Consider the following 57,671-nt stretch of genomic DNA (forward strand, 5'->3'; position numbering starts at 1 on the left):
TTCGAGCAACTCGAAAAAGTGCCGCTCCCTACTAGCAACAATGCAATAGAAACGGCCGTCCAGTTTAATTGGTTTTTATATAATACTTTCATAAGAAATCTTGATTTTTAGTTCTTTAATAGCCTATTTTACAAATCTCCATTACCACTACCATCCGAACCATCGCCCCAGTCACCCACCCCTGGGTTGGGCGTTCCTGTTCCTCCCGAACCTGCAGCAATCCCTTGCTCTAGTTCAATAGTAAGCACGTTAATAGCTGGTGCTTCATAATTTTTCTTTTCTGTTTTCATTTTTAATTTTATTTAAGTTTAAATCACTATTAAATGATTAGTGTTCGGACTACCTGACATTGACCCCAAGCTTTTCAGAGAGCGAGGAAAGTCATAATAGAATCCGATACAAACTTGAATATTTTGTGAAATAGAAAAGAAAATTCATCCCCCCCCAAGAACTACTCTTGTGTTTTTAAGGTGTTGATTTTAAGTGTTTTAATTTTATTTTGAATATTCTAGGTAAGCTTTAAATTACAGTGTTTTTTATAGATTTCATGAAAATAGCATTATCTGTTATGACAATAAATGTTATAGAAAAAAAAGATAAATTGATTTTTAAGAGGTGCTTCTTAACTTGTGGTTGGTTGGCTGTCGTCCACATGGTTTCTCAGCCAGAGGATGAAATCCTCTTCCGGAGCGAGTCCTAGCTTTTTTCTCAGGTTATAACGATTGTTTTCAATTGTTTTTGTTGCTTTGAACGTATAGTCAGCAATCTCTTTTGTTGAGAAGCCTAGATAGATATAAGCACATAGGATTAACTCAGATGATTTGAAATTTGCGTCAATGCATAGCATCCTTTTTAAAAATTTAGGGTGAACCTCTTGGAAACGAGCCCAAAATGTTGGTGAATTTTTTTTCGCTAACGCTATAAGGTCTGAAAATGATTCATTTACTTTCAATTCCAGTGTCTCGATGAGCTGTTTGTTTTGCGCTATTTCAATTTCCTTTGCAGAGAGTAGTTTCTTCTTCTTTAATTTGTATTTCCTGTATTTCCATAACAATAGTAGTAGTGTGACCAAAAAAGCTATGGCGAGCAACATGTTTAATAGCTCGTCTCTATTTTTTATTATTAATTCTTGTTTTTCAATATTGTCTAATACTGCTTGTACCCGTTTTCTATTCTTGTTTTCGTCAATTAATCGTTCAGAAGCAGATAGCTTTAGGTACTTTTCCTCGTTATCGTACTGTTGCAATTTGCCATAGCTTTTCGATATTTTTAAATACAAGTCCGCTGATGTAGATCGGTTGCAAGTTCTTTTTTGTTTGTCAGCTAGGGCAAGTAAATAATTCTCGATGGCTTTTTCCGTGTCTCCGGTCTGCATATAATAATCGGCATACAATTCCAGAAAAAGGGTACGTTGCTTATTATCTATTAGAGCCTGTTTGTAAGCAAGCTGGATAAAAGGAAAAGCTTCATTAGGCTTAAACTGTTCTATGTAGATCATCGCCCTATAATAAAATAGATTTGCTTTTACTTTATAGATTTTTTTTAAGCGATTATAAATAGAGTCGGGGACTGTTTCTACATGTTCTAGAGCTAATTCACTATAATGTTGGGCGGGTGGATAATCGTTGATTATGGTGTAAGAAATTCCGAGGGCAGCGAGACTCAGTGCTGCAGTCATCGCAGATTCAGGATCTTTTCTTGATAATGTCAGATCAATTACTTCCTGGTGCTGTTTAGCTTGCTGTTTATAGAGATGAAGTCGAGAATAATGAAATCCTTTCAAGGCCAGCAGACGCGCTTTTAGCGGCTTGTACGTCTTTGATGCATTTTCGTTGAGCCCCTTTTCGATATATGGATATGATTTTTCATATTCTTCCAGCATGTTGAGGCAATAAGCTATATAATAATAAGTTTCTGCTTTACGTCTAGAATCTGTTGTTTTATCGGCGATGATACTGGCCTTTTTTGCATATTCTAAAGATATGAGGTAATTATTTTCGAGTGACTGATCTGCTTGCCGCAAGAGAGAGTCAATTGTTGATTTGTTGGCCTTATCTCGATCACAGGAATGTAAATTGACGATACAGAAAAATAATGATAGAAATTTCAAAAGGGTCCCTAAAATACTGTTTAACATAATTAGTAGATTAATATTCTCAATATTATATAATACTTAAGAAGAGAAATTAATAATTTTTATTCCTAAGACGTGTCAAGTGTAAGAAGCTAGGTTTCGTTCGGAAAGTAATTATTCAAACGTCGGTCAATTATATAAAGATATAAAAAAGACCGTTATAGAAATCTTTCATTTTACAGCTTGCTAACAAGACCTTGGCCACTATGTTGTATTAAAATTTCAATAATGGATTACATTTTTTTGTAAATTGTTGTCATTATGGGTGGCGTAGGTTTTAATTTTTTAATATTATTTAGTACATCTTAGAAAATCAGATGCAAGAAAACAAAAATGAAATCCTCAAACGAGGTACAGAAATTACCCAAAGATATTTTGAGTTTTTGAACCAACATATTGATGACGTTGTGTCGGGTAGAGTCATAGAATTTATGGAAATTAACGAGATCGCGAGCGCATTGTTTCTTTCGCATACCCATTTAACCGATACAATACAAAAAGAAACAGGAAATCATCCTTGTTATTATTATGATTTAAAAATTATAGATAGGGCAAAGGAGTTACTTTCATCATCCGCTACCCCTATAGCGGAGATTGCACGTGTACTGACTTACGATCCTTCTAATTTTTCCAAGTTCTTTAAAAAGTTTGTAGGGAAAACCCCTGGACAATACCGCAAGAATCTAAAAAACAAAGAGGCATAAAGACTAAGCATAAAATTTAATAACTCGTTGCTATTAAAGTACCCTGTCCTATCGTTGAACTAAATATTGCTAGTTCAAGTCATTTGCACTATTTCTTACATGCTCTCTTAACCACGTTATAATTGTTCGCCTATCGAGAATATTATATTTTTCCATTGCTTCTTCGAGGAATAGTTCCCCTTTTACGATAGAAAGAACAATAAGTTCTTTATACTCTTTGGAATAGCGGTTAGCAGAATTCTTTTTCATAATTTTTAGTTATAGTGTTAAATAATCAGTTAAGCTTTCATATCAAATTGTAAGAAGACGGAAGTTTGAAAAATTCCGGGAAGTATCACATACCTACTACAAACTTGAAAAGTATTTTTTAAGAATTGAAAAAACTTACCCCCCAAGAACTACCCTCTAAGCTAATTAATCATTTAATATTTGGTTATTTAAGACTATATATTAAAAAAATGTAGTGTACTAATGATCGTAAAGAGTGAAGGATGATTCACAAGGAATAACGGAGGGAGCAAAAGTTAAAATCAGCGACAATTGAAATTCCGAAAAGCTCACCATAAAATCTACAAATGGGATGAACATCTTTGTACTAACAATTTTAAAACATTAAATAACGAGAAAAATGGCAAGAAACGATTTAAATGGAAAAGTAGTTTTAATTGCGGGTGGCGCAAAAAACTTAGGGGGCTTATTAAGCCGGGATTTTGCTTCAAAAGGAGCAAAAATTGTTGTTCATTACAATAGTGAAAGCACAAAAGCGGACGCCGAAAAGACTTTGGCAGATATCAATAACGCAGGCGGTGAAGCATTTTTATTCCAGGCCGATCTGACTGATGTCAAGAATATCGTAAAGCTATTTGATGCCGCAATCGAGCGGTTTGGAGGAGTTGATATCGCCATTAATACAGTTGGAAAGGTTTTGAAAAAACCATTTGCCGAAACGACAGAGGAGGAATACGATAGTATGAGTAACATTAATTCCAAAGTGGCCTACTTTTTCATACAGGAGGCGGGCAAGAGATTAAATGATAATGGAAAGATCAACACAATCGTAACCTCATTGCTTGCGGCATATACTGGATATTATTCAACCTATGCTGGGGCCAAAGCACCAGTAGAGCACTTTACACGAGCAGCATCCAAAGAGTTTGGCGCCAGAGGTATTTCGGTTACAGCAGTTGCGCCGGGACCAATGGACACCCCATTTTTCTATGGTCAAGAAACAGATGATGCGGTAGCTTATCACAAATCAGCTTCAGCATTGGGTGGACTAACAGATATTAAAGATATCGCGCCACTTGTGGAGTTTTTGGTAACAGATGGTTGGTGGGTGACAGGGCAGACTATTTTCGCAAATGGAGGTTACACCACACGATAATAGAAGATATAGCGGCAAGTAATTTAGTTATTTGCCGCTATTGTTAATAGAAAGATAAAATTGTTTTTGCTTTAATACTAAATAGTGGGATATATGATTCTGAAAATTATCAATTCAATTTTAATCCTTGTTGCCGTATTTATGGGATTGAAACAAGGGTATGCCATGTTTTCAGGCAAAGCTGAAATGATGGAAATGTTTGGTAAATGGGGCTTTACCAGAACAGGGCTAACAGTCAATGGCATAATCACCATACTTGGATCCGTACTGATTTTATTTCCCAAAACATTTATGTGGGGCAATTTTATCATGGCTGCTGGGATTTTGTTGATTATTTGTTTCCATCTGTTAGATAAAGATATAAAAGGAGTAATGATAGAAGTCCCATTTCTATTGTTAAATCTGATTATAATCTATTTGCAGCATCCTTTAAAATCCGTGCCATTATGAAATTAAAACATTTTATGACCATTGGAGCTGTAATATCAACGTTATCTGCATGTGGACAAAAACGGGATAGCACAACCCCATCATTATTAATTCATAAAAACGAACAGAAAATGGATTTATCAAAACTAACAAATACACAGGTGAAGCAAGCTATTGAATCCTGGCAACAGGGTGATAGGGAGTTTTTTATTTCTTTCTTTACCGCCGATCCGACATTGACGGACGACGGCAACCCGCGTGATTTTTCAAATTTTGTAAAAATTGCCTGTGGTCATGAGCGGTTTACAAGCATAGACAAAGTTGAGAACAATGGGCTGGATATCTATGGAAAGTTTCATACTGAAAGCTGGGGGGATTTTAAGACATATTTTAAGTTCCATTTATCTAAAGAAGGTAAATTTGATGGCTTGGACATTGGACAGGCGAAGTATTAATAAATGTAGAATTAGTGCCGGGGAAACTTCTTTTTATAAAAGTTTTTACCTTATTGAAATGAAAAAAATAAACTGATTATGCACCACAGTTTGCTTCTTATCCTCGGCTTATTGTTTGCCGTATTTTTACTGGTGATGGCCATCAATATGGAAAAGATAGCTTTTACAGTGGATATGGATCTCAATGCCGGACAACCATTGCAACGACTAATAAATTATATTGATACAACATTGGACGTAGGCAATTATGGAGATCCGATTGCGTATAAGGCCACTTATTTAAAGAATCATCAAATTTTTATAATTCATATTAACCATTTCTTTGTTTCTTATTTAACCTATTTTTTAATTCGTCGACAAACGGAACGTGCCCAGACAGAATTTTTATTGTAATAAAAATATATAAATGTTGTAAGGCTGCGTAGTGAGATGTGGCTTCTTTACGTCAAAAGGGCCTGATTCTCATCAGACCCTTTCTTTTAGCGTTTTATTGTACAGTAATTTTTATGTTTCTTATCGTTTCCTCTTTTTTGTTTCGTCATCCAACGTACTTTGAATACTATTGGATTTTCACTGTACGACGCCAATTTTTATGTTGGTCCTTTCTTTCGAAAGGTAGCTTGTAGCCGTTTTGTATAATAAGAACAACAGCCGATTTGAAATAGTTTTATAAAAAATATCTTTTTTCAAATCAATTGTTGAACGGATTTTTCTCGTTTATATATTCCTTATTATACAACAAGTAGTTCTGATTCCAAGTGGATCACCTAATATCTCAGACATAGACCATCATTTTAAATTTTCCACGACAAATCCAACCCAATCTTTTTGGGATATTGAAGGGTCGAGGTAGTGATCTGGCTGTAGGCCCACATTGTCAATTGCCATTTCTGGGATCCGGTAGCTTTTCGACCTGCAGTACCACAGCTGAAATTCACCACTTGGCGAATTTAGGTGCTTTTCCCATAAAGTTTGACCTTGGCGCTCTGTTTTGCCTCCAGCAGAAACTGTTCGGTAGTACTACCACAATATTCGTTTATCAATATGGCTACCTTTTGCGGAAACGGAAGAATTCGATCCATGCTATCAATAGAGATAATATTTTCTTTAACCCGAACGTATTTGCCAAGGTTTAAGTTCAGGTTGTCATAGATATCTTTAAATTCTTTCCTTGACTTTTCATCATATAAGGTATCCCTAGAGAGCGCCAACAATGCAGCGTTGTTCAACTCTGTGGAAAGCAATTCCAAACCTACCGTTCTAATGGGATTAGTATATAGGTAGGGAATCAATGAAGAATATGCATCATCAGATCCCCCTCCGTTGTTCCTTAGGTCAATGATCAGATTTGGCGTGCGAATAATTTTTTCATGGTTTACACGCAGAACGCTGTCGATGGACCTTTTATTAGACATATCGAAACTTGGTATACGGACATATACTGTCTTGTCTGAAATTTGTTCAAAGTAAGGACCACGGGAATATAAATAGTTTATATAACTTTTGACTAGAGGTGTATCTTTAAATGATTTGGACTTACGTACAAAAAAAGCCATACCATTGATATGGATCATATTGTTTCCGATAAATTCCACGGATACATTCTCTCTCGCGTTAAAATTTCTCATCCAGATTGTAGCTCGATAGTTTTCTCCATTCTTATATAGCTTGAATTTTACCTGACCCTTATTCCAAGGGGTCTCTGGAGCATCCAGCACAATACCTGTATAGCCACTATCGGTAGGAACTATACCAACTTTGTAAGGGGCGCTTTCCCATATGCCAATGGGTGAGGGCTCGCTTTCCTTATCAATCAGACGATTGAGCTCTTTTTCCTTTAAGGTTAATCTTTCATGCTTTCTGATTTTATTTTCATCCGGTTCAACGACTTGTACGGGTTCAGTTTCCTTTTTTAGATCAACAATTCCAAGATGCCCCTTCCTAAAGAATTTAAACCATTTATAAATCAAATTTATACAGTCAGCTTTGTTCTTGGCTGCTTTAGCCATTTTCATTATTTCATCTGTGTGAAGGTCGTAGGCTTGTTGTCCTTTTTCCTTCAATATGTACTCAAATCCAGCGTCGTTTTTTTCGAAAGTGTTCTTGATCCATGTAAATTCAGCATGGCAATCGCATTGAGATCCGCCTCGTACCTTATTAATAGAGAGCAAAAAGGAATTGCACAGAATAAACCAAAATAAGAAGTTTTTAATGACTTTCATAATGACTATAAATATTAGGTTATTGGATGTAAATTTTTATTTCGTTTCAATAATACACGATGTCCAATAGTCGATCCATTTTGGTAACATGTTGATTTTAAGTAGTGAAATACAATGGATTGATACGGGAACTGTTCGGAAGCGGACATAATTGTTCGATAATGATCAGTAATAAAGGGATTCCACTCTTTGGATCGTTTGATCAGATGTGAGAAACTAGTTGATCGCGAGCGTAGAGCACCGACATCCTTGAGGAGTCAACAGATTATAGGTTTGCTAAAGTAACTTTGAAATTTGAGAATTTTACCAAGGCTACCTGGTTAACTTGCGGCGTTTGGGCAATGAATGGAAGGTATCCAAATCGATCAATTCGTTTAAAAAATCTTAATAACTAGTGGTCTGCCAAACTAAGTTATAGGCAGACCACCAGTGAATCAAATGTTATTAAGGTCAGGTAATGAGATGTGGCTTTTTAAAGTCAACGGGCCTGAAGATGATCACTTACTTTCTCTTCGCATTTTCTTGTACAGCAATTGTTGGACAGCCCTAGGGTTTTCAAAAGCCAATGTTGTTATCTTGGAGGGTATACCTTATTCACCTAATGCCTTTACGATGGCCATGCCTACAGCCTTGGCTGATTGCGGATTTTGGCCAGTGACCAATCTGCCGTCAATGGTAACATGCGACTGCCAAGGTTCGGATTTTTCATAAATCCCACCCATTGCCTTTAGCCTATCTTCTAATAAAAAGGGGACTACATTGCTGAGCTTTACAAGCTCCTCCTCTTCATTACTAAAGCCATTGACTTTTTTTCCTTTTATCAGATATTCACCGGTGCTCAGTTTGATGTTGGTTAAGCCAGCAGGTCCATGACATACAGCTGCAACAACGCCATTTGCCTCGTATATCTTGCTGGCAATCTTTGCGATTGCCGAGTCGAAAGGCAGATCCCACATCGCACCATGTCCTCCGGCGTAGAAGATGGCTTTATATTCTTCAGGTTTTACCTGAGAAGGTTTGAGTGAATGAGTGATTTTATTGTGGTAGTATTTATCCTCCCAGAATTTTTTGTTAACTGGATCATTCAGGTCAAATCCATCCACAGGCGGATTCCCGCCCTGTGGGCTAAGGAAATCAATCTCATATCCAGCCGCTGTTAAGACCTCCCAGGGATGTGAGACTTCACCCAGATAATAACCTGTTTTTTCGCCTATATTGCCTTTTGTATCGTGGCTAGTAACTACAAATAAAACTTTTGGTTTTCTATTTGTTGCATAGGAATGCATCACCACTAGGGTTAATAAAGCTGAAAATATTCCTATTTGTCTAAAGAGTTGTTTAGCTTTCATATCGTTTTGATTTTCTTTTTGTTGGAACAAATTTCCTGATTTCGTATGGTAATTTGCTGTGACCTACATCACAAAATTAAAATTCGCCTCCCCATTCCTGCTATCCGCCGAGTTTTCCTGTCCGTTGGTCTAAAGCCCATAGGCTAGGGGCGTATTGTGTCGTAGTTTTGAGTCAACAAATAAGAACAGATAAAAAAACTAACACAATAAAATAAAGACATTATGAACCATCATGAGTGTATTCAAAAGACACTCATGATAGCTTTATCATCAAATAAAAAACAAATAATTTCGATAAAAAACTCTAGTAAAAACATTCGCAGCAGCAGCTTTAATCGCAGTATCCACTTTTGCTATGGCCGCTGAAGGACCGGGTTCAAAATCAGCAAAAGCAAACGTTAACCTTTCCACAGCAGACTTTGCCCTTGGGCATTATGTTGCGGTCACTACCGAAGGTGAATCGGCAGGGGTGGAGCAGTTATTTGCCGAAGATTTCAACCGAAAGATCCAAGCTTCCAATAGGTAAAATCACAGCCGTAGCGCCGTAGTTAAACTATTGAAAAAGCAAAAAGGAGAGAAACTGAACTATGAGGTAAGCACAGACATCTTAGAAGAATCAGCTGCCTATATGGTAGCGAAAGTGACAATGAAATTTGAGAACTTCACCAAGACTGACCTGGTTACTTTGGAGCGTGTGGGAAGTGACTGGAAAATATCTAAATCAATCAATTCGTATAAATAGGAGCCATCTTAAATAAATATATGTTATGACACCACATCGATTGATGTGGTGTTTTTTCTGATAATAAGATTTTCTTTTGATTGCTAATTTTTTTAGATTTTCATATATTTGAGAAATAAACCTTTATACATGGAGCAGCGTTTTGTAGAAATTATTCAGCTTATTAAAGAATCTCAATCTAAAGCTATTAAGGCGGTAAATACCGAGTTAATGAATTTATATTGGCGTATTGGAAAGTATATTAGCGCGAGGATTGAAACTTCCGAATGGGGACAGTCGGTCGTCAAAGAATTGGCTTTTTTCATTAAGCAGCACGAACCTGAATTGAAAGGTTTTTCAGATAAGAATCTTTGGCGAATGAAACAGTTTTACGAAACTTATCGCAGCAGTGAAAGACTCTCGGCATTGACGAGAGAGTTGAGTTGGACAAATAATGTTTTAATTTTTAGTCGTACCAAGACAGTTGAAGAAAAGGAATTTTATTTGAAGCTAACTATCGAGGAAAAATATAGTTCCAGGGAGTTGGAGCGACAGATTAATAGCTCCGTCTTTGAACGCACAATGATTGGAAATGTAAAACTCTCGTCACTGCCGAGAGAATTTGAAGTCGACATTAATAAAGCGTTTAAAGATAGCTACGTTTTTGACTTTTTAAATTTACCAGAATCCTATAATGAAGGAGATCTTCAAAAAGGGCTGCTTCGTCAGATGAAAGATTTTATTCTTGAGCTAGGGCGAGACTTCCTATTTATTGACCAAGAATATAAAGTACAAGTGGGAAACTCTGACTTTTATATTGATCTGCTTTTTTTTCATAGAGGATTACAGTGCTTAGTGGCATTTGAATTAAAAGTAGATAAATTTAAGCCCGAGCATCTTGGTCAATTGAATTTTTATCTAGAGGCTCTTGATCGAGATGTTAAGCGATCCAATGAGAACGCGAGTATTGGTGTTCTATTATGTAAAGATAAAGATAGTGAGGTGGTTGAGTATGCTTTGAGCCGTAGTCTTTCACCAACGGTGGTAGCGGAATATAAAACACAATTACCGGATAAAAAGCTACTTCAACAAAAGTTACACGAATTATTTGAACAGGCTGATAATAGTGATATTTAGATTGTTATTTGCATACTAAATATCTTCGGTGCAATCACCTCCCCATTCCCACCATTCGCCGAGTTTTCCTGTCCGTTAGTCTAAAGCCCATAGGCCAGGGGCATATTGTGTCGTAGTTTTGAGTCAACAAATAAAAACAGATAAAAAAATACTAACACAATAAAGTAAAGACATTATGAAAGCATTAGTAAAAACATTCGCAGCAGCAGCCCTAATCGCAGTATCAACATTTGCAATGGCAACTGAAGGCCCTGGTTCAAAATCAGCAAAAGCAACCGTTAACCTTTCCACAGCAGACTTTGCTCTTGAACATTATGTTGCGGTCACTACCGAAGGAGAGTCGGCAGGGATCGAGCAGCTATTTGCAGCTGATTTTAGCCAGAAGATCCAAGCTTCCAACGCACAAACCCATAGTCGTAGCGCGTTGATCAAATCTTTGAAAAAACAAAAAGGCGAAAGCTTGAATTGTACAGTAACTACCGATATCATCGAAGAGTCTGCAGACTATATGGTGGCCAAGGTGACGATGAAATTTGAAGACTTTACCAAAACTGATCTAGTGACTTTTGTTCGTGAAGGCAATGTGTGGAAAGTATCCAAATCGATCAATTCGTATAAATAGTATTCTATAGCTAGTGGTGAGTCCAGTCAACCCAAGGCTGACAACTAGTGAATCATATGTTTATTTAAGGCCATGTCGTGAGATGTGGCTTTTTTATTTTTTTGGGACAATTACGTTTCACTCCCGTTTACCATTATACAAAGCAATTATAGTGATTAACAATTATCATTCAATAAACCACATTTTTTAAAGTATGACCTCTATACATCTGTTGTTATTAAACATGTCTCTATTTGAGATTATCACCTGCATGGTGTTTGTTTTAATTATCTTTTTACTTATCAGGAGATTTTTAAAAGACTAATGGAGATTTGTAATCCATGGATCCATGTGAAGATTTAATGTTTTTTTATTTTTCTTTATAAGTTAAAGAAAAATTATTGTCAAAATTACGAAACTTATTGTACATGCCTTAGTTATTTTATCGCTAACAGCAATTGTTATGGCTTCTTGTCAGAAAGAAAACAATAACAATCCATCCGTCAATAAATTAGAAAGTGATATTGTCTCCAGATTAATATCCGAGAAAGATCATGATGTCATCAGCTTGAGTTTCGGTACGCAGCTCGATTGTTGTGGGCTTTGTGTGATTAAGCATGAGCTTGAATGAAAAATACCTTAGTACCCCTTTTATAAAAGTTAGGGAATAGTACTCGATGCAATAAATGCTTACCATCCTTTAATAACATGATTGTATCATTGGCAGGATATCATTATGCAATAAAAAATGATTTTACGGCTATTTTAATTTTCCAAAACTTTACGCTCTCTACTGCGGGATTCTTTTAATTCATTAATAAAATCATTCAGTGATTCTTGCTGAACATGGTCCATTACCACAATTTTATACCAATTGTTATCTTCGTCGTGCGAATCCGGAATTAAACCAAATTTAACTGCTAGCTCTTTGGGCAAATCAGCTGATTTTATGGTAATGATATTCATATATGAGTCCCTATAAAAGCCAACTCCCAATTTTTCGAGTTCCTGACAACAGACTTCTGTCCTGTAGTTCAGAATCTTCATCTTCTCTAACCATTGATGTGGGCCATAGGTCTGCAAAATCATCCAAATTGCCACTGCGTTTGCCCCAGAGCGACTTCCACTCAACGTGGTATCCATTCCATTGACATATTTCGCTTCTTTGGTAAAAACATTGTCTATCAATCCTTTTCTCGTGATAAATATACCCGTTCCATAAGGGGCTTGGAGCATTTTATGGGCATCCATGGTAACCGATGAGACGTGTTTATTGTTGAAACCGATATTGTGGTTTTGATTGACAATTGGATAGATAAATCCCCCAAATGCCGCATCTATATGAAGTTTAAAATTAAGATGATATTTTATGAAAACTGAGGCGTAATCATCGGGATTATCAACGCTTCCAAACATGGTGGTACCTGCATTTGAAATAACGATAGCATACTTTTTGCCATTTTTCACAGCTTCAAGGACATACTTATCCAGTTGATCCTGCAGAATTTCTCTGGTATCAAAATCGACCGGAACAAGGACAAGATCAATATTCAATAAATTCGCAGCTTTATTGACTGAATAATGTGTGTCTTGCGATGCGATTAGGAAAATTTCATTACAACTGGCATTAAATGTATTGATGAAGAAATTTCTGTACATCCAACATGCCTGTATATTGGCTTCTGTACCTCCAGAGGCAACATATCCATCGCAATCTTCTTGAGATTGTAATATATCTTTACTTAAGATTTGAATGACATCTTTTTCAATATCTTGGGTGCCTTGAAAAAAAGGCTCAGATTCTCCGACAGTATGACAACCAATATGGTTAGGGTTCTGAACAATTGTCTGCAGGAAAGGAGCTTCCTTTAAAAATTCAGCCTGATCATAAAAAACTCTTCCATCCAATTTTGTTCCGGGAAGCCCTAATACAGGACTTTTGCTATAATTGATATTCTTAGCAAGTGCTTTGGATATTAGTTCTTTTTGAATCTCAACCCCAATTTTTTTCCAGTATTTATATTCTTTCATTTGGTGTTTTAAATTATTAACTTCATTTAGTCAAAATATAAAGCCGATTGTAAAAGTCATTAATTAGATGAAATTTTCAAACTGTTATTTTTAAAACAAGAAAAAAAATGATTTAGTGGATTTTTTACTGATAAATATTTGGAAAAAGGCGGAAGATTGACTTGTTGTAAGTTCAATAATCCGAAGGTATAGTTTTACATCTAGTTGAAGTCATTCAATACGAATTGATGATCACTGATCTGTATATTTTGTAACTGGGGCTAGTGTGGCTGATTATTATGCTTTGAGAATATTAAATCAAAGTAAGCAATATATTTTTGAAGGATTTAGTAATATGCCCTTAGTAATTTGAATTATTAAAATGGATACAGCCTCATATCATCAAAAACTTTTAGCACATTATGCCAAATATTTACTCAGATGTCAGGTTACTTTTTGCTTTTTCTTGCGAAAAGGATTATTCTGTTAAGAAGCCAAAACAATTACCTTGAGCTGGTGATTGCGATGGAGCTTCGCATAGGTTCTGTTGGGGTTGTGTTCGTACCTTCTTCGGAAAGCCTTCGGAGTAGGCCAATTAAGTATTTTAGGTGGATCAATCCCTGACCGGTCTTTTCCTGTTCAGAGATTGGTCAACATTTGGTCAGAGTTTGTGCAATATCTATTGATGATCCGAAGCAGGTACGAATCTGATCCGAATCAGACTCAAATTATATGTTTAATTCTGGTTTAGAAGTCACATCGGGAGATGTGGCTTTTTCCCGTCAAAGGGACCTTGTGTTTTATCGGGGCTTTTCTCTAAACATTTATCCGTAGCGTTATTTCCAATCAGAATGTTATGTTCATTCTTTTAAATCCAGCCTTGCCCCAATAGCTATATTTAATTTTTCCAGTTATTTGATTCTTAGCGATGCAACCTATATATCTGCTGTCAAGTGCATTATCCCTGCTGTCTCCCAAGACAAAAATGCTGTCTGCCGGAACAACGAAATCATTCATATTCATCATGCCATCGCTAAACTCTTCTTTACTTTTATAGATATGATGACTGTGTCCATTTGGAAATGTCTCTTCGAATTCAGCGAAGTTTATACCTTCTAAATTTCTGTCCGCAATAAATTTGGATTTACATAGCTTGTGATTTATCGAGACAATATTTTCTTTAAGAGAGATTGTGTCTTTGGGGAGACCAACTATACGATACATAAATTGTTGACCATCATCCTTAGTAAAGGTAACCAGATCTCCAATTTTAGGCGTGTTTTTTTTGTAGGCTTTTGTATCTATTATAATCCAATCGCCTTCGAGAATCGTTGGGTTATTCGCTGTGGTTTGAGCAATGTAAGATTGTATACCTATCATTTCTTTCTTGTCAAACACAAATGTCATTGTAAAGATGAGGCTGGCGATCAATGCATAATAATACCATCTGTTGTAAGTTTTCAGGACATAAAATTTTTGTCTTTTTGCATTCAGTATAGCATCCATTACTGTAAATAAAAGGAATGATATACCGATTGCCATAAAAATACTCATTCCGGCAAAGGAGGTTATCCAGCGGGTTAGAGCAAAAATTACAGGGATTAGATAACTTAGGGCGAAAAAAAGAATACCTTTCTTTATCTGTCCATTATAGAGTTGCCCTAGGCCCGGAAAAAATAAAGAAAATAAACCTGCTTTAAAAGCATTTCTAGAATGCGATTGGGGTGCGTCAATTGTCGTTAGATCTTCCATAAAAGAATAGTAGGTATAATATAGCTACAGAGCGGTAATCGACTTCCTATATACCTATATATAGGAAGCCTTTCCCAACAATTAAAATTAGTCATTTATTTTTGAATGTAGCTATATTGAAAACTTTATCAGTCGTCCTGTGTCAGATGCGTGCTATAAATTCATCCGGCTATTCCCGCCATTCACCGAGTTTTCCTGTCTGTTAGTCTAAAGCACGTAGGCCAGAGGCATATTGTGTTGTAGTTTTGAATCAACAAATAAGAACAACAGAACTAACAACATAAAATAAAGACATTATGAACTCATTAGTAAAAACATTAGCAGCAGCAGCCTTAATCGCAGTATCTACTTTCGCTATGGCAGCTGAAGGACCAGGCTCAAAATCAGCAAAAGTAAACGTTACCCTTTCAACCGCAGATTTCGCCCTTGAGCACTATGTTGCGGTAACGACCGAAGGTGAATCAGCAGGTGTAGAACAATTATTTGCTGAAGATTTCAGCCAAAAAGTCCAAGCATCCAATGCACAAAACCATAGCCGTAGCGCTTTGATCAAATCTTTGAAAAAACAAAAAGGCGAGAAGCTAAACTGTAAAGTAACTACCGACATCATCGAAGAATCTGTAGACTATATGGTGGCCAAGGTGACCCTAAAATTTGAAGACTTCACCAAGACAGACCTTGTGACTTTGCTTCGTGAAGGTAATGACTGGAAAGTTTCAAGTTCTGTGAACGCATATAAATAATTTATCGAAGTTAGTTGTCAGCTCGGTTATACCGGAAGCTGACAACTAGTGAATCATATGTTTGTTTAAGGCCACGTCGTGAGATGTGGCTTTTTTACATCAGGCTCTTTTCTCCTAAAGTTTCACTGCATCGTAGTTTTTATGCGGGTTTATATAATTTCAAAATATTCGCTTGATTCGAAAACTTGGTTGTCAATCAATATTTTTATTTTTGTCTTTCCCTTTTTGTTGACTGTAGGAACCATAAATTCCATTTCTCCAAGTTTGACAGATATAGGGCTAACCTCAATACCTCCGATCCCGATTCTGTAATAATTTGTCTTTGCACCCCGCACTTTTAATTTGACAATATCTCCAGGAGCTCCTTTGGTAGGATAGAAGCTATCTATACTCAATCCGTTTACTTTTATGACTTTACTATCAGCCTCAAAAAAAATGCCACCAGACTTTGCATAGCCTATTTTTACATTGTTATCGCCTTTTAAAAGGGTAAAAGGACATGGGAATACAAGTTCACCATTCTTGGGAAAGCCAAAATATACCTCGAAGTCACCCAATTTTATAACATATTCTTGATTAGGTAGGAAATTCCCTTTTATACGTATCGGGTCTTCATAATAACCTGTTCCAGCGTCTACAGCAGTAATACGAAGGTTTTGAACGATCAATTCGTCATTGATTTTAAGATCGCCGTATACATTGCTATTGATGGCTATAGGATACTTTCCTTCTGGAATATCACCAATATGTACCGGAATATCCTTTTCAAAATTAATCATAGCAAGATCTCCCTGATACTTTCCTACGGCTAATTTATAATTGCTATTGACCAGGTATTTGAAATAATCGAGTCCTTCAAGTTCTGTATGTCCAAAAGGGTGCACTATTTTATACTTCAGTGCTGCTGTTTTCATATCGGGAACCTCAAGATTCCATGTTTCTTTGAGGTAAATTGTATCCTGCCCCCAGATGTAGCCTAATTTATAGGAATGTCCGTTAAGCGGGAGGTAAGGGGCATAATAATTATCTTCATAACGCAATACTTTGTCACCTAAAATAATTTTGAAGTCGTGATATAAGTAATCTGATAGCCCAATGGCCTTCAACTTGATTGGATCTGTATAATAGTGTGTCCCCGGACTCGGCGGCAATAACCGCGCTGCAATTTTAAAACTTAATAAATATTGCCGAACCTCCTGATAATTTATTTTTTTTGATAACACCACGCGAGCGTCGGCCCCATGGTATAGATTTTTACTGGGCATCGTAAAAGTTAGCGATTCTTTCTCCTTGTCCAGTGTAAAAGGGATTTCATTGTTCTCACCGTTGTAGGCATCTCCGATAGAGAGTTTAAACAAATCATCTACCTGTTTAAATCTGCCTTTGATCGTGATGATATCACCGGGACTGGCATATTGTATTTTGGAGTTGTCTACCCAAATATCATTTACTGAAAAAAATACAGGTCTTCCTTCGTATGTATTTTTATCAGTCTTTACATAAAAAATATATTGATAAATTTCACCGATTTTGAAAGTCGATTGGAGGTCATAACTTATTATACCCACTTTTGCCTGTTTTCCTAAAGAGATTGTTCTGAAGGTTGTTTCTTCCCTTAATGCAATCTTAAAGCCATAGTCAAGTATCTGTTCATCATTTAGATAATGGATTTCGCCGTACAAAATGGCGTGATTGTTTCTGAGATCCCCAGCCTCTAGCGTACCTACTGTTATTGGTGTTTTATCGATTACCTGTTCATCCTTCTTACATGAACCAAGAACGAAAAATAAAAGAATTATGCAAGTGAGTTTGATAATGTGCTGCTTCATGGTCTTTGATTATTGGATTTCTAACAATGTTTTTGCTTCAACTTTTCCATAGTTAGTATCCATCCATACCTTATATTTACCCGGTTTTATTCCTTGAGGAATGTTGATTATTCGTTCATTTTCATTTAAAGTATATGCATATACCTCTTGCCCCCCAATGTAAAATTTAAACTCATTGGACAAGCCTTTACCTTCTAAAATGATAGCGTATTCACTGGTGATCTTGTGCGGACTGAAATCCGAAATAATAGGCATTTTTATTTCGATGGTTTTCTCTTCGGGGGCATAATACTTTTTGCTATCATAGTATCCATGGTAATAGGTCTTGATTTTATACTGGCCTGGTCTTAGCTGCGGTATTTTAAAGCTCACGAGATTATTTTTCAATTCACTGTTATATACCGCATTTCCGCCTGAAAATTCTAGGTTGTAACCTATTGTATTGTAAAAGTTTCCTGTTAGCTGGGCCGTATCTCCCGAAAAAAATATGTTTTGATTGATAGCGTCCCAATGTAATTTCTTCACCTCAACTTTCTTTTTGCTGGTGACAGTGGATAATCCACTTGTCAGGGTAATAGGATATTTTCCGTCCAGGAGATTGTTCGGGATAGTCAAATAGGTGCTGTTGCCGCTATTCCCGATAAATCCTATTGCAGCCGAATTGCCCACAAGTATTTTGGAGATTTCATCACCAAAATATTTATAAAAATCAATTCCTGTAGCCTCTATCATGCAGCCAGGATGGGTTAGTGTCGTTGCTAATGTGATATTGTCTGCTGAAGGTTGTTCGAGTAGGATTTCTTTATCGAAATAGATGCTATCGCGGCCATTGGCATATCCCAGTCGAAAAGATTCGCCTTTGAGGTTCGCTATTAGACGGAAAAATAGATTATTTGTAAAAGGGATGCGTTGGTCATCGATCAATAGGAATAAGTCATCCGCATAACCATATTGGGGTAAACCGATACCATTGATCTGAATCCCCTCATTAAAAGCGAAACTCTTTTTACTTGGTTCGGTGATTTTAGCGACTATTTTTGTTTCGATCAGCTGTTTTGAACTTACATATTCACGTCCGTTAAGCGGTTTTTGAAGCGTAATAGCCAATTTGTTTCCATGGTAATACCCACTTTTTGGCAGCGTTACAGCTAAAGTTGTTTTGTTATCTTTTAGCGTAAAAGCTAACCGTTGTTCGGTATTTCCGTTAGCAATTAAATAGTAATTTTCTTTAAATTGCTTAAAGTTTCCTTTGAATAATACGGTCTCACCAAGATAAGTCAATACAAGTTTGTTGTCTGTGATGTTAATATTGTCGACATTGAAACGGACAGGCTGACTTTTGTAAAAACCTTTTGCAGTCTTGACATAGAATACATATTGATAGATTAAATCCAGATCAAAAGGTTCTTTTACGGTCAAAGTAAAGTCTACTGTTTTGCCGTTGATCAATTTTTGTTTGCCAGCGGAGATCTCCTGTAGGATGGTACTTCCGGATTGTTTAGTCTCGGATAAAATAAAGCCTACATCCAAAATTTCTTCCTTATTTGAGGTTGTTATTTCACCATGCATGGTGACTTGGGAATCGGTCACTTCCGAAGGTGCTATAGCAACTACCGTCACTGGCGTGTTAATAACGACGACTTCCTCTGTTTTCTTACAGGCCGATAGCGCTGCAATTATGGAAACAGCAATTTGTATGCGTCGAATGGTTCTTTTCATAATAACTTTTCTATTGAACTTCGAAATAGTCTGGTGATAGTAGAATCGTATTTCCCCAGGCGGAGGCTGAAATACGCACTTTTCCTTTTGTCTGAAAAACCGGAATGGCAATGGTGACCTCGTCTATACTTTTTATGAGTGGGTACACTTGCGTATCGCCAACCCGGATCATATGAGCCAGGCCGATTCCTTTTCCCTTGAGCTGTACAACAGTTCCTGGCAGCCCAGTTTTTGGCGATAAACTGTCGAAAGTCATACCCAAACTTTTAAATGGCAATGCTTTCGGATGCATATACAGGCGCCATCCGGTTTCCGTAAATTCGTTATACACAATATGGAGTGACTCACTTTCTTGAAAGAATGTCTGGACCTGAAATGTTAATTTACCATCCTCGCTACATACCACTGGCATTTTAAAGAAATCGTCTCCATAAATCGTGTACTCAAATCCTTTGATGAAATTTCCAGTGAGCGTTAGGTAGTCACCCACATAGGCCTCACTTTTATCAATAGACGTCCAGTCAAACTTTTTGATCTGTATCGTTTTTGTACTTTCGATATTAAAAAATCCGTTGTCCAGACGTAATTTATATTGCCCTTCTGGAATATTCTTGATCGGTATCGAAATGGTTTCCGTGGGATAATCGCCATTTACCTCCATCTCATTAACCTGATATTTGCCGAAAAAATATTTTGTTTGGTACATATCAAAGAATGAATAGAATGAAAAACCATTGACAATAGCGTGCGTATTGGGGTGCGCTACTGCATTGACAAAATATATATCTGCAGCATTGGGGGACTGGATGATATAATCAGCGGAAAATAATACGGAGTCTCTGCCATTTTTATAGCCAATTTTAAAGCTTTTTCCCACTAGCCCTTTCAGGTCTTTGATAGCAATTTCCCGTGTGTAAGGAATTGTAATGTTTCCTAAGATTATCTGAAAAGACTTGTCATTATTCCCAGAGTATGGTAAACAGGAACCATAGAATCGTATCAGGTCAGTAAAACCATAGGTCAGTATTGCAGGTGGAACGAGTTTACCTAGTAAACTGATTTGAACCAATTGTCTGTTGAAAGAACCATTTGCTGAATTTTTCTGTAGATCTATTGTTAGCTTTTTACCATGTTGGGAGCCTTCGACATCTGGGATTTTAAACGTTAGGCTCTTACCATCTGAGGCGATTTGATAGTCAATTTGTTGGGTTTTATCTAATCTACCATATAATTTATAGTTACCATCCAGCATTGAAAAGCGACCTTTGAGACGTACTTCTTCACCCGGCATTCCCAAGATCTCCGAGGGTGATTCTACCTGCATACCATCCATCTGAAATGAATTCAATGAGCCTTTGAAGAAGCCATTTTTAGTCTTGACATAAAAAGCGTAGGAATAGACTGTATTCATGTCAAAATTTTCTTCGGGTTTATACACGAAAACAACATCTTTATCGGTCATTTTCTTACCTGCCGGAATTTCCAGCTCAGGCCTGGCATATCCGTTATTATCTTTTATGCTCAATATAAAGCCATATTCTAGAATATTGGGAAGCATAGCCATTTCACCCACCGTTCCATGGAGCACGATAGACGATTCCGTCATTTTTTCAAAGCTTCCGGTGACTGCACTTATTTGGGTACTTACAGGAGGCTCTGTCTTATTTTCTTTCTTGCAGGCCGTCAAGACGCAGCATAATATTGCTATTAACTTCACAAATTTTGTTGTCCCCGCTTTAGCGTACATTTTCATAAATTTTTTGGTTATAATAATTCAAATGCCTCTTTACATTCAATCCAATCCGTTTTGTATTGTGCACTGATGCGCACCTTGCCTTTGAAGAAGACATCCCTGGGTATAAATACTTGGGGTTCGTCTATTGTTCCACCCACTGAGATCAAGCGGACGCCACCCATAAAAATCGCACAGTAGCCCAGTCCTTTTCCCTTTAATGTGATAACGTCGCCAGGCTTGCCCGATTTTTGATATAAATCATCAAAGATAGGAGCGAGGACTTCCACTTGATGTTCGGTAGGGAATACATGCTGTTTACCATGATCATCATTGTACATCACCGTAATTTTTACTTTTCCAGGTTTAATGTTTGGGATGTCGAGTATGGCATTACCATCGGCGATCTGCAAGCTCTCATCTCCCTGATCCCCTAGTCTTGCATAATAATGATCCCCCGCGATGAAATTACCGGGAATTTTTATCTGTGCACCGTAATACCCTTTTGATGTGCTTGCTCCGCTTATTTTTAGGGACTTTACGACAATTTTTTCTTTACTTTCAAATCTGGCAAAAGGTCCCTCCATAATAAAAGGATAGCTTCCATCTGGTAGATCACTGATCGTTATTTTATCATCGCCGTTCCATGTTGCATAGTAACTGGCGCTTTTACCACCTACACTCATCGTTGGCATAAAACTATAATTATATGGAATAATACCTGTGACAGGAATCGACCGCCCTGGATGAACAAAGGATCGACGGATAGTCAGATCTGTAGGTTTTGGGGTATTAAGAGTAATCTTCTTGTCGAAAATAACGGTATCCCGTCCGTTATAGTAACCGATTCTGTAGGCCATTTTGGGCTGATCATAGATCATGTCACTCAGTAATAACTCTTGATAATAAGGGAATAGCTTATCACCAATGATGATAAAAAATGATGAAGCCCGATCGGGGGGGAGTCCCACTCCCGACAGGCGCAGGTAATCATTGTAATTATAATTATATTGCGTTGGTGGGGTGAGTGTTCCCAATATGCTAACCGATGCGAGACCGATATCGCTATTTAAATTTGTTTGGCTTTGGATTGGATTTAAATAGAAACTGAGATTTACGCCATGACGATACCCACCTGGTACAGTAAATGTTATTTTCTTGTTTGTGGCGTCGATGTTATAATCTATTTCTATGGGGCTGTTGTAGTCGCAACGAAGCTTATAGTTTTCCTTTTTTACATCTTTGAAGTCACCGCTTACTGTGATTGTCTCCCCAGCGGTTGCTAATAAGCCGGTTTGATAGTCTATAAAAACATTTGATAACTGAAACCTGACGGTTTCACCATAATAGGTACTTTTGTCCGTTTCGATATAAAATCTATATTCTCCCCGACCAGTTTCGAGGACTTCCGCTGGTGGTTCAATTTTCTTCAGTACCTTACCAATCTGAATGGTAGTTCCCAATGAATATTTTTTTTCTTCATTAGAGGTTCCAAAACCAGATTTCAATAAGAACCCATGATCCTTTATTTTTTCACTATTGAGATACAATACACGGCCCGCAAACACGAGACTCTTCTTGTTGGCAGCATCAACGCCGATAGTTTCTAATTTTAGGGGTTGATTTTCTACTGGAGTAGCTTGTTCGCTCTTTTTGCAACTAAAACAAATCATTAAAATTAAAAAAAAGAGACCAAGTGTTTTCCCTTGGGATTTATTCACCTTGCTAGGAGGAGTACTTTTCATTTTTTTATTTGGCTAAATAAGTAGTCAAAGATATAATTATTTTTTTACCTACAGTATCTCATCTGCCCATTTCCACCATTCACCGAGTTTTCCTGTCCGTTGGTCTAAAGCCCATAGGCCAGGGGCATATTGTGTCGTAGTTTTGAGTCAACAAATAAGAACAGATAAAAAAAACTAACACAATAAAGTAAAGACATTATGAAAGCATTAGTAAAAACATTCGCAGCAGCAGCCTTAATCGCAATCTCTACATTCGCTATGGCCGCAGAAGGTCCAGGTTCAAAATCAGCAAAAGCAAACGTTAACCTTTCCACAGCAGACTGTGCTCTTGAACATTATGTTGCGGTCACAACCGAAGGAGAATCAGCAGGAGTTGAGCAATTGTTTGCTGAAGATTTCAACCAAAAGATCCAAGCTTCCAACGCACAATCTAACGGCCGTAATGCAGTTGTCAAATCTTTGAAAAAACAAAAAGGAGAGAAACTGAACTGTGTGGTAAGTACCGACATACTTGAAGAGTCGGCGGACTACATGGTTGCCAAAGTAACTTTGAAATTTGAAGACTTTACCAAAACTGATCTAGTGACTTTGGTTCGTGAAGGTAACGACTGGAAAGTTTCAAGTTCTGTGAACGCATATAAATAATTTACCGAAGCTAGTTGTCAGCTCGGTCATATCAGAAGCTGACAACTAGTGAATCATATGTTTATTTAAGGCCACGTCGCGAGATGTGGCTTTTTTACGTCAAAAGGGCCTGATTTTCATCAGACCCTTTCTCTTAGCGTTTACTTGTACAGTAATTTTTATGTTTCCTATCGTTTCCTCTTTTATGTTTCGTCATCCAATGTGTTTTGAATACTATTGGATTTTCACTGCACTACGCCAATTTTTATGTTGAACCTTTCTTTCGAAAGGTAGCTTGTGGCCGTTTGTATAATAAGAACATTAACCAGTTTAAAATAGTTTTATCATTCCTGTTTTTTTTTGATAAATTGAGTTTACCTTAACATGAAAAAGGGTACGATGGTTTCAAATTAATAGATTTTGAGCAGTATGGAACAATATGATATTAAACGGTTAACCGATAGATTTGAACGTGGAGAAACATTCAAATTTCTTTTCTTTTGGGGACATACAAATATACAAAATCAAGAGGTCGGAAAATTTGTTTTCAGCCAATGGTATGAAAGTCCGTTTATAGTTGATAATATAACTTATAGGACTGCAGAACATTGGATGATGGCCCAAAAAGCATTACTTTTCGACGATAAAAAGAGCTTTGAGAAAATTATAAATTGTAATAAACCAGGCGAAGCCAAAGCGTTGGGAAGGGAAGTTATAGGCTATAATGATCAGATTTGGAATGAACAAAAATTTGAGATCGTTAAGAATGGAAACATACACAAGTTTAATCAACATCCAGACCTAGCAGAATATCTGTTAAAAACAGAAAATAGAATTCTTGTCGAAGCAAGCCCCGTTGACACCATATGGGGTATCGGGCTGTCACAAGATGATGTTGATATCGAAAACATATATTGTTGGCGGGGACAAAATTTATTGGGTTTTGCATTGATGGAAGTACGGGATTTTCTACGCCAATTTGGACAATTCCAGACACTTCCAAATGCCAAGCAGCCGCCTTGGTCTAAGTTTCCTGATAAGGATAATATGGATATGTTTTGGAGGATGGGGGTAGGGGAGGAGTATTTGATAGAATTCGGTGGTTATTATGATTATCTGTCTGAAAGAGAACAAACGATATATCAACTAACCCACCCACGACCTTACGTATGGAGGAATTTTTATAACTGAAAAAGCTACAGTTGAAAATCTTTATTCATCTGGCCATTCCTGCCATTCACCGAGTTTTCCTGTCTGTTAGTCTAAAGCCCATAGGCTAGGGACGTATTGTGTTGTAGTTTTGAGTCAACAAATAAGAGCAATATTACTAACACAATAAAATAAAGACATTATGAACTCATTAGTAAAAACATTCGCAGCAGCAGCTTTAATCGCAGTATCCACTTTTGCTATGGCAGCTGACAAACCAGTATCGAAATCCGCAAAAGCAGCCGTTAACCTTTCTACAGCAGACTTTGCTTTACAGCATTATGTTGCGGTAACTACCGTAGGCGAGTCAGTAGGCGTAGAGCAGATATTTGCTACCGATTTCAGCCAAAAAGTTCAGGCTTCCAATGCACAAATCCACAGCCGTAGCGCCTTGATCAAATCCTTGAAAAAACAAAAAGGCGAGAAACTGAACTGTCAGGTAAGCACGCAGATCATCGAAGAGTCCACAGATTATATGATAGCCAAAGTAACGATGAAATTTGAGAATTTCACCAAGACTGATCTGGTTACCTTGGAGCGCGAGGGAAGCGGCTGGAAAATATCCAAATCGATCAATTCGTATAAATAGAATTTTACAACTGGTGGTTTGCCAGTAATAAAAGACAAACCATTAGTGAATCATATGTTTATTAAGGCCACGTCGTGAGATGTGGCTTTTTTACGTCAAAAGGGCCTGATTCTCATCAGACCCTTTCTCTTAGCGTTTATTTGTACAGTAATTTTTATGTTTCCTATCGTTTCCTCTTTTTTGTTTCGTCATCCAATGTTTTTCAGGACTATTGGATTTTCACTGTACGACGCCAATTTTAATGTTGGTCCTTTCTGTCGAAAGGTAGCTAATAGTCGCTTTGTGTAGTAAGAACAGTAGCGGATCTGAAATAGTTTTAAAAATAAATATTTCGATACTTTAAATTGACATGTTTGAAATAAGCTTATACATTTTAGAAATTTCGATCGAAATTTCTAATCCAAATATCTCCGCGCCATTTTTTCTATCAGCAATTTGATATCATCATAGCGTGCGAGATTCAGAAGCCAATCTTCAGGTATACCTTCCAAGCCATAGTACAAACCAGCTAATCCACCCGCAATCGCAGCTCCGGTGTCTGTATCTTCGCCAAGGTTGATAATAGCTAATACAATATCCTTATAATTGTCTTTCTCCATAAAACACCATAGGCTTGTTTCTAAACTATCAATCACATATCCACTAGACCTTAGTTCGATATATGATTTAGATCGAATGTCATGTAAAATCGTACTTTTAAAATGAATTATTTCCGACTCAGGGAAATTGCTGTCCGCCCAGAATTTTGAAACTTGATTTCGCATTTCAGCGTAAGCCTGCTCTTTGGCCAAACCTAGCAAAATGAGTTCGGCTAATTTAAGATAGATAAAACATGCCATCGCAGCGCGCACGTGCTTATGTGTTAGCGCTGAAATTTCCCAAATTTTCTCGAATTGTTCCGAGGGACTAAGTCCTTTTATTTCAAATAAAAGAGGCAATATTCTCATTAATGAACCATTGCCATTGTCTTGTTCTCTTGCCCGATATTTTAGCGCATTTAGCTCTCCGATTTGCCCAGATTCGATAATACCTTTAAGCTCACCGATTGATTTAGCCGTGGTGATACCAATATCAAAGACTTCTTCTCTTGCTGTCCACAGCTTACCTTCCTTCCAAGCTATAAATTTTTTGGAGACATCCACCAAATCATATCCACCTAACAGCGAGTCTGCAAGACACAAGGTTAAGGATGTATCATCCGACCAGGTCCCCATAGGTTGATTATGGCTGCCAAATCCGATCATTTCAGTAGCTGGATTTTTTAGCATATCTTCTTTCGACCTGAATTCAAATGGTACACCAAATGCATCACCAACCGCAATGCCAAACAATGCGCCATACATTTTATTTTTCGCTTGACTAGCAGATGTATTAGACTGTATGTTCATAAATAATTTGATCGTTGATTCTTATCAATATAATAAAAAATATTCACCTCCCCATTCCCATCATTCACCGAGTTTTCCTGTCCGTTGGTCTAAAGCCCATAGGCTAGGGGCGTCTTGTGTTGTAGTTTTGAGTCAACAAATAAAAACAACAGAACTAACATTATAAAAAAGACATTATGAAAACTCTAGTAAAAACATTCGCAGCAGCAGCCCTAATTGCAGTATCAACTTTCGCTATGGCCGCTGAAGGACCAGGTTCAAAATCAGCAAACGTTAACCTTTTCACAGCAGACTTGGCTCTGGGTCACTATATTGCGGTAACCACCGAAGGTGAATCGGCAGGGGTGGAGCAGTTATTTGCAGAAGATTTCAGCCAAAAAGTTCAGTCGGCAAATGCAAAGACCAACAGCCGGAATGAAGTCGTTAAATACTTGAAAAAACAAAAAGGCGAGAAGCTAAACTGTATGGTAACTACCGATATCATCGAAGAGTCAGCTGACTATAGGATTGCTAAAGTAACTTTAAAATTTGAAGATTTTACCAAAACTGACTTGGTGACTTTGGTACGCGAAGGTAATGACTGGAAAGTGTCTGGATCAATAAATGCTTACAAATAATTTACCGAAGCTAGTTGTCAACTCGGTCATATCGAAAGCTGACAACTAGTGAATCATATGTTTATTAAGGCCACGTCGTAAGATGTGGCTTTTTCTGTTTTCGGGGTAGCAAAAGTATAGACTTTTCGGTTGTTCAGCTTTACCGACAACATAGCCTTAGTTTCCCTTATTTAGACTCTTGATGACGCCTAAGTTTGTATAAGAATTTAAAACAAAAACATTATGGCAAAAGAATTTCTTATTAAAAAGACAATGGCAGATATGCGCAACTTATGTGCATGTGAAATTTCCGAATTACAAGATGGTGTCTATCTCGGTGTGCAGCTTCTAGGCTATTATCAGGCAGGAGACACACCCGCGCCAATAGAATATTATCTTTCCACTACACCAGATGCTGACAATAGTGGTAGTATTATTGCAACTGGGGGAATCAAATTAGAACATCGATTTCTAGAAGCGGTTAACCCACTTTACTTTGGCGCAAAAGCAGGGTTAGATACCGATGCAACTCCGTTTATACAGCAAATTTTTAATTCCGGCTATAGAAGCGTGGAAATAAGCTGCCAATTACTTGCAGATTCCTATTTGGGACTACCTGATGCAACAATACAACGCTATCCCTCACATCGGATTATAGGTAAAGGGGGATCGGTGCATTTGACCAATAATGTCAATGACGGCTGGATAACTTCTCAATCTTCATTATTAAATCCCGGTTCAACAGACAATTTGTACACAGGTAAAGTCTTTATCGACAATTTGGTCGTAAGAAATGCAGGTGCGGATATTGGAAACGTAGTAGATGGAACACCTTTGTCGGGTACATTCGTAGATGGAGATTGGATCTATAATGTTTTTATAACCAAGTGTTCTTTTTTTAGGGTTAAGCATGTTATCAAATCCTATAAAGAAAAGAGACCCCTTAACACAAATGCTTATCAGAATGGGTATTTACAATCGGTTACGATTATAGGTAACATATTCGAACAAGTCGAAAGAATAGTTGACGCTTATCGATGCTTTAACTTTACCTTTAAAGATAATATGTGTGAAGGCTGTCTATCGGGAATCTGGTTTAAACACATAGACGGGAAACCTACTGTAAATGTTGCTCGGATTGTAGATAACATATTTGAAGGTGGTGGAGTTTTTTTGTACTCTGGGCCAATAGCTGGCGGAAAAGTCTCCGGAAATTATTTCGAAGGTAATGATAAACCTGAGATAAAAACCTACAAAGCTCATTTGTATTTCAAATTCGGATCGGGAACAAATTACATGGGCCTAGCTATTGATAACAACAACTTTCAATCGAACGAAGAGCAGAAGGTTGATGTTGAGTTTTCCGATATCAAGTTTGATGGAAATTTTACGACAGATGCTGAATATTTAGGCAATGTAAGTATCCGTAACAATAACTCCAATTCCTATTCTCTCGTTGAGCCACAATCCCGGATTAAATTTTATGAAGGGAACTCCATTACTGCTGATATGTATGCTAGATCCCGAACGGTTGTGAGTCCGACCCAAAGTCGTGTTTCGTTTCAGCGAAAAAGACAAGAGCTATTGAGCTCAACCTCAATTTCTTCAGATGGTCATGTGATTGCTAGAATAAATGTTGCCCGAATTAAAAGTTTGATGACCAGGCAGGAAGACAGGACTTCGAACGGAACGATTAATATTATGTTATTAGCCAAAACTTCTGGAATGATAACGATCGGTGCGACATTAGCGATTGTGGATTTTTTGATTATGCCCGCATCAGAAGGAATGAGTTCTGGAGCGATTGATGACGTATACTATAAGTTTAAATTGCGTAGTGTACTTAATATAGATGCCGGGAAGCCGATAAATTCAAATTTTAGTGGTGCAACAACTAAAGCCCATTTCAATGAGGATACGGCAGTGCTTACAGCTGTGCCGGACGGCGATTTTGTAAAGTTAATACTATCTACATTTGTAGCACCATCAATCGACAACTTTGGCAAGGCTGATCGACTGCTGTCATTTCAGACCATTCAGATCAACGCCAGCAATAATTCTTATAATGTAGGTTATCCTGTACTTTAATAAAAAAATAGGGGCTGGTAGATCTACTGGCCCTATTTTTTTACTTTATTTTAAGATCATTCCCATATTATCCTTCGCCCCTTTATTCCTGCCATTCACCGAGTTTTCCTGTCTGTTAGTCTAAAGCCCATAGGCTAGGGGCGTATTGTGTTGTAGTTTTGAGTCAACAAATAAGAACAACAAAACTAACACAATAAAATAAAGACATTATGAAAGCATTAGTAAAAACATTCGTAGCAGCAGCCTTAATCGCAGTATCAACGTTCGCTATGGCGGCAGAAGGCCCAGGCTCCAAATCAGCAAAAGCAAACGTTAACCTTTCTACAGCAGACTTTGCCCTTGAGCATTATGTTGCAGTTACGACAGAAGGCGAGTCGGCAGGCGTAGAGCAATTATTTGCCGAAGACTTTAGTCTAAAAGTTCAAGCTTCCAATGCACAAAGCCATAGCCGTAGCGCGTTGATCAAATCTTTGAAAAAACAAAAAGGAGAGAAGCTGAACTGTGCAGTAAGCACCGAAATCCTTGAAGAGTCAGTAGACTATATGGTGGCTAAGGTGACCTTGAAATTTGAGAATTTCACCAAGACTGATCTGGTTACCTTGGAGCGCGAGGGAAGCGGCTGGAAAGTATGCAAATCGATCAATTCGTATAAATAGGAGCCATCTCAAATAAATATAAATGTTGTAGAGCCATGTCGAGAGATGTGGCTTTTTTACGTCAAAAGGGTCTGATTCTCATCAGACCCTTTCTCTTAGCGTTTATTTGTACAGTAATTTTTATGTTTCCTATCGTTTCCTCATCCAATGTGTTTTGAATACTATTGGATTTTTACTGTACGACGCCAATTTTTATGTTGAACCTTTCTCTCGAAAGGTAGCTAGTAGCCGCTTTGTATTGTAAGAACAACTGGCGATTTAAAATAGTTTTATCGAAGTAAATTATATTTGATAACTTGAGTTGACTTATTCTATAGCGCACGTTAGATGTATGAATTAGAGAGTAAATTAATAATATGAAAAAAAATACAACACTATGGATTATTATAAAGTATTCTTCAATACTAGTTGCTTTTTATATAGTTTTGGACCTTATTAGTGGGGAAATTAAGTTTTCTGAAATTCCGCTACATATACTTAATCTTATCATACGCCTTTTTGTTACTGTATTTATTTGCTATATTTTATTTTATATGGTTGTCAAATTATTTCGGCTTAAATAATGGAAAAATAGAAAGCTCCAAAAATCTGAGAGAATTTATTAAATGAACTCGATGCAGATCAAGCTTCAGATAAGAAAACAACAAATTTTATAACAAATATTGACAGCAAATGATTTGGGGATCTATAGTTGTAAACAGAATTGGTAAGGCTACACATTTCATTTTTAAAAATTTATACTCTATTGTGGTGTATAGAAAGGCAATTTCATGGAAGGAAGTGACTAAACCGGCTTCAGAAGATTTTTTTGATGTAATTCCTCTTGAAATATTTTATAATATTTTGGGTGGAGCTGTCTTGGTCGCTTTGCTTATTTTTTTGGAACAGTACTTATAAAAGACAAGAAGTCCTAATATTCATAGTCGTTTCATCAGTTACTGAACAATTTTGAAGAAAACACCATTTTGTAGTGCCCCCAAAAAGTTAGACACTTTTTGGGGGCATTTTTATGAATTCGCGGCAGCAGCCCTGATTATAGTTCTAACTTCGCTATGGCAAGTATTAAAACAATATCAAAATCTGAAAAAGCAAATGTTAAGCTTTCCACTGAAGACTTTGCCCTGGAGCATCTCGTCATACGACTTTTTGTTTGCATTTTTATTGCCTTTATTGTCCATTTTATTATCGTTAAACTAATTCGATTTAAATAGATTTTAAGTTACAATATAGGCAGAATACGATATCAAATTGCTAATAGATGCTCTTTAAAAATGGTTGTTTTCTCAATTGCTGTTCGTATTGTTCTTTGCTTATAAATGGCCATAGTTCATAATCTCCAGAACGCTTAAATTCTTCAAACTGCTCTTTCCGCTCATTTAGTTTTACATTATAATGTTGTCCCAAACTCAGGGCAGTAAATAACAAGTCTTTAAATGAAAACCGTAATAGCGGATTTATATGATCAAAATAAGGCCACTCGTACTCAAAATCTGAATTTAGAAATAAAATAAAACGAGCAATGTCTTTCAGTTCTTTATCAGAAAACTGGTATTTGCCAGAAAGTTTATGATTTTCTAAGTCGCTATATAAACACCAGCTTAATTCGAGCATTGGTCTTATGATAGGATCATCAAATTTGGCTTGTTTTGAAGAATAATAATGTTCAGGAAGATAACCAAAGGAAACATTATCTAATATCTCCTCTTCAAACTCATCATTGCTAATAAGCCCGATGGTTAAATGTCTTAAATGGTACGCAAGTACCTTTCTGCGTGCTAAGTCAACCATATCAGAACGTTTTCTTAAAGATAAGCAAATATTCATTTGTTAAGATGTTAAGCAAACTTCACCTCCCCATTCCCACCATTCACCGAGTTTTCCTGTCCGTTGCTCTAAAGCCTGTATGCTAGGTGCGTATTGTGTTGTAGTTTCGAGTCAACAAATAAGAACAACAAAACTAACACAATAAAATAAAGACATTATGAAAACTCTAGTAAAAACATTCACAGCAGCCTTAATCGCAGTATCGACATTCGCTATGGCCGCTGAAGGACCAGGTTCAAAATCAGCAAAAGCAACTGTTAACCTTTCCACAGCAGACTTTGCTCTTGAACATTATGTTGCGGTAACCACCGAAGGTGAATCAGCAGGCGTGGAGCAATTATTTGCAGAAGATTTCAGCCAGAAAGCTAATGCAACTACCAATAACCGTGACGAGGTCGTTAAATTCTTTAAAAAACAAAAAGGGGAGAAGCTAAACTGTACGGTAACTACCGACATTATCGAAGAGTCAGCCGATTATATGGTCGCAAAGGTAACTTTGAAGTTTGAAAACTTTACCAAGACTGACCTTGTGACGTTGATGCGCGAAGGCAATATGTGGAAAGTATCCAAATCAATCAATTCATATAAGTAGTATCTCTTTACTGGTGGTTTGCCAGTCATAAAAAGGCAAACCACTAGTGAATCATATGTTTATTAAGGCCACATCGCGAGATGTGGCTTTTTCTGTTTTTTGAGATGACAAGATAGCGACTTTTCGGTTGTTCCGCTTTACCGATTACATAGCCTTAGTTTCCCTCATTTTGACTCTTGGTGAAGTCTAAGTTTGTGTAAGATTTAAAAACACAACATTATGGCAAATCAATTTCTTATTAAAAACACTATGGCAGATATGCGCGCGCTATCTGCGGCAGAAGTCACAGCATTAACCAACGGTACGTATAATGGCGTACAGCTTTTAGGCTATTACCAAGCAGGAGATACACCTGATCCGATTGATTACTACCTATCTTCTACAACAGTTCCTGATGACGGTGGTAGCGTTATCCTTGTGGGAGGAGGGGTACTTGAACACAATTTTGTGGGAAATGTAAACATTCGGTATTTTGGTGCAAAAGGAGATTTTATTCAGGATGATACCCAAGTAATACAAAAAGCATTAACCTATTCTAATAAAGATGGGATCTCATCAGTTTACTTTCCAACGGGACATTATCTTATCACCGATACCTTAATTCCCCCGAGTGATTGTATGTTATATGGAGACGGTAATAAATCCCATCTCGAATTTAAACACGAACCTTTTTCTATTTCGGGGACTGTAAAATGGATGTTTAGGTTATTTAATCACAAGAATATTTCATTCCAAAACTTGCAATTGGATGGAGGAGCAACGACTAACAGGCTCCCTGTATCACCTACAAATCCTATCAGCAAATGGAATGTTAATGGTGCAGAGTTTTTGATCTATTTTAATCCGATCTGTGACGGAGCGGTGGATAATATTAGTATTACCAATTGCTCCATCAAACGCTCATGGAGCTCGGGGATCCAGAGTTATGGCAGATCCGCAGAATGCTATCCGCATCCGTTGACAACCAATATCCGTATTACGGACTGTTATTTCACTGAGACCGGTCATCATGGAGTCGGATTTAATGAGGTAGCTAATGCGACTGTATCCAACAATAATTTTGTCAATGTAGGCCGATGCATGCCAGAGCCAACAAATATGTATGGCAGCGGTCTAGCTGTCGATTGTTCAGGCGGATGTCAGGATATTGTTGTATCCAATAATACGGTAGATGGTGCCGCTGGAGGTTTTAAATGCGAGAGTCATATTGTTTCAGTTAGCGCTAGTTTTCCGGATGGTATTAATTATTCACGTCGTATAGTTTTTTCTAACAATACGATTAAAAATCTCTATTTGGATTCCGCCATGGGGACTTCTAATTTCTTTATCATTTTCTACGGAATTAGGTTGGCTGGTGACAGTTGTATTGCTACCAACAATACTATTGTTAAACCACAAGGACATGGAGTTCTGATTTCCAGTAATGGTTCCAATTGTACTGTGTCCAACAATAAGATTATTGAAGCTCAGCGAAGCGGTATTGAAGTAGGTTCCAGTGAGGGCTTTAATACAATTTCAGATAATCGTATTATCAAACCTGTATTGCAGGGAATCACCGTAAATGGCAACAATACGCTTGTCAGTGGCAACATGGTTACCAATGCTGGCAATACAGGCATCAGATTGCTCAAAGGTGATAATTGTCAATTTATTGGCAATACAGTAGTCGATTCGGTTGGGGATGGTATCAGTGTGATACCTACTGGCACATTTACTTGCAATCATATTGATGTTGTTGATAATGTGTGTTATGATTCTCGTACAGGTACTGATCGGACTCAGGTTACAGGAATTAGCGCAAATGCTGGCTCGGTGACCAATGTTAAATCTGTAAACAATAGATGCTTTAACAATATCAATACCCAGGTGTCCGTTGCTAATAGTGCCAGGCGGAATCAAGAGATCGGCTCGAATGCATGGCAGACGCAGACTAGTAATGGAGTTGCTAGCGTCGCTGGAACATGGCAGGTAGGAGATGTGCTTAAAAATGTCAATGCTGTGGTGCAGCATACCGATCCACAATTGAAATACACCTACGGCTGGTATAACAACGCCCCAGACGGACGGAATTTTATACCTTTTGGTTTTCTAGGCGAGTATACTGGGCTAGGCAGCCCTGAGGGTGTCGTAACAGCGAGACAAGGATCTCGATATAATGAAATTAATGAATCAGGTATATCCTCCATTTGGATTAAAAGAACTGGAGGAGGAAATATTGGATGGATTAATGTTTTTCAAAATGCAGCTCCTGCAAATAGAGGTCTGGTATCACAATCCGCAGGCGTGGCCAATAGTGTATTGCCCAATGCCACGGATCTTGCTTCGGCGATTGCATTAGTCAATGACCTAAAGGCTATCTTAAACAATAAGTTGCAGTCCGATCGTAATAGTGGACAACAAGCAAGTTAATTGCACATAAACATTTAACCCCATATCTCATGATATGGGGTTAAGAGTCAAAAGGGCCTGATTCTCATCAGACCCTTTCTCTTAGCGTTTATTTGGACAGTAATTTTTATGTTTCCTATCGTTTCCTCTTTTTTGTTTCGTCATCCAATGTTTTTAAAGACAATTGGACTTTCACTGTACGACGCCAATTTTTATGTTGAACCTTTTGTTCGAAAGGCAGCTTGTAGCCGTTTTGTATAGTAAGAACAACAGTCAATTTGAAATAGTTTTAACAGCATATTTTTTTTTAATACTTTTAGCTGAGTTCAATGAAAGATTAAAATGAAACGTATCAATCTAAAGGCGAGAATCAAACGGAATATGTTGGATACGTTATCCGGAGAAAATTATAGAGATGAGAATAGTGAAATAATTCGATATCTAAATAATCTAGGTGCAGATATTTTGGTTGGGATCGAACGGGAGGATGGCGTTTATACGTTAATTGGCACAGAAACGATCTATTACATGACGTCTTTAATGGTACAAGAAAAACTTTCCATTAAAGACTTCTTGTATATTTTACAGGCAACTGCAATGACAAATGGAAAAATGGCAACTTATGAGTTTATCAAAATTAACAAAAATGCAAGTGTTTGGGTAATGAATACCCAAGTTATGAATGCTTTATGGAACACTATGCTATTACTTGATCGGCTGGATCGCTAATGAAAAAGTCACTATACAAATTGAAAATTAGTAAGAGAAACAAACTTTTATAAAATTAACACAATGCAGAAGAAAAGAATCCGATGTTTAATAAAGTATGAAAATGTTGCACCAGATGTCTTTAACTATAAAGTTTTTTTTCCGTTAACAGGCGGCTGGAGCAATAATAGCTTAGTTACTTGTACAAATTGTGGGGAATTGTTTGTAATTGACTGGGAAAATCCAGAAACGGAAAATCTAAGTGTAAAACAAATTGCTGGTTCAACTTTATGTCCAACTTGTAATGTTGTTTTATCTTTGTATTTGGCAGATTACCCTGCTACAATAAGAATTTCAGAAAATCAATTTGTTAGTTTTAATATAGAAGCTATTTCCAATCAAGATGAAGGATCGGAGATTGTAGAATTTTATGAATTAAGACCATCGCAAAAAGACCTAAACTAAACTAACGAAAATTGATCAGGCTGAATTTTTTCACCTCCACATTCCCATCATTCACCGAGTTTTCCTGATCGTTGGTCTAAAGCCCCTAGGCTAGGGGCGGATTGTGTTGTAGTTTTGAGTCAACAAATAAGAACAACAGAACTAACACTATAAAAAAGACATTATGAAAACTCTAGTAAAAATATTCACAGCAGCAGCTTTAGTCGCAGTATCAATTTTTGCTATGGCATCTGAAGGACCGGGTTCCAAATCAGCAAAAGCAAACGTTAACCTTTCCACAGCAGACTTTGCTCTTGAACATTATGTTGCGGTAACAACCCAAGGAGAGTCAGCAGGAGTAGAGCAATTATTTGCTGAAGATTTCAGCCAAAAAGTTCAATCGGCAAATGCACAAAGCCATAGCCGTAGCGCGTTGATCAAATCTTTGAAAAAACAAAAAGGCGAAAGCTTGAATTGTACAGTAAAAACTGACATTATCGAAGAGTCCACAGATTATATGGTGGCCAAAGTAACGATGAAATTTGAGAACTTTAGCAAGACTGATCTTGTCACTTTGGTTCGTGAGGGGGATAGCTGGAAAGTATCCAGTTCAGTCAACTCCTATAAATAGTATCCAATAATTAGTTGTCAGCTCGGTCATATCGAGAGCTGACAACTAGTGAATCATATGTTTATTAAGGCCACGTCGTGAGATGTGGCTTTTTTTATGTCCTAATATTTTGATTCTGAACAAAAACGATTACTGTTTTTGCATAATCCCATATTGTTTATTTTGATTATTCTCGATCTTTTGGCCAGCATAGGTTTCAAAAATGTATTTCGTAGTTGCTTTCAGTGAGCGCCTAGGTTGAATGGGGTGATAACCCGGAGCGGTAAAAAACTCGATTTCGTTGTCAATCTTCGAATACCAAATATTACCAATATCTTTTACTCCTAGCGTATCGGGTCTGGTAATTTTACGGAAGTGTTCCAGCTTTGCTTTATCTAGTCCAACTACTTGATAACGTTGTGTTTGATCCTGACAGTCCGCTTGGATATATCTCTCCCCGTTCCAGCACATGCATTCTTCAGGCGTTAAATAATGCACTGCAAAAAAAATGGCAATAATCAGCGAAGCAATCCCCGAAAATCTTAGCGCATATTTATTATTTCCAATAAAAGATTTTTTTTCTGGTTCAATGGTAATCTTTTCTCCTTGATCCAATTCTTCTGAGACAACTGCCTGATCATTTTCACTTAGCAATATTTCATCTATTTCGTTATTTTCCTCTTCATCTGTAGCGTTGGAATGATTGTTTTCATCTTTCTTAATTGTTGTTTCAATTGGCAGTTCTTCATTGTTGGTTAGATCATTTGAACTAGAATCTTTGCCGTCATCTATACAATCTTCTTTATTTGCCTTAAAGTCTTTTGATCCTTCGTCTTGAGGTAAGTCATGTTTGCTTGAATTCGTTGTATCGGATTGAAGTGAATTCCAATAATCAAAATTGTAAGGCCGCGGCTGAAAATTAATTAGTATCGCAAGAAATTTTACAACATCTCGTTCAGGGCTACGTATTGTATCCCCGATTATAAAATTTCTTAATGCTCTGAATTTATCTGTTTCCGAATCTTTTACTATTTCCTTGAGCGGCTTACCAAGTTGCTTTTGCTTTTTCTTTTCATCTTTTTCTCTGAAATAATCAATGAATACTGTTTCATCCTCGGTAGATAGTCCTCTATCGAAACATTGCATGGACCAATTCTTAAGATCTCCCGTCGAAGGCCATTCGCGGGAAAAATCAAGTCGTCTGTTCTCTTTTAAATCTAGGTAGCCGTCTCTTACAGCCTTTTGAAAATACTCAAACATGATTCCAAAATTAACATGTATCCATTATTGGAAAATACGGGAAACCGTACTCAAAAACATCTTAAAAACCATCTTGATTATTTGGAAAATTTTGGAAAACCGTTGAAAATTTCTGAAACATTTTGAAATGTCATGAAGCATTGGAAACGTTTGATAAAAAGGGTTTTAACGGCTATAACTTTGTTTTCGAAATCAGATGATAGTCGATTAGTTTATGAGGCTAAGATACTAAACAGATTTCACAATGAGAAGATCTCGCGGTAGACATTAGCCGGTTTGGGAAGCAGCTTCTGCCTCCCGCGAGTGACACTCTTACTTCCCAAAAAATTCAGAAGGCCTTCTGAAATCAATGCAGTAACCCCATGCGTGGTGCGTGGGCCTGCCAAGGTTTTACATTCTAATTTTTTGAGTTATGTGGAGTTTAATATTATATTTTTTGTTTGGAATCGGCCAGCCCTCTAATTCACAACCAAACACTGGTGCACCAACGGTACAGACGGCAGATGAACCTCCATCGGATGGTGATGGTGGAGATAAAGGCAACCCACCGCCAGATAAATAATTGTTAATGTCTATAATTCAAAGAGCTGATGAATTCAGCTCTTTTTTTATTTGGAATTGTTTAGGTGGTGTTTTTTGAATAAATTCGAAAAAAACTTAGCCGTGCAAAAATCTGTTTTACTTTTGCTATTCACGTTGTTGATTTTTTCCTGTTCGCGAAATAAAGATGAAAAAATTATCAAAACCGTAAATAATGATTACGATAAAGCATTTGCTTTCTTCAAGCAGGGCCAAAAGGACAGTTCTTTCTTTTATTTCGAACTTGCCAAAGACCAATACTTGAATTCAAATGATAGTTTGGGTACTGCTAGATGTTTAGTTTTTATTGGATTACATCAATATGATGAGGGAGACTTTTTCGGGGCACAAGAGACGTCGTTATCGGCAATTCGTTTTATTGGTAATAAGCAAAAAGATTCATTATTATGTTATGCCTATAATACAATTGCAAATGCTTCAGATGAAATGAATCAATACGACCAGGCCATCCCATATTACCAATTAGCTATTAAGTATTCTTTTAAATCTATCAATACTCTAATCTATAAAAATAATCTTGCTGTCTGTCTCAGAAATGCTAAACGTTATTCTGAATCCATTAAATTATCTACGGAAATAATATCGAAGGTAACCAAAGGCACAAATGAATATGCTAAATTTTTAAACAATCTTGCCAAGACCAAATGGATGGCTGATCCTTCCTATAATCCAGTTCCTTGGTATCAAAAAGCCTTAGAGATACGTATCAAACAAAAAGACTTATGGGGACAAAACTCTAGTTATGCCAGCTTAGCAAAATATTATGATGGTAAAGACACTGATTCATCTATTTATTATTTAAATAAGCAATATAAAATTGCGCTGGAAATTAATAGTCCTGATGATGAATTGAATGCTTTACGTGGGTTAATTCAGTCCAATGCACTTTATTCTGAACGCTATTTACAGCGCTATTTGGCATTAAACGACAGCATCCAACAAGCCCGAGCCGCTGCCAAAAATCAATTTGCTCTTATCCGTTATGAAGTCGAGAAAAACAAGACCGAGAACCTGAGACTCGAAAAAGAGAATGCCCAAAAGCAATACCGCTTGACCAGGCAACGTGTTATTACCGGGACCAGTGTATTTTTGCTTTTGCTAGTTATAGGTGGTGGAACATTTTGGTACAAGCGCCGCAAGCAACGACTTGAACTCGAAGCAGAGAATAAGGTCAAAGAAACCCAACTTCACCTTTCTAAGAAGATACATGATGTTGTGGCCAATGGTATCTATCGCGTGATGAGCGAAATCGAATATAAAGAGGACATCGATCGGGAAGGAATGCTCGATAAGCTGGAGCATATGTACAATCAGTCACGCGATATTTCACATGATGTCGAACAGAAGACCATTACCGAAATTCCCTATAGTGAACAGATTGCCGAATTACTCAAATCATTCGCTGCTGACCACCGCCGTGTATTCATTGCTGGAAACGAGACTGAGCAGTGGACTAACGTCGGCAAGCGAATCAAGGACGAGATCAAGCACGTGCTTCAGGAATTGATGGTCAATATGAAAAAACATAGCCAGGCCGATCAGGTCGTGGTACGGTTCGAAACATCAGGACAGCAACTGAAAATAGTGTATAAAGATAACGGCATTGGCATGCCACAGGAAAAAACTCAAGGAAAAGGTCTGTCCAATACGGTTTCCCGTATTGAAAGCCTCGGTGGTGAAATTATCTTTGTCAGTGAACTGGGAAAAGGACTCAGCGTTACGACCAATATCCCATTAGTATAAAAGATAATAATGTATGTTTAAAAAAGTACTCATTGCCGAAGACCATGATACAGAAAATGTTGCGGTGCAAATAACACTTCGCGATCTTGGTGTGCACAATCCAAAGTATGTTTATTATTGCGACCATGCGCTTACCTGGATCAAGAATGCCATCCGTGATGGAGAACCTTATGATTTGCTCATTACGGATATCGAATTTGAGGATGACGGTAATTTCCAGGAGATCAAGGATGGTCTAGCTTTGATCAAAGCTGTTAAAGAGATACAGCCAGATATCAAAACCATTATCTTCACTGGTAAGGATAGATCAATTGCGATCAACGAAATGTTTAAGTCTAGTCAGATCGATGGCCATGTTATTAAAGCTCGCCGTGGAGGACAGCATCTTCGCGAAGCGATCCAAGCCGTTTATCAGAATAGGATCTATCAGTCTCCGAATACAAAAAAAATTATACAGGAGCAAAATTCACATGAGTTTACTCAACTGGATTTGCACATCATTAAGCTATTATACGAGGGGATTGCTCAAAAAGATATGCCCCAATATCTGCAGCAAAGAGACATCAAACCATCCAGTCTGAGTAGCATCGAGAAACGGCTCAATCTGATGAAAGATATATTAGGCTTCACCAAAAATGAGCAGTTAGTTGCTTATTGCAAGGAGATGGAATTGATATAAATCTATTTTTACGGGAAACCGTATGAAAAGACCGTTTTAAGACATTAATTTTATGGAGACAAGCAGTTACAGGTTCGTAGACTAAATTATTTTATGCATTCAAGATACTTATTGCTATATATTAACAAGTTTTATGAAGAGAAAAGGCTATCAGAGGATAGCCTTTCTTTTTATTGTCGTTTGAGGTTTTTAGACTCCAGATGAATCCAAGTATAGCGCTTAAATATGTTTAATCTGCCTTATTCGAAAATGTATTGATTGAATTTAGGGAATAATAAGCGATCCCATTGTCAGGGTACTCTTCCAGAATTTCTTTGTAGAGTGCCTTTGCTTTTTCGGCTTGCCCAGTCTGCGAATAACAAAATGCGATATTACAAAGTCCCATTTCCCGATAGGACATTTTAGAGGCGCTCAACATTGTAAGTGCACGATATTTATCTACCCATTTGTATTTTGTAAAAAAAACAACGCTCTGCTTAAAGTGCTCGGTAGCCGTTTTGAAATCCTGCTGTTTGATCGCTTTCATCCCCTTGTTGTGGCTGGAAGGGATAAGCCGTTGCAATAAAATAAATAAAAGGGAAAAAAGCACTGCGCCGATAAAAATCCCATGTTTTTGGAATAGAAATGCAAAAACAGCTAATAAAATGGCCCAGACCAAGATGATAATGATAACAGCAGGCCAGGATACTGACCGAACGATTGGAACATTTGCGCTCATTTGATTCAGAATGATTTGGTTTTAATCCATGCTAATATACTGAAACCCTCGTAAAGTCTTCCTTCTCCGTGTTGTTTTTATATTAAGTTTTGCCCAAAGACCAATCTGACCAATTCTTAAGCTGCGATTTACGGGAAACCGTAATATCCGCCTTACGAGATTTGATACTTTTGAATTGATGAAACAATAAACATCAGTAAAGTCATATAACCGTATTTAACTGAAAAACACGATGAATACAGATCAATTAGTGCAAGATACACTGTCAGATAGCAAAGTTATCTATGAGCGTGTGCGGCAAGAACTCTCTAAAGCTAAAACCCAAGTTTTAATTGCCATGGCATGGTTTACCGACAACGAGCTCTTTGCGACAGTTCAAGGTTGCTTAGATCGCCAAGTAAAAGTATCTATTATTATAGCAGACCAGCCAGATAATGAAAAACTCGACTTTTCACTCTTAGAGAAACAGGGAGCAGAGGTGACTAAAGTTAAGAATGTCGGCTGGGGTATCATGAATCAAAAATTCTGTGTGATTGACCAAGCTGTCGCCATTACAGGCTCTTATAATTGGAGCAACAACTCCAAGAGCAACAATCATGTAAGCGTTATTGTCACCAATTATCCAAAAACCATTGCTGAGCTTACTGAGACTTTTCATGGAATCCGTAGTAGAGCCATAAGGATCAATAATGGTGAATCATTGGAAGATATTATAGCATCTGAAAAAATAGAAACACCCATGCAGATTAAACAAGAAAATCATACTTCCCGGTATACTGTATCATCGGGCGGTGAACTCAATTTCCAGCAGCAGTCTTTAAAAGAATTCAAAGATGTACTGGACAATATTATAGCTTCCGAAGTAGGGGCTTTTGACAAGGACCTAGTTAAACAGAGTGGTTATAACCGTGCGAAAGAAAACAATGGTGACCATCAGATCCTTCACCAGGCAATGGATAGTCTCTACTCTAATTTCATCAATGAAATTGAAGTGATTGCAGAAAAGAAAGATCGTTTGAAAGTGCGCATTGATGAACAGCAGAAAGTGAGTTCAACCAACATGGAATTTCGTACGGAACAGGAAATTGAAAAAATCAAAGGAAATGCATCAGTAGATAAGCAAAATCTCGATTCGGATATCAATTCCCTTACTGCAAAAATCGAAGAGAAACGTCTTCAGATTAACTCGAATAACAATACGAAGGTTACCTTTATTGAGAGTAAGATTATTGCACTGAAGCAAAAGATCAAAGAATTGGAAGTTGAGTTTGTAAAGCCATCAGTCAACAAACCTATTATGTTGATCCTAGCCGGTACGACGTTGTTGCTTGCCCTGTATATATTTGTTTTTTACTCCTCTGTTGCCTATATCTTTATTTTCTCAAAAGAAGAGATCAATGAAATGATGTTGCTAGGCTCAGCAAATACACAATCACCCGAAGTCTTCAATCCACACGCTATTACTAAGATAGGGGAGAAAGGGATGGGCGGTATACTATTTCTCTTTTTGTTTGTGGCTATTCCGCTCGCATTGGGTATGTACAAAGTTTTTAAAGATCTTTTTGATGTCAGTGAAAATAAGGAAGTCCAGCAACATGGTATTATTCAGAAGATCAAAATGGCTTTCGTGAACCATTTGGGAATTATTCTTATCCTTGTTGTTGATATCTTTATTGCCTATAAAGTGTCAAAAAATATCAATGATATTGAGTTGTTGACCAATAAGACAGATCAACGACTGTCACTCTTAAATGTTCTTGCAGATAGCAATTTTTGGCTAGTCTTTATCCTAGGTGCGCTGGGTGTGTTTCTTTTTGGATTCTTTTTCGAAAAATTAATGGGCCAGATTAACGAACGTAATCTTTCTTTTCAACAGCAGAAGACTAAGCATATTGTCGAGAGCCACCAGAAAGAGATCGGCGAATACCAGGAACAGATCAATAAGATCCAGTTGGAGAACGATGCTCTACAAGCTGAACTGTTTAGTTTGCAGGTAAACAAAGAAGAAAAAATAAGTCAGATCCAACAGCTTCCTATTCAGCAGAACGAGCGGGTAGGCGCCCTGCAACATCAATTGCTCACTTTCAAAGAACGGATCAGTAATATCGGACAGATTTACAAGAGCCAGATTGACAATGACAAGCTGCCTATTTCCAAAGCCGAGATGGAAAACCGGGTCAATATCTATATGGAAGGTTGGAGCAAATATCTATACGAAGTATATGCAATCTTAAAAGCAGAGACCAAAACCCGTGAGGCTGTAGGTGAATGCGAAGCCTGGCTTTCCAATTTAGGACTACAGTCTGACATTAAACACGAACTTTTAGAAGACATTACGGCTTTTAACAATTAACCAATCAACCAAATGAAAATCCCCTATATTTTTCCATTATTTATATTATCCTTACTAGTGAGTTGCCAGAATGATGACTCCAAAAAGCAACAGGTCATGCTCAAGGATTACAATATTATTATCGCGCCAGACCTTTCTAATAGGATCAACACACAGTTATATCCAAAACCAATCCACGATACTGTTTTGATCCAAGAACTCATTGACCATAGTGATGAGCTATTAAAACTCAATAATAGGAGTTCTGGTCAATTAGATGTTTATAAACTTGATTTTATCAATCGAGGAATATTAAATACCTCATCATTCGACCCGAAGCGGATGACTATTGATTTTAATCGGTTTTCCAATAATCAGCTCGATAGGGTCAGCTATATTCACAAGGGGCTGAAAAGTGATGTAGAGGCGTTTTCAGATGAGGTAAACCGGGTCTATGATTATGCATTGAAAAATCAGTCCGGCGCGGATGTCTGGAATTATTTTAACGAAACGATCAAGAGTTCGCTGGTAGACGTTTCACCAAAACGAATAGACGGGAGCAGCAAGATCATCGTGGATAAGAAAAATACCAACGTACTACTCCTTTTGACCGATGGTTATATTGAGAGTCCAAACAAGGGGAGAGGTTATCGGTTGGGGTCAGAGCTTGTGAGTAAGATCCGTAAAGACTATAATGCGAGTGGTAAGCGGGATCTAGCAGCCTTTATAGAGGCTGACTCCAGCTATACAATCAATAAAACTGATTTTAATCTAAAAGATGTAAATATCTTTATTGGTGAGCTTGTCGATCGCTCATTGGATCCAAGTGGCGCCGCTAAAGAACAACCTACCGATTTTCAGATCACCAAGGTTATCTGGGAGAAGTGGCTTAAAGATAGTGGCTGTACCAATGTCAAGGTTATACAAGCCGTGAACACAAAAGAACAGTTTTATCAAGAGTTTGAACAATTCCTCAAAACATTGTAGGCAGGATGAAAAAGTGGGTAAACGTAATGATCAAACTGGGGGTAATTGCCCTGTTTTTTCTGCTTGTTTTTTTAATGAGCTGTGCGCAATCCGAGCAGACTTTCAGGTCTTTCGGCTTTTTGGAAAAAAGTAATCTTCCTTACTCAGATGCGGTACGGGTATTTAAAGTAGTTGATGGGGATACCTTCTGGGTAAAAAACGGAGTTGGCAAAAATGTAAAAATCAGATTAATCGGCATCGACGCACCTGAGGATCGAAATGCTTTTCATAAAAAGAAGCATCCTTTTGGAATAACATCCAAACGTTATCTCGATAGCTTGATTCTGAATAAGGAGATCCGATTAGAATATGATGTGGATTCGCTGGACCGTTATGGACGGACTCTCGCATACGCTTATCTTAATGATACATTTATAAATGCCGAGATGATCAAAAACGGATATGCTCTTTTAATGACTGTACCACCCAATGTTCGTTATGAATCCCAGTTTGTGGAAGGTCAGTCTTATGCGCGCTCAAATCGCTTGGGTCTTTGGAATGTATACGATAATCCTAAACTAGACTGAGTATTCAATCATTGGCAAACTAAAACGGTCTGCTATCTCACAATAACAGACCGTTTTTTTTATCGAAATTACATATTCGAGACTTTATAGTAAACAGTTAGCTCGGCCAGTTCTGGCTTAGATGGGCATTCCATATTTTTTTCAGCATAATCTCAAATATGACCTGGTCTTTTTTTGATACCAGTTTAGGTTCTTTACCTCTATACTTTTTGATCAACACTTGGTCGGGCAGGGCTAGGACATTCGCAATTTGTGTGTAGGCGAGTTTAGAAGAGGAATCCGAGGCAAAAAAGTACATTTTTTTGTTTGTCATTACTATGGTCCCTCTTTTTATAAATTGATAACTTGAGCAGCCCCGTTCCGAGCGCAATTCAAACCAGTTGATATTGCTTTCCTCGTATAAGCATATTTCACTTTTTATAATCTCTTGATTTGTACCCCATTGCTGGAGAGGTTCTTTCTCGAGTTTCCAGTAGGAAAGAAATTTATTGAGCATTTGTTTACTATGAGCCGGAAGGTTGATATTGCGTATATTTAGTGACTGCTCTAGCTCCTGAAATTCACGGTATGATACTCTTTTTTTTGCGATAAATGGCTTGGCCAGCGAATCAACGAATTGTGTGTTCCTTTTATCTTTTATTCCTTTGAGTATGGTATCACTGATGTCAAAAAACTGAACTAATTTATTGAAATGAGTGAATTCGTTGTTATCCAACAAAGGGTTTTTAAGTAGTTTAATGTATTCCCTATCGATCACATCAATGCCTAATTTTTGCCGATAGTATATTGTTGTATTATCGGCTATGAGTAACAAGGATTGTAAATGCTTGATATTATCCAATTCAAATTCGCTGATGATCCCATTTTTACAGCATTCATTGATATAGGTGATATAAAATTCCTCCATATTCAACCCGAAGCTTTTGTATACGGCGGTACCATACTTTGATACGATCAGCTCCATGTCATGGACGCTGACCGATTCTATTGGTTTATCTGCAAAGAGGTTATTGATTTCAATCACACAGTTCTCATCCGGTTCTTGTTTAAACCAACGTTGAAAAAGACTTTTCTTGATGAGCGGTTTCTTTTCAAATATTTCCTTATTCATATTGTCTGTATTCTTCATATACGGGATCATTCCAGTTACATACACCACCATGCCAGGAGCAGGCTCCTCGGCCTCGTGCGTTAGATGTTGTACCATCACAGCATCTTGTCACATAGCCTATAACTCGCTTTCTTAACGGATTGATTGTATTATATAATCTTTGGGCTGCGGTCGACCCAAGCTCTATCGCAATAGTGAGATCGCTGACCGCTGCATGCGGTTGCTTTAATTTTTGATAACATATAGCTCGCCTATAGTAATGATCAGCGTCCTTATTGTGAGCTATCAAGTTGTCCAGCTTACCTAACGCTTCGCTATAATTACCTTGTTTGATAAATATATCAATCTGGTTGGATCGTAAGGTGTTTCTTTTGTTGGATAGCTGATCTATTTCATCGCTAAATTTGGCAAATTTATTTGCACGATCAATCAGTCTGAGCGATCGGTCAATATCTTTAGCTGGGGCTGCTAGCAGTTTTAAATAATAGATTAGACTATCCTTTCGGATGGCCTCATTCTTCTCCTCCAATGCTTTCTTTTGTTGTGCAGCTAACGCCAGCTGTGCTCTTTCCTTTTCTTTTTGTAATTGGAAATGGTGACTGGCAATACTAACAGGGATTGAAAAGACAATAAGAAACGCTGTAATAAAGAGTTTTACCTTGGAATCCAACTTAACACGCAGCAGATTTTCCCATTTTGTCTCAGTTGGAGGAATAAAGAGTGTGGATATTGAAGACAAGATTAATCCAGATAGCAGGTTGTTAGAAAACACAAAGGTAAACAACAGTATGCAGCTGGATAAAACAACTTGCCACCAAAGGAACTGCTTTGTCTGCTTCTGGTTACTTGTTCCATGGAAGGTATCCTTAAATATTTTTTTACCAGGAGATATCAATCCACTTACATATCTTCTTTTCATACTTTTTATATATTATTTTTCGCTGCTATTACGAGTCTGCTTGAGGTACTATAAGAAGATATATCGCTTAAGAGTCTTTCTCCAAAGCGATACTTAAAAATTGGTATAATGAAACCAAATGTTACTCATAATTTTTCAGCGCATCTGTAATTTCTTGCCGATAATTATAGATTTCATCCAAAGAGGTCAATAGTTTTTTTACACCTTTATCTTTTCCCTCAGAAAATACCTCAAGATATTTATTGGTCGAGTTGAAGTGCAGGCGGGCCAAGGGCTTGCGGTTGTTGTCATCCAGTAGGATCCCAAAATAAGACTGTGTATCACGGAAGGCTATGCGGGCAGAGGGGACATGCTCACGCAAGATCGCTTTTACAATCTGTGATCCTTCAATTTCTTCTTCTGTCGTTACTATTTTGATCTCGGTACTGATATTCTCGTCAATGGGCACCATTTCAGCAGTTGCTTTTTGTGGTATCGTCTCATTGATACTTAAAGCAGTCTTCAATCTTGAACTTATGGATTCATTGATAGATGATGAAAGTGCTTTCTTGGTATATTCTTTAAAAGCGGCCATTCTGGAAGCGATCAGAGGTTTGTCAAAAAATCGGTTTACCAAAAGTTTGACTAGTTCATCAGATGGCTCCTGAAGTTCCTTTTCAAACTCTTTGCGGATAGCTTTAATATATTTTAGTCCTTCTGCGGAATCTAAGATGCCTTCTAGGTGGTAACCATTTTTGGTAAACTTCTCTAGGATCTTGATGTTAGAATCTTTGAGATTGTTGAGATCCAATGTAAAGAATGGTTTCTCATCCATGATATTCGGTTTCTCGAGATCAGCATAAAAATTATAGATATGTCCATTCGTTAATACGCCAAACCGGGCTTTTGACACATGAAAATAACGGTGCAACTGTGAGTTGTGTGCATCAGCAGTTTCCTTCCAGTGCTTACATTCGATGATCAGTATCGGCTCATTATCTTTCTTGATGACATAGTCTACCTTTTCTCCCTTTTTGGTGCCAATATCACATATAAATTCAGGTATTACTTCTGTAGGGTTAAATATGTCGTATCCCAAAATTTGGATAAAGGGCATTACAAAAGCATTCTTAGTTGCTTCTTCGGTACTGATTTGATCTTTAAGGCTGCCTACACGCTGATGTAGCTGCTCCAGTTTGAGTCGTAGATCGTTTTCCATCATGTTAATAATATTTGATTATGACCAAAGTTAAAGAGAGTCCTTCTGAGAAAGTTACGGGTTCCCGTAAATAGAAAATAGGTTAGCTGTCATGTTAATCAACTTAAGGCAAGGACAGTTAGCCTTTATGGGAAACCGTAAAAACAAGCTTTTGTGGTGATATAACTTTGTATCCAATTATTAACTGAAACAACTTAAATACAAAACTATGGCTTGGAATTTTAGAAGACGTGTAAAGATCATTCCCGGAGTACATCTGAATTTTAGTAAAAGCGGGATTTCAACCTCAATTGGGGTAAAGGGAGCAAGTATGACATTTGGGAGCTCAGCTACTTATTTAAATGCGGGAATACCTGCGTTGGGAATTTATAATAGGCAGAAAGTAAATGGGGGTGGATCACCATCTTCTTCTCCTGTAGTACTGGATCCTCCACCTGCGACACTGCCATATGTAGCTCCGATCGAACCACAAAATCGAGGTAATATTTTTAGCGCCGACATCCATGAGATCACGAGTCAGGATATGGCAGGTATAAAAGAGGCAATTTTACTGGCGAGGGAGCAGCGTTTATCATTGGAGAAAGATCTTGTCGAAATTAATGCAGCGATAAAATCCACGAAGAACAAAAAGTTAATGAGCTATCTTTTGCTTTATGGATTGATCAATAAATCAATACCGGCGCGGATGAATGAAGATCTTAATGCGCAGGAAGAAGCTATCAAGCAGACAAACGAGCAAATAGAAGCCTCTTATGTTGATTTACAAGTTGATTTTGAACTGGAGTTAAAACAAAAATATGACGTCTTGGTCTCAAGTTTTATCAACTTGGCGAAAAGTCAGAAAATATGGGACGTGACAAGTGCTCATTATGAAGATCGCACCATTACTCGATCGTCGGCCAGTACCGTTGTAAGCAGAACCGATGTCCGATTTGGATTGAAATCGATCCCTGAATTTAAATCTGATGTGAAGGCATTGTATTTCCAGAATGCAAATGGCGCAGATCTCTACATCTATCCCAGTTTTATCGTTATGTACAGCAGATCCAAAGATTTTGCTATTATCGGTCTGGACGAAATTAGCTTACAACAACATGCGGTAAGATTTACAGAGATGCAAGGTGTGCCAGCAGATTCAAAGACTATTGATATGACCTGGGCTAAGGTCAATAAGGATGGGAGCAGAGATAAGCGATTTACTGGTAATTATCAGATACCGGTGGTACGCTATGGCGAAATTAAATTAAGAACTGCCACTGGGGTCAATGAAGAATATGAGTTCAGTAATTATGAAGCGACCGAGGCATTTGCAATTGCTTTTACAGAATATCAGCGCTCGGTTAGTCAACTGATACAATACTAAGCAAAATATAATCTTATAAAATGAATATTATGCAACAAGAAAGGCAACGCGGCAATGCCGAGACCTTCTCAAGGAAATCGGGAACCTTAATGAGTAAACAGTTTATTCCCATTGGAGAAGTGAAATCTTTAAAGATCCAAGTCGTACACTACAAGGATTTAATAAATGAAAATAGAGAACAGGCGATTCGTTTTGAGTACGAACACTACGACAGTTATTTAAATCAGACAGAAACCAAACTAGGTTCATTGGATAAGGATGAACTAGAAGGGCTAATTAAATCAATTAATATTATGAGAACAGTCGTTTTTAATTCATTTCCTGAACATTATACTGAAGTAGGTTTTGTCAGTAGAACTGGATTTAAGGCTGGATGTTATTCTATGCCCGGAAATTGGAAATTCTATTTGCAGTTAGATCAATATGATGACCGGTCTTACATCTGGCTCAATAAAGAGGATTCGGCGACAATTTTAAATATTTTAGATCAATCTAACGAAAGGTTATTAATGCTAGGTAACAACGTTGATTAGTCATTGTTTTTTCATACAGAGTTAATAATATGAAACTCTGTATGAAACATTTTTATATGAGCGGTGGCCATCTTTTAGATATATTGGTTGATTTCATTGACTAGCTCGATCAATGGAGATTTAATTCTTTTATTCCCTAACTGTGCATAGGATAAAATATTGATCGTAGTGACGTCAAAAGCTATGCAAAAATTGGTAGCCACTTCAAAACTGTCCGAATAGTTTAGCTCTAGATAGCGGTACAGTATGTCTGTAATCATTGACAGTTCATCTTGCGTAAAACCATCTAATTGGGCGACAAACCATATAGCACCAATTTTTTTCACGCCATTATCTTCAAAAAGAAAAACGTGATTTGGTTTCGCGTATAATGGTAGTTTTTTTAAAACCACAATAGATTGTTTTTTTGATCGCTTTTGAAGTTGAAACTTTTTTGGCTTTAACTGGGCAAAGTCGAAATCTTCAAATTTTTGAAGGATATGAATGTTTCTCTGAAACATGTTTTTGGTTATTTTAGCTTCGCTGGTTTCAATTTTCTCTAGTAGTTCGTCAATCTTTTTACCTATTTCAATGTTGTTACCTGCCTCAAATGCTCTGCTAATGCAGCTTACCGCTGATATCCAATAGTCGCCACCACCCTCAGACTTTTCGGGTTTTATCTTAGGTTTTTTTAGTTTTTCTACTAACGTACGGCGGCCTTTAGGGGTTTTTCTATTAAACTCGACTAAATGGGAAATCGTTATTTTATCCATGGTTATTAGGTTTTAATTGTATGAACTGTTATTTTTTTGTGCCTGGCTCGTTGCTAACATGCTAACGAATGTAATGGGGATTAGTAATTGTTTAATCATGAGTATCTTGAGTGTTTGACTGAACAAATTTACCGCGCATTTAAGTTGCTATGCTACGGGAAACCATAACCTGATTAAGAAATAGATAAATATCTTCACCTCCCATTCCCGCCATTCACCGAGTTTTCCTGAGCGTTAGTCTAAAGCCAATAGGCTAGGAGCCTAATGTGTTGTAGTTTTGAGTCAACAAATAAGAAAAGATAAAAAACTAACACAATAAAATAAAGACATTATGAGAACTCTAGTAAAAACATTCACAGCAGCAGCTTTAATCGCCGTATCAACTTTCGCTATGGCAGCTGAAGGCCCAGGAGCAAAGACAGCAAAAGCAAACGTTAACCTTTCTATAGCAGACTTGGCACTCAATCACTATGTTGCAGTCACAACAGAGGGTGAATCAGCAGGAGTAGAGCAATTGTTCGCCGAAGATTTCAATCAAAAGATCCAAGCTTCCAATGCACAAAGTAACAGCCGTAGCGAAGTGGTGAAATCACTGAAAAAACAAAAAGGTGAAAAGCTGAACTGTACCGTAAGCACTGATATCTTGGAAGAATCAGCAGGCTATATGGTCGCTAAAGTGACTTTGAAATTTGAAAACTTCACCAAGACCGACCTGGTTACCTTGGAGCGTGTGGGCAATGACTGGAAAGTATCCAAATCGATTAATTCGTATAAGTAAGAGCCATCTCAAACAAAAATATATGTTGTAGAGCCACATCGGGAGATGTGGCTTTTTTTTATTGCTCGAGTATAAGACAAGACTTTTTGCTTAATTTTAAGTATTCACGATTCGTGACGAGTTTTTTATGAAGTGAATTTAGCCTTTAGAATATAATAATTATGACCGAAAAGTATTATTTCAACTTTATTTACAAATTGTTTTAAAAGGAGCCGATTGCGTTTTTGATTTAATTCAACAGGATTCGTTGTAATGGAACTTGGTTGACCATGCTCAAATTCTTGAAATAAAATTTGAGTATTTTGTTTCTTATAAAGTCACCATCGACTTGGCCTTAATGAAGATGGTTAATGAGAATGACGAGTTTCGAGGTTTCGCCCGGTCTACATGTTCAGGCTATTTGGATTCAGTTATTGAAGGCAGCTATGATATTTTAGAAAGAAAAAATATAGAACATTTTGTTATCTGTAATCTAGAAAATGTGATTGAAGTGCTTTCGGATGGACCTGCTACATTTCGCTGGTTAAGTGAGGACGAGGCGCAAAGGTAAGTAAGTTAGCCTGTTAATAAATAGAAATTAACAAAATTCAAGTGTCAACAATTATGAACAATTTTATAAAATGGAATCCAGTATCTCCAGCGCCCAAAGATCTTTATTTTGTTAATTTAACAGACAACGGGGGAGCTATAGATATTCATTTGGCTGAAATGAAAGATGATCGAATATTGATCTTAAAATTTAAAGGTGTAATGTCCTATCAAGTGACAGATGAAGGTGCAAGATCATGGAGCCTTTACAAGGACCCAAGTTATAGAGGTTTAGTGGTATCCGATAAATCAAACTATTTAGATTGGTTTCATAGGGAAAGTCAAGAAATGTTTATAGATTGGGATCTAAAGCACTATTCTGTTGGTAATGTTAATAATATTATCGACATTATCAGCGGTGATGAAATCGAAGCAGCTTGGCAGGTGGAAGTCTGATTGGCCTACCAATAAATCTGGATATGAAAAAGAACAATATATTAAAAAAATGGCATCCCATTGAAATGATGCATGAATCTCTTTATTTAATAAGTTTATCATGTGACCAAGCGAATGGTCTCAAAGTAAGTTTTGAAATAGAGAACACTGAATCTATACTTGTTTTCGATTTTGGGTTTCATGCACTCTATTATCAAAGCCAAAATGAAAACAGTTCTTTAAAAATGATTGACGATTATGGTATTAACGGAAATAATTGGTCGTTATTTTGGGTAGAAAAATCTGATTTGATTGATTGGATAGCAAAAAATAGCTACAATATTATTAGTAAGGAAGATGTTCTACATTTTATCTTTTTACATGCAGATGGTTTAATCTCCGTTCTGTCAGGGAAGGAACCAAAAGTGTCTTTAAAAGAGTTCAAAAGCCTCAAAAGCTAACATTAACATTTTCCCTCGAATGTATAAAAATTTTCTCCTACATGCTGATTTTCTTATATTTGGCAGTATCACTTTTAACAATGCCTAAATATCAATTTTGTAATGAAATACCTTTTCGCAAGTCTATCAGTTTTATTTTTAAACCTGGCACAAGCTCAAACCTCGATTAAGACAGAACTCTATATCATTGGCACTGTGCATGACTCCTCCGCTATTTTGAGTCCAGATATGCTATTTGAAATTATAGATAAGATTAGGCCAGATATACTCTTGCAAGAAAATGATAGCGAACAGATGAAAGATTACGCAAAGGAAATCCGTCTAACTTCCAACGAACAGACTGCTACATTGCGATATCTTAAAAAATATCCTGAAACATGCAATTTACCATTCGAATTTGAGGGTAGAAATCAGTATCGAAAAGATCGTGGTATGGTGCCGGCTGATTACCTTACCGTACAGCTTATCGATAGCTTATATCAAGTCGGTAAGTTAAATGAAGCCAATAAAGCCATCTATGAGAAATATAAAGAAGCGAATAAAGCGCTGTTAAACTTTTCAAAAACAGATATAAAGACATTGAATTCCGTCGCTTTTGAAACTTTAAACAGATATAGACAAACTCTTCAGCATCATGAGATCCCCAAAATAGCTAACTCCGAAGTGATTTTTGGAGAGAAATATATAGTGAAACCCAATGGTCAAAAGATTTCTTACCGAGACGGTTATCAGCTTTGGTGTAATTTTTGGGACCTAAGAAATAATACAATGGCTATTAATATCATTAAAAACGCTAATAAGTATAGTGGGAAAAAAATAGTTGTCTTGACGGGAGTACAGCACAAGTATTATTTAAAAGAACTGCTCGATAAATATCAAGATGGCAGTTATCATGTTATTGAATACTTTCAATAACAATTATTTACCAATCTATTTTTTTATTGACCAACTCAATTGTCTCCACAGCGTAGAGACAATTGAGTTGGTCACATTTAAAGTTAGTTATTTACATTAGTGAGACTTTAAAAAGAGATTTTTATTCATTCAAGTAAAATAAATATTAAATTCTTTATAGCTTTTTTGCAATTATTTTTTGGTATCCTGCCTTTCACGTGCTTGTGTCAATAGTTGCTTACGTGGTACGAATCTGATACGAAGCAGACTCACCTTTTTATTCCCGCCATTCACCGAGTTTTCCTGATCGTTGGTCTAAAGCCCATAGGCCAGAGGCGTATTGTGTTGTAGTTTTGAGTCAACAAATAAGAACTAAAAAACTAACAATATAAAATAAAGACATTATGAAAACTCTAGTAAAAACATTCGCAGCAGCAGCTTTAATCTCCGTATCCACTTTTGCTATGGCAGCTGACAAATCTGCATCAAAGACTGAAAAAGCAATCGTTAACCTTTCTACAGCAGACTTCGCTCTTGACCACTATGTTGCGGTCACTACCGAAGGTGAGTCAGCAGGCGTAGAGCAGTTATTCGCGACAGATTTCAATCAAAAAATCCAAGCATCCAATGCACAAAATCATAGCCGTAGCGAAGTTGTCAAAGCCTTGAAAAAACAAAAAGGTGAGAAACTAAACTGTGTGGTAAGCACCGACATCCTCGAAGAATCTGCTGATTACATGGTGGCCAAAGTAACTTTGATATTTGAAGACTTTACCAAGACTGATCTTGTGACTTTGGTGCGTGAAGGTAAAGATTGGAAAGTGTCCACATCAATCAATTCATACAAATAGGAGCCAGCTCAAATAAATATATAAATGTTGTAAAGCCATGTCGAGAGATGTGGCTTTTTTACGTCAAAAGGGCCTGACGTTAATCAGACCCTTTCTCGTAGCGTTTTATTGTACAGTAATTTTATGTTTCTTATCGTTTCCTCTTTTTTGTTTCGTCATCCAACGTTTTTGAATACTATTGGATTTTCACTGCACTACGCCAATTTTATGTTGATCTTTTCTCTCGAAAGGTAACTAATAGCAGCTTTGTATGGTAAGAACAGTAGCCGATGTGAAATAGTTTTATTAGAGTAAAATATTTTTGATAACTTGAATTAGCTTGAGTTGCTATGCTTAATCCGTTTACAGTATGATAAGAATAATTAGTCTTGGGGTTATATTCTTTTTGGGAGTTTCATGCTCCGTTCGTCTATTACTATACAAAATTAGATAGCGATTTTTTTGATATCATTTTTTTGTATGAAAACGGAATAGTCTATCAAGGTGGAAACCCCAGGGTCAAAAGTGGGGTTCATAGTATCGATGAAAGCTATTCGAAAAGCTATGTTGATGACAAAAAGACCGCTTACATCTGGGACTATATGCTGTTGACGGAACTAAGATTACAATTGAACGTTATCTAATGCCAATTTTTGCGGAGCCTTATCAAACCTACATAGATCGAGGAAATATTCTGAATGATAAGCAGTTTTTAATAACCTCACGGAAATATATCAAAACTGAAAAGATCGAAGCAAGACAAGATACTTTCAGTTTTAGACCACTACCTATAAAACCGGACAGTACAAATAATTTTATTATTAAATAACCTCTCGCTGGCTGGAAGGATAATGTCAAGAACCTTTTTCGATGCTGTATGAATAAACAAGCCGAGACTAATACTCGACTTGTTTTTTGTGATTGTAAACTATTAAGTAGTCAGTAATCCTGCTGCACGTAATTTTGTTTTTAGGTCTCGTAGTTCTGTAAGAATACCCTGCATTTCAGATTGTATATAATTTGCACTGGGGGCTATTGCCGAATCTGAACTGGGGGCCGATGCTTTTACGATACCTTTGAGGTTAGGGGTGGCATCGGGGGTGATATTTACCCATTCGCCTGCTCCATTATACCATACTGGTCTGCCAATACTATTGTTAAATAACATTTCACCCAGTACTCCATTTGTGGGTAAAGTCGCATTATTTGCGTATTTCACTAACTGGACATTTGCCCATTTACTATTGTTGTTATAATCACCTAATTTTACCCTTAGCTTGGACCAGGCAGTCACCAAGTTATCTGCGGTTTGAGTCGTAGGAGTATTTAGCGAAAAATCACCTAAAGTCCCTTTGTCCGAATAATCTCCATCTTTGGTTAGAAAACTTACAGGCGTGTTAACTCTTGGGGTGATATTCGTTGCTTGAATTGGCACAGTATTATTTCCTATGAGCACTGTATTTATATCCACGATTCCTTCTAGTGCAGGATTATAGAAGATAAAATAGTTTGTTGTCTGACTAATGTTAAAAGATCTATTTCTAGATATATTTAAATTGTCGATATTGGCAAATACTTGTATAGCGATAGAATAATTAGATGCACTGTCAATAAATGTGTTCTCCTGTACTTTGGTATAATGACAGTACATTAACCTGAGAGCTGTGTCATTGGCGGCAGATCGTTCAAATCTGTTGGAGATAATATTTGTATTGTAGACGCCTGATTCAGGGTTGTACACATTAATCCAAGTATTGTCAGGGAGTTGTTGTTGCTTGTTAAATCCAAGTATTGCACTTGTTGTATACCCACCTCCAAAAGTGTTGTTTACAATGTCGATATTTCTTGCTCTAGTAATTCTAAATGGCCCCCTGGCGACACCACTTTCTGCATAATTATCTCTAAATAAGATATTAGATGATGGAGAATTGGTATTCATAGATTTAACACTATCTCCTTGCCAATTAAAAACATAACCCGAACTTGATTTATCACCTTTTTGAATAGTATTATTATAAACTTGAAAATTAGAAGGATTCAATAAATAAGGTGCATTTTCGGCCCAGCCGAAGTAAAAACTTATAATTCCGATGTTTCCACCAATATTTTTAAAATAGTTATTGAATATGTTTATATTCTGACATCTATGCCAGGTCGCTTCATTGGGCTCTATATCAATGGCTCCAGGCATATTCGGTCTGGTACAATTCAAAAACACATTATTATAAATATTTATATTCTCACCGCTGATGACGCTAATACCATTTCTATTTTCATTGTTTCGACCATCTATAACATTGTCGTGTATATCAATATTCGTATTTTCATAATGTCGGTTTTTATCGCTGTCACCTTGTTTAATGGCACTTAATGTAATTGCATCACCCAAAAAGCCAAAAAACTTACACTTTTTTATTGTTATATTTTGCCCCCCGATTACACTCAATTGATGATAAAATTGATCATCCTGATTGACCCAATTAAGCGCCCTATTTTCAAATGAAATATTAGCAATGGTAATATTGCTTATAGTCTGATCATCCCCTTTAAATACGTTTAAGCTTTTTGAATAATATCCAGTACTAGAGATGGTTTTGCTACC

At 37.2% G+C, this 57,671-nt stretch carries 56 protein-coding genes (2 of these 56 only partly in view); 35 read left to right on the forward strand and 21 right to left on the reverse strand.

The genetic code is table 11. The annotated features are described in order from the left end of the window. The 3 genes from OGI71_RS25945 to OGI71_RS25955 all read right to left on the reverse strand — a co-directional run. Window positions 1-92 carry the 5' end (the start) of a hypothetical protein gene (locus OGI71_RS25945; protein WP_282253068.1) on the reverse strand. The gene continues 1,564 nt to the left of window position 1, outside the view, so only the first 92 of its 1,656 coding nucleotides appear in the window; its start codon is at window positions 90-92; its stop codon lies beyond the left edge, outside the window. 36 nt (window positions 93-128) lie between these two features. Next, window positions 129-290 (reverse strand): hypothetical protein, encoded by a 162-nt coding sequence (locus OGI71_RS25950; RefSeq protein ID WP_282253069.1) that lies wholly within the window; start codon window positions 288-290, stop codon window positions 129-131. A 332-nt stretch (window positions 291-622) separates the two neighbouring features. Further along, the gene (locus OGI71_RS25955) at window positions 623-2,137 is read right to left on the reverse strand and encodes a hypothetical protein (RefSeq protein WP_282253070.1); all 1,515 of its coding nucleotides are present in this window, start codon (window positions 2,135-2,137) and stop codon (window positions 623-625) included. 314 nt (window positions 2,138-2,451) lie between these two features. Here OGI71_RS25955 and OGI71_RS25960 point away from each other — a divergent pair, with 314 nt between their 5' ends. Further along, entirely contained in the window at window positions 2,452-2,838 is a 387-nt protein-coding gene (locus tag OGI71_RS25960) for an AraC family transcriptional regulator (RefSeq protein ID WP_282253071.1), read from the forward strand. Between the two features lie 69 nt (window positions 2,839-2,907). On the opposite strand, the gene OGI71_RS25965 is transcribed toward OGI71_RS25960, so the two are convergent. Further along, window positions 2,908-3,087 carry a hypothetical protein gene (locus tag OGI71_RS25965; protein WP_282253072.1) on the reverse strand — a complete coding sequence of 60 codons (180 nt, stop codon included), beginning with the start codon at window positions 3,085-3,087 and terminating at the stop codon, window positions 2,908-2,910. A gap of 379 nt (window positions 3,088-3,466) precedes the next feature. Between OGI71_RS25965 and OGI71_RS25970 the strand changes: the two genes are divergently transcribed. From OGI71_RS25970 to OGI71_RS25985, 4 genes are all read left to right on the forward strand, one after another. Continuing rightward, window positions 3,467-4,222, forward strand: coding sequence for an SDR family oxidoreductase (locus tag OGI71_RS25970; protein ID WP_282253073.1), 756 nt, complete (start codon window positions 3,467-3,469; stop codon window positions 4,220-4,222). Window positions 4,223-4,315: 93 nt separating this feature from the next. Continuing rightward, the gene (locus OGI71_RS25975) at window positions 4,316-4,672 is read left to right on the forward strand and encodes a DoxX family protein (protein WP_282253074.1); all 357 of its coding nucleotides are present in this window, start codon (window positions 4,316-4,318) and stop codon (window positions 4,670-4,672) included. Then, window positions 4,669-5,106, forward strand: coding sequence for a hypothetical protein (locus OGI71_RS25980; protein WP_282253075.1), 438 nt, complete (start codon window positions 4,669-4,671; stop codon window positions 5,104-5,106). Before OGI71_RS25975 ends, OGI71_RS25980 begins: the two co-directional genes overlap by 4 nt. Before the next feature lie 78 nt (window positions 5,107-5,184). Continuing rightward, window positions 5,185-5,499, forward strand: coding sequence for a hypothetical protein (locus OGI71_RS25985; protein WP_282253076.1), 315 nt, complete (start codon window positions 5,185-5,187; stop codon window positions 5,497-5,499). 557 nt (window positions 5,500-6,056) lie between these two features. Here OGI71_RS25985 and OGI71_RS25990 read toward each other — a convergent pair. Together OGI71_RS25990 and OGI71_RS25995 are read right to left on the reverse strand one after the other, a co-directional pair. Beyond that, entirely contained in the window at window positions 6,057-7,328 is a 1,272-nt protein-coding gene (locus OGI71_RS25990; protein ID WP_282253077.1) for a S41 family peptidase, read from the reverse strand. Window positions 7,329-7,918: 590 nt separating this feature from the next. Further along, window positions 7,919-8,677: a type 1 glutamine amidotransferase domain-containing protein gene (locus tag OGI71_RS25995; RefSeq protein WP_282253078.1), complete on the reverse strand. Its 759-nt coding sequence runs from the start codon at window positions 8,675-8,677 to the stop codon at window positions 7,919-7,921. A 355-nt stretch (window positions 8,678-9,032) separates the two neighbouring features. Between OGI71_RS25995 and OGI71_RS26000 the strand changes: the two genes are divergently transcribed. The 5 genes from OGI71_RS26000 to OGI71_RS26020 all read left to right on the forward strand — a co-directional run bounded on the left by OGI71_RS26000 (window position 9,033) and on the right by OGI71_RS26020 (window position 11,767). Further along, entirely contained in the window at window positions 9,033-9,203 is a 171-nt protein-coding gene (locus OGI71_RS26000; RefSeq protein WP_282253079.1) for a hypothetical protein, read from the forward strand. A 30-nt stretch (window positions 9,204-9,233) separates the two neighbouring features. Beyond that, entirely contained in the window at window positions 9,234-9,419 is a 186-nt protein-coding gene (locus OGI71_RS26005; RefSeq protein WP_282253080.1) for a hypothetical protein, read from the forward strand. Window positions 9,420-9,548: 129 nt separating this feature from the next. Then, window positions 9,549-10,535 (forward strand): PDDEXK nuclease domain-containing protein, encoded by a 987-nt coding sequence (locus OGI71_RS26010; RefSeq protein WP_282253081.1) that lies wholly within the window; start codon window positions 9,549-9,551, stop codon window positions 10,533-10,535. Between the two features lie 175 nt (window positions 10,536-10,710). Next, a complete protein-coding gene (locus tag OGI71_RS26015; RefSeq protein WP_282253082.1) occupies window positions 10,711-11,157 on the forward strand; it encodes a nuclear transport factor 2 family protein in 447 nt (148 codons plus the stop codon). A gap of 442 nt (window positions 11,158-11,599) precedes the next feature. Continuing rightward, window positions 11,600-11,767 (forward strand): hypothetical protein, encoded by a 168-nt coding sequence (locus OGI71_RS26020; RefSeq protein ID WP_282253083.1) that lies wholly within the window; start codon window positions 11,600-11,602, stop codon window positions 11,765-11,767. Between the two features lie 134 nt (window positions 11,768-11,901). Here the strand turns inward: OGI71_RS26020 and OGI71_RS26025 are convergent, their stop codons facing one another. Both OGI71_RS26025 and lepB read right to left on the reverse strand, forming a co-directional pair. Next, the gene (locus tag OGI71_RS26025; protein WP_282253084.1) at window positions 11,902-13,167 is read right to left on the reverse strand and encodes a pyridoxal-dependent decarboxylase; all 1,266 of its coding nucleotides are present in this window, start codon (window positions 13,165-13,167) and stop codon (window positions 11,902-11,904) included. An 825-nt stretch (window positions 13,168-13,992) separates the two neighbouring features. Further along, a complete protein-coding gene (gene lepB / locus OGI71_RS26030; protein WP_282253085.1) occupies window positions 13,993-14,898 on the reverse strand; it encodes a signal peptidase I in 906 nt (301 codons plus the stop codon). Between the two features lie 296 nt (window positions 14,899-15,194). Between lepB and OGI71_RS26035 the strand changes: the two genes are divergently transcribed. Next, a complete protein-coding gene (locus OGI71_RS26035) occupies window positions 15,195-15,641 on the forward strand; it encodes a nuclear transport factor 2 family protein (protein ID WP_282253086.1) in 447 nt (148 codons plus the stop codon). A gap of 149 nt (window positions 15,642-15,790) precedes the next feature. Here the strand turns inward: OGI71_RS26035 and OGI71_RS26040 are convergent, their stop codons facing one another. From OGI71_RS26040 to OGI71_RS26055, 4 genes are read right to left on the reverse strand one after another with little or no spacing between them, the layout of a single operon-like run. Then, window positions 15,791-17,470: a hypothetical protein gene (locus tag OGI71_RS26040; RefSeq protein ID WP_282253087.1), complete on the reverse strand. Its 1,680-nt coding sequence runs from the start codon at window positions 17,468-17,470 to the stop codon at window positions 15,791-15,793. Between the two features lie 9 nt (window positions 17,471-17,479). After that, window positions 17,480-19,189 carry an IPT/TIG domain-containing protein gene (locus tag OGI71_RS26045; protein ID WP_282253088.1) on the reverse strand — a complete coding sequence of 570 codons (1,710 nt, stop codon included), beginning with the start codon at window positions 19,187-19,189 and terminating at the stop codon, window positions 17,480-17,482. A gap of 10 nt (window positions 19,190-19,199) precedes the next feature. Beyond that, on the reverse strand, window positions 19,200-20,942 hold the full coding sequence (locus tag OGI71_RS26050; protein WP_282253089.1) for a hypothetical protein: 1,743 nt from the start codon (window positions 20,940-20,942) through the stop codon (window positions 19,200-19,202). Window positions 20,943-20,953: 11 nt separating this feature from the next. Next, entirely contained in the window at window positions 20,954-22,666 is a 1,713-nt protein-coding gene (locus OGI71_RS26055) for a hypothetical protein (RefSeq protein WP_282253090.1), read from the reverse strand. Between the two features lie 198 nt (window positions 22,667-22,864). Here OGI71_RS26055 and OGI71_RS26060 point away from each other — a divergent pair, with 198 nt between their 5' ends. From OGI71_RS26060 to OGI71_RS26070, 3 genes are all read left to right on the forward strand, one after another. Further along, window positions 22,865-23,311: a nuclear transport factor 2 family protein gene (locus OGI71_RS26060; RefSeq protein WP_282253091.1), complete on the forward strand. Its 447-nt coding sequence runs from the start codon at window positions 22,865-22,867 to the stop codon at window positions 23,309-23,311. A gap of 408 nt (window positions 23,312-23,719) precedes the next feature. Continuing rightward, the gene (locus OGI71_RS26065) at window positions 23,720-24,481 is read left to right on the forward strand and encodes an NADAR family protein (protein ID WP_282253092.1); all 762 of its coding nucleotides are present in this window, start codon (window positions 23,720-23,722) and stop codon (window positions 24,479-24,481) included. 160 nt (window positions 24,482-24,641) lie between these two features. Then, a complete protein-coding gene (locus OGI71_RS26070) occupies window positions 24,642-25,088 on the forward strand; it encodes a hypothetical protein (RefSeq protein WP_282253093.1) in 447 nt (148 codons plus the stop codon). Window positions 25,089-25,483: 395 nt separating this feature from the next. Here the strand turns inward: OGI71_RS26070 and OGI71_RS26075 are convergent, their stop codons facing one another. Beyond that, window positions 25,484-26,476: an ADP-ribosylglycohydrolase family protein gene (locus OGI71_RS26075; protein WP_282253094.1), complete on the reverse strand. Its 993-nt coding sequence runs from the start codon at window positions 26,474-26,476 to the stop codon at window positions 25,484-25,486. Window positions 26,477-26,652: 176 nt separating this feature from the next. Between OGI71_RS26075 and OGI71_RS26080 the strand changes: the two genes are divergently transcribed. The 3 genes from OGI71_RS26080 (at window position 26,653) to OGI71_RS26090 (ending at window position 29,816) form a co-directional block, all read left to right on the forward strand. Beyond that, complete coding sequence (locus OGI71_RS26080) at window positions 26,653-27,093, forward strand: nuclear transport factor 2 family protein (protein ID WP_282253095.1); 441 nt, start codon at window positions 26,653-26,655, stop codon at window positions 27,091-27,093. Between the two features lie 222 nt (window positions 27,094-27,315). Continuing rightward, complete coding sequence (locus OGI71_RS26085; RefSeq protein WP_282253096.1) at window positions 27,316-29,160, forward strand: hypothetical protein; 1,845 nt, start codon at window positions 27,316-27,318, stop codon at window positions 29,158-29,160. A 209-nt stretch (window positions 29,161-29,369) separates the two neighbouring features. Then, the gene (locus OGI71_RS26090; protein WP_282253097.1) at window positions 29,370-29,816 is read left to right on the forward strand and encodes a nuclear transport factor 2 family protein; all 447 of its coding nucleotides are present in this window, start codon (window positions 29,370-29,372) and stop codon (window positions 29,814-29,816) included. Window positions 29,817-31,067: 1,251 nt separating this feature from the next. Here the strand turns inward: OGI71_RS26090 and OGI71_RS26095 are convergent. Beyond that, complete coding sequence (locus tag OGI71_RS26095) at window positions 31,068-31,640, reverse strand: hypothetical protein (RefSeq protein ID WP_282253098.1); 573 nt, start codon at window positions 31,638-31,640, stop codon at window positions 31,068-31,070. A gap of 157 nt (window positions 31,641-31,797) precedes the next feature. Between OGI71_RS26095 and OGI71_RS26100 the strand changes: the two genes are divergently transcribed. The 5 genes from OGI71_RS26100 (at window position 31,798) to OGI71_RS26120 (ending at window position 36,403) form a co-directional block, all read left to right on the forward strand. Further along, window positions 31,798-32,232, forward strand: a complete 435-nt coding sequence (locus OGI71_RS26100; protein WP_282253099.1) for a nuclear transport factor 2 family protein — start codon at window positions 31,798-31,800, stop codon at window positions 32,230-32,232. A gap of 219 nt (window positions 32,233-32,451) precedes the next feature. After that, window positions 32,452-34,641 (forward strand): right-handed parallel beta-helix repeat-containing protein, encoded by a 2,190-nt coding sequence (locus tag OGI71_RS26105; RefSeq protein ID WP_282253100.1) that lies wholly within the window; start codon window positions 32,452-32,454, stop codon window positions 34,639-34,641. Between the two features lie 321 nt (window positions 34,642-34,962). Continuing rightward, window positions 34,963-35,349 (forward strand): hypothetical protein, encoded by a 387-nt coding sequence (locus tag OGI71_RS26110; protein WP_282253101.1) that lies wholly within the window; start codon window positions 34,963-34,965, stop codon window positions 35,347-35,349. A gap of 63 nt (window positions 35,350-35,412) precedes the next feature. Continuing rightward, the gene (locus OGI71_RS26115; RefSeq protein WP_282253102.1) at window positions 35,413-35,793 is read left to right on the forward strand and encodes a hypothetical protein; all 381 of its coding nucleotides are present in this window, start codon (window positions 35,413-35,415) and stop codon (window positions 35,791-35,793) included. A gap of 163 nt (window positions 35,794-35,956) precedes the next feature. Beyond that, window positions 35,957-36,403, forward strand: coding sequence for a nuclear transport factor 2 family protein (locus OGI71_RS26120; protein WP_282253103.1), 447 nt, complete (start codon window positions 35,957-35,959; stop codon window positions 36,401-36,403). A gap of 129 nt (window positions 36,404-36,532) precedes the next feature. Here OGI71_RS26120 and OGI71_RS26125 read toward each other — a convergent pair whose 3' ends face one another. Next, a complete protein-coding gene (locus OGI71_RS26125) occupies window positions 36,533-37,642 on the reverse strand; it encodes a hypothetical protein (RefSeq protein ID WP_282253104.1) in 1,110 nt (369 codons plus the stop codon). Window positions 37,643-38,054: 412 nt separating this feature from the next. Here OGI71_RS26125 and OGI71_RS26130 point away from each other — a divergent pair, with 412 nt between their 5' ends. The 3 genes from OGI71_RS26130 to OGI71_RS26140 all read left to right on the forward strand — a co-directional run bounded on the left by OGI71_RS26130 (window position 38,055) and on the right by OGI71_RS26140 (window position 40,664). Then, on the forward strand, window positions 38,055-38,204 hold the full coding sequence (locus OGI71_RS26130) for a hypothetical protein (protein ID WP_282253105.1): 150 nt from the start codon (window positions 38,055-38,057) through the stop codon (window positions 38,202-38,204). A gap of 101 nt (window positions 38,205-38,305) precedes the next feature. Further along, window positions 38,306-39,985 (forward strand): ATP-binding protein, encoded by a 1,680-nt coding sequence (locus OGI71_RS26135; RefSeq protein ID WP_282253106.1) that lies wholly within the window; start codon window positions 38,306-38,308, stop codon window positions 39,983-39,985. A 13-nt stretch (window positions 39,986-39,998) separates the two neighbouring features. Further along, window positions 39,999-40,664, forward strand: a complete 666-nt coding sequence (locus tag OGI71_RS26140) for a response regulator (RefSeq protein ID WP_282253107.1) — start codon at window positions 39,999-40,001, stop codon at window positions 40,662-40,664. Between the two features lie 229 nt (window positions 40,665-40,893). Here OGI71_RS26140 and OGI71_RS26145 read toward each other — a convergent pair whose 3' ends face one another. Further along, the gene (locus OGI71_RS26145; protein ID WP_282253108.1) at window positions 40,894-41,382 is read right to left on the reverse strand and encodes a tetratricopeptide repeat protein; all 489 of its coding nucleotides are present in this window, start codon (window positions 41,380-41,382) and stop codon (window positions 40,894-40,896) included. 232 nt (window positions 41,383-41,614) lie between these two features. Here OGI71_RS26145 and OGI71_RS26150 point away from each other — a divergent pair, with 232 nt between their 5' ends. From OGI71_RS26150 to OGI71_RS26160, 3 genes are read left to right on the forward strand one after another with little or no spacing between them, the layout of a single operon-like run. Further along, window positions 41,615-43,735 carry a phospholipase D-like domain-containing protein gene (locus OGI71_RS26150; RefSeq protein WP_282253109.1) on the forward strand — a complete coding sequence of 707 codons (2,121 nt, stop codon included), beginning with the start codon at window positions 41,615-41,617 and terminating at the stop codon, window positions 43,733-43,735. Between the two features lie 12 nt (window positions 43,736-43,747). Beyond that, a complete protein-coding gene (locus tag OGI71_RS26155; protein ID WP_282253110.1) occupies window positions 43,748-44,701 on the forward strand; it encodes a hypothetical protein in 954 nt (317 codons plus the stop codon). Window positions 44,702-44,706: 5 nt separating this feature from the next. Further along, window positions 44,707-45,267, forward strand: coding sequence for a thermonuclease family protein (locus tag OGI71_RS26160; protein ID WP_282253111.1), 561 nt, complete (start codon window positions 44,707-44,709; stop codon window positions 45,265-45,267). 97 nt (window positions 45,268-45,364) lie between these two features. On the opposite strand, the gene OGI71_RS26165 is transcribed toward OGI71_RS26160, so the two are convergent. From OGI71_RS26165 to OGI71_RS26175, 3 genes are all read right to left on the reverse strand, one after another. Beyond that, the gene (locus tag OGI71_RS26165; protein ID WP_282253112.1) at window positions 45,365-46,474 is read right to left on the reverse strand and encodes a hypothetical protein; all 1,110 of its coding nucleotides are present in this window, start codon (window positions 46,472-46,474) and stop codon (window positions 45,365-45,367) included. Beyond that, window positions 46,371-47,297, reverse strand: coding sequence for a hypothetical protein (locus OGI71_RS26170; RefSeq protein WP_282253113.1), 927 nt, complete (start codon window positions 47,295-47,297; stop codon window positions 46,371-46,373). Before OGI71_RS26170 ends, OGI71_RS26165 begins: the two co-directional genes overlap by 104 nt. Before the next feature lie 121 nt (window positions 47,298-47,418). Continuing rightward, window positions 47,419-48,498, reverse strand: a complete 1,080-nt coding sequence (locus OGI71_RS26175) for a type I restriction endonuclease (RefSeq protein WP_282253114.1) — start codon at window positions 48,496-48,498, stop codon at window positions 47,419-47,421. Between the two features lie 205 nt (window positions 48,499-48,703). Here OGI71_RS26175 and OGI71_RS26180 point away from each other — a divergent pair, with 205 nt between their 5' ends. After that, on the forward strand, window positions 48,704-49,858 hold the full coding sequence (locus OGI71_RS26180; protein ID WP_282253115.1) for a DUF4236 domain-containing protein: 1,155 nt from the start codon (window positions 48,704-48,706) through the stop codon (window positions 49,856-49,858). 29 nt (window positions 49,859-49,887) lie between these two features. Beyond that, a complete protein-coding gene (locus tag OGI71_RS26185) occupies window positions 49,888-50,391 on the forward strand; it encodes a hypothetical protein (protein WP_282253116.1) in 504 nt (167 codons plus the stop codon). 74 nt (window positions 50,392-50,465) lie between these two features. On the opposite strand, the gene OGI71_RS26190 is transcribed toward OGI71_RS26185, so the two are convergent. Continuing rightward, on the reverse strand, window positions 50,466-51,143 hold the full coding sequence (locus OGI71_RS26190; RefSeq protein WP_282253117.1) for a hypothetical protein: 678 nt from the start codon (window positions 51,141-51,143) through the stop codon (window positions 50,466-50,468). Window positions 51,144-51,474: 331 nt separating this feature from the next. Between OGI71_RS26190 and OGI71_RS26195 the strand changes: the two genes are divergently transcribed. The 5 genes from OGI71_RS26195 to OGI71_RS26215 all read left to right on the forward strand — a co-directional run bounded on the left by OGI71_RS26195 (window position 51,475) and on the right by OGI71_RS26215 (window position 55,090). Continuing rightward, window positions 51,475-51,921, forward strand: a complete 447-nt coding sequence (locus tag OGI71_RS26195; protein WP_282253118.1) for a nuclear transport factor 2 family protein — start codon at window positions 51,475-51,477, stop codon at window positions 51,919-51,921. 603 nt (window positions 51,922-52,524) lie between these two features. Continuing rightward, entirely contained in the window at window positions 52,525-52,905 is a 381-nt protein-coding gene (locus OGI71_RS26200) for a hypothetical protein (RefSeq protein ID WP_282253119.1), read from the forward strand. Window positions 52,906-52,928: 23 nt separating this feature from the next. Then, entirely contained in the window at window positions 52,929-53,345 is a 417-nt protein-coding gene (locus OGI71_RS26205; protein ID WP_282253120.1) for a hypothetical protein, read from the forward strand. 102 nt (window positions 53,346-53,447) lie between these two features. Then, window positions 53,448-54,260, forward strand: coding sequence for a hypothetical protein (locus OGI71_RS26210; RefSeq protein WP_282253121.1), 813 nt, complete (start codon window positions 53,448-53,450; stop codon window positions 54,258-54,260). A gap of 383 nt (window positions 54,261-54,643) precedes the next feature. Then, window positions 54,644-55,090, forward strand: a complete 447-nt coding sequence (locus OGI71_RS26215) for a hypothetical protein (RefSeq protein ID WP_282253122.1) — start codon at window positions 54,644-54,646, stop codon at window positions 55,088-55,090. A gap of 910 nt (window positions 55,091-56,000) precedes the next feature. Here the strand turns inward: OGI71_RS26215 and OGI71_RS26220 are convergent. Continuing rightward, on the reverse strand, window positions 56,001-57,671 hold the 3' portion of the coding sequence (locus OGI71_RS26220; RefSeq protein WP_282253123.1) for a hypothetical protein. 465 nt of this gene lie beyond the right edge of the window; the window shows 1,671 of its 2,136 coding nt (coding positions 466-2,136); the start codon falls outside the window, past its right edge; its stop codon occupies window positions 56,001-56,003.

Origin of the sequence: Sphingobacterium sp. ML3W (assembly GCF_029542085.1) — a bacterium.
Lineage (GTDB): Bacteria > Bacteroidota > Bacteroidia > Sphingobacteriales > Sphingobacteriaceae > Sphingobacterium.

Coding starts and splice junctions, on each gene's coding strand:
- OGI71_RS26215 (WP_282253122.1), top strand. CDS start 54,644: ATGAAAACTCTAGTAAAAACATTCGCAGCAGCAGCTTTAATCTCCGTA.
- OGI71_RS26185 (WP_282253116.1), top strand. CDS start 49,888: ATGCAACAAGAAAGGCAACGCGGCAATGCCGAGACCTTCTCAAGGAAA.
- OGI71_RS26110 (WP_282253101.1), top strand. CDS start 34,963: ATGAAACGTATCAATCTAAAGGCGAGAATCAAACGGAATATGTTGGAT.
- OGI71_RS26000 (WP_282253079.1), top strand. CDS start 9,033: ATGGCCGCTGAAGGACCGGGTTCAAAATCAGCAAAAGCAAACGTTAAC.
- OGI71_RS26155 (WP_282253110.1), top strand. CDS start 43,748: ATGAAAATCCCCTATATTTTTCCATTATTTATATTATCCTTACTAGTG.
- OGI71_RS26080 (WP_282253095.1), top strand. CDS start 26,653: ATGAAAACTCTAGTAAAAACATTCGCAGCAGCAGCCCTAATTGCAGTA.
- OGI71_RS26085 (WP_282253096.1), top strand. CDS start 27,316: ATGGCAAAAGAATTTCTTATTAAAAAGACAATGGCAGATATGCGCAAC.
- OGI71_RS26100 (WP_282253099.1), top strand. CDS start 31,798: ATGAAAACTCTAGTAAAAACATTCACAGCAGCCTTAATCGCAGTATCG.
- OGI71_RS26195 (WP_282253118.1), top strand. CDS start 51,475: ATGAGAACTCTAGTAAAAACATTCACAGCAGCAGCTTTAATCGCCGTA.
- OGI71_RS25980 (WP_282253075.1), top strand. CDS start 4,669: ATGAAATTAAAACATTTTATGACCATTGGAGCTGTAATATCAACGTTA.
- OGI71_RS26160 (WP_282253111.1), top strand. CDS start 44,707: ATGAAAAAGTGGGTAAACGTAATGATCAAACTGGGGGTAATTGCCCTG.
- OGI71_RS26120 (WP_282253103.1), top strand. CDS start 35,957: ATGAAAACTCTAGTAAAAATATTCACAGCAGCAGCTTTAGTCGCAGTA.
- OGI71_RS25990 (WP_282253077.1), bottom strand. CDS start 7,328: ATGAAAGTCATTAAAAACTTCTTATTTTGGTTTATTCTGTGCAATTCC.
- OGI71_RS26010 (WP_282253081.1), top strand. CDS start 9,549: ATGGAGCAGCGTTTTGTAGAAATTATTCAGCTTATTAAAGAATCTCAA.
- OGI71_RS26170 (WP_282253113.1), bottom strand. CDS start 47,297: ATGAAAAGAAGATATGTAAGTGGATTGATATCTCCTGGTAAAAAAATA.
- OGI71_RS26070 (WP_282253093.1), top strand. CDS start 24,642: ATGAACTCATTAGTAAAAACATTCGCAGCAGCAGCTTTAATCGCAGTA.
- OGI71_RS26040 (WP_282253087.1), bottom strand. CDS start 17,470: ATGAAGCAGCACATTATCAAACTCACTTGCATAATTCTTTTATTTTTC.
- OGI71_RS26090 (WP_282253097.1), top strand. CDS start 29,370: ATGAAAGCATTAGTAAAAACATTCGTAGCAGCAGCCTTAATCGCAGTA.
- lepB (WP_282253085.1), bottom strand. CDS start 14,898: ATGGAAGATCTAACGACAATTGACGCACCCCAATCGCATTCTAGAAAT.
- OGI71_RS26075 (WP_282253094.1), bottom strand. CDS start 26,476: ATGAACATACAGTCTAATACATCTGCTAGTCAAGCGAAAAATAAAATG.
- OGI71_RS26055 (WP_282253090.1), bottom strand. CDS start 22,666: ATGAAAAGTACTCCTCCTAGCAAGGTGAATAAATCCCAAGGGAAAACA.
- OGI71_RS26165 (WP_282253112.1), bottom strand. CDS start 46,474: ATGGTACAACATCTAACGCACGAGGCCGAGGAGCCTGCTCCTGGCATG.
- OGI71_RS26200 (WP_282253119.1), top strand. CDS start 52,525: ATGAACAATTTTATAAAATGGAATCCAGTATCTCCAGCGCCCAAAGAT.
- OGI71_RS25960 (WP_282253071.1), top strand. CDS start 2,452: ATGCAAGAAAACAAAAATGAAATCCTCAAACGAGGTACAGAAATTACC.
- OGI71_RS26015 (WP_282253082.1), top strand. CDS start 10,711: ATGAAAGCATTAGTAAAAACATTCGCAGCAGCAGCCCTAATCGCAGTA.
- OGI71_RS26145 (WP_282253108.1), bottom strand. CDS start 41,382: ATGAGCGCAAATGTTCCAATCGTTCGGTCAGTATCCTGGCCTGCTGTT.
- OGI71_RS25970 (WP_282253073.1), top strand. CDS start 3,467: ATGGCAAGAAACGATTTAAATGGAAAAGTAGTTTTAATTGCGGGTGGC.
- OGI71_RS26175 (WP_282253114.1), bottom strand. CDS start 48,498: ATGATGGAAAACGATCTACGACTCAAACTGGAGCAGCTACATCAGCGT.
- OGI71_RS26130 (WP_282253105.1), top strand. CDS start 38,055: ATGTGGAGTTTAATATTATATTTTTTGTTTGGAATCGGCCAGCCCTCT.
- OGI71_RS25975 (WP_282253074.1), top strand. CDS start 4,316: ATGATTCTGAAAATTATCAATTCAATTTTAATCCTTGTTGCCGTATTT.
- OGI71_RS26150 (WP_282253109.1), top strand. CDS start 41,615: ATGAATACAGATCAATTAGTGCAAGATACACTGTCAGATAGCAAAGTT.
- OGI71_RS26050 (WP_282253089.1), bottom strand. CDS start 20,942: ATGAAAATGTACGCTAAAGCGGGGACAACAAAATTTGTGAAGTTAATA.
- OGI71_RS26035 (WP_282253086.1), top strand. CDS start 15,195: ATGAACTCATTAGTAAAAACATTAGCAGCAGCAGCCTTAATCGCAGTA.
- OGI71_RS25995 (WP_282253078.1), bottom strand. CDS start 8,677: ATGAAAGCTAAACAACTCTTTAGACAAATAGGAATATTTTCAGCTTTA.
- OGI71_RS25955 (WP_282253070.1), bottom strand. CDS start 2,137: ATGTTAAACAGTATTTTAGGGACCCTTTTGAAATTTCTATCATTATTT.
- OGI71_RS26205 (WP_282253120.1), top strand. CDS start 52,929: ATGAAAAAGAACAATATATTAAAAAAATGGCATCCCATTGAAATGATG.
- OGI71_RS26190 (WP_282253117.1), bottom strand. CDS start 51,143: ATGGATAAAATAACGATTTCCCATTTAGTCGAGTTTAATAGAAAAACC.
- OGI71_RS26065 (WP_282253092.1), top strand. CDS start 23,720: ATGGAACAATATGATATTAAACGGTTAACCGATAGATTTGAACGTGGA.
- OGI71_RS26115 (WP_282253102.1), top strand. CDS start 35,413: ATGCAGAAGAAAAGAATCCGATGTTTAATAAAGTATGAAAATGTTGCA.
- OGI71_RS25985 (WP_282253076.1), top strand. CDS start 5,185: ATGCACCACAGTTTGCTTCTTATCCTCGGCTTATTGTTTGCCGTATTT.
- OGI71_RS26045 (WP_282253088.1), bottom strand. CDS start 19,189: ATGAAAAGAACCATTCGACGCATACAAATTGCTGTTTCCATAATTGCA.
- OGI71_RS26210 (WP_282253121.1), top strand. CDS start 53,448: ATGAAATACCTTTTCGCAAGTCTATCAGTTTTATTTTTAAACCTGGCA.
- OGI71_RS25965 (WP_282253072.1), bottom strand. CDS start 3,087: ATGAAAAAGAATTCTGCTAACCGCTATTCCAAAGAGTATAAAGAACTT.
- OGI71_RS26125 (WP_282253104.1), bottom strand. CDS start 37,642: ATGTTTGAGTATTTTCAAAAGGCTGTAAGAGACGGCTACCTAGATTTA.
- OGI71_RS26140 (WP_282253107.1), top strand. CDS start 39,999: ATGTTTAAAAAAGTACTCATTGCCGAAGACCATGATACAGAAAATGTT.
- OGI71_RS26025 (WP_282253084.1), bottom strand. CDS start 13,167: ATGAAAGAATATAAATACTGGAAAAAAATTGGGGTTGAGATTCAAAAA.
- OGI71_RS25950 (WP_282253069.1), bottom strand. CDS start 290: ATGAAAACAGAAAAGAAAAATTATGAAGCACCAGCTATTAACGTGCTT.
- OGI71_RS26020 (WP_282253083.1), top strand. CDS start 11,600: ATGGCTTCTTGTCAGAAAGAAAACAATAACAATCCATCCGTCAATAAA.
- OGI71_RS26180 (WP_282253115.1), top strand. CDS start 48,704: ATGGCTTGGAATTTTAGAAGACGTGTAAAGATCATTCCCGGAGTACAT.
- OGI71_RS26095 (WP_282253098.1), bottom strand. CDS start 31,640: ATGAATATTTGCTTATCTTTAAGAAAACGTTCTGATATGGTTGACTTA.
- OGI71_RS26060 (WP_282253091.1), top strand. CDS start 22,865: ATGAAAGCATTAGTAAAAACATTCGCAGCAGCAGCCTTAATCGCAATC.
- OGI71_RS26105 (WP_282253100.1), top strand. CDS start 32,452: ATGGCAAATCAATTTCTTATTAAAAACACTATGGCAGATATGCGCGCG.